The 56,064-nt window shown below is 70.1% G+C and carries 56 protein-coding genes and 1 pseudogene (1 of these 57 only partly in view); 30 read left to right on the top strand and 27 right to left on the bottom strand.

Translation table 11 applies throughout. The annotated features are described in order from the left end of the window. From AB0A90_RS24570 to AB0A90_RS24560, 3 genes and pseudogenes are all read left to right on the top strand, one after another. Positions 1–496: pseudogene (locus AB0A90_RS24570) on the top strand (sigma-70 family RNA polymerase sigma factor); its annotated part reaches 56 nt to the left of the window's first position; the annotation flags it as partial. A gap of 122 nt (positions 497–618) precedes the next feature. Next, positions 619–834: a hypothetical protein gene (locus AB0A90_RS24565; RefSeq protein ID WP_357252206.1), complete on the top strand. Its 216-nt coding sequence runs from the start codon at positions 619–621 to the stop codon at positions 832–834. Between the two features lie 15 nt (positions 835–849). Beyond that, entirely contained in the window at positions 850–993 is a 144-nt protein-coding gene (locus AB0A90_RS24560; protein WP_357252204.1) for a hypothetical protein, read from the top strand. Positions 994–1,001: 8 nt separating this feature from the next. Here the strand turns inward: AB0A90_RS24560 and AB0A90_RS24555 are convergent, their stop codons facing one another. The 5 genes from AB0A90_RS24555 to AB0A90_RS24535 form a co-directional block, all read right to left on the bottom strand. Further along, the gene (locus tag AB0A90_RS24555; protein WP_357252537.1) at positions 1,002–1,256 is read right to left on the bottom strand and encodes a hypothetical protein; all 255 of its coding nucleotides are present in this window, start codon (positions 1,254–1,256) and stop codon (positions 1,002–1,004) included. Between the two features lie 62 nt (positions 1,257–1,318). Next, a complete protein-coding gene (locus tag AB0A90_RS24550) occupies positions 1,319–1,999 on the bottom strand; it encodes an AraC family ligand binding domain-containing protein (RefSeq protein WP_357252201.1) in 681 nt (226 codons plus the stop codon). Between the two features lie 227 nt (positions 2,000–2,226). Further along, complete coding sequence (locus tag AB0A90_RS24545; RefSeq protein ID WP_357252534.1) at positions 2,227–3,564, bottom strand: M1 family metallopeptidase; 1,338 nt, start codon at positions 3,562–3,564, stop codon at positions 2,227–2,229. Next, positions 3,561–7,469 carry a Pls/PosA family non-ribosomal peptide synthetase gene (locus AB0A90_RS24540; protein WP_357252198.1) on the bottom strand — a complete coding sequence of 1,303 codons (3,909 nt, stop codon included), beginning with the start codon at positions 7,467–7,469 and terminating at the stop codon, positions 3,561–3,563. The genes AB0A90_RS24545 and AB0A90_RS24540 overlap by 4 nt, the downstream gene beginning before the upstream one ends. A 215-nt stretch (positions 7,470–7,684) precedes the next feature. Next, entirely contained in the window at positions 7,685–7,939 is a 255-nt protein-coding gene (locus AB0A90_RS24535; RefSeq protein WP_357252531.1) for a three-helix bundle dimerization domain-containing protein, read from the bottom strand. A gap of 161 nt (positions 7,940–8,100) precedes the next feature. On the opposite strand from AB0A90_RS24535, the gene AB0A90_RS24530 reads away from it, so the two are divergent. Further along, on the top strand, positions 8,101–8,277 hold the full coding sequence (locus tag AB0A90_RS24530; RefSeq protein WP_357252195.1) for a hypothetical protein: 177 nt from the start codon (positions 8,101–8,103) through the stop codon (positions 8,275–8,277). A gap of 65 nt (positions 8,278–8,342) precedes the next feature. Here the strand turns inward: AB0A90_RS24530 and AB0A90_RS24525 are convergent, their stop codons facing one another. Next, on the bottom strand, positions 8,343–9,557 hold the full coding sequence (locus tag AB0A90_RS24525) for an NAD(P)/FAD-dependent oxidoreductase (protein WP_357252193.1): 1,215 nt from the start codon (positions 9,555–9,557) through the stop codon (positions 8,343–8,345). 102 nt (positions 9,558–9,659) lie between these two features. Between AB0A90_RS24525 and AB0A90_RS24520 the strand changes: the two genes are divergently transcribed. Next, positions 9,660–10,172 (top strand): MarR family transcriptional regulator, encoded by a 513-nt coding sequence (locus AB0A90_RS24520; RefSeq protein WP_357252190.1) that lies wholly within the window; start codon positions 9,660–9,662, stop codon positions 10,170–10,172. A gap of 173 nt (positions 10,173–10,345) precedes the next feature. After that, complete coding sequence (locus tag AB0A90_RS24515; RefSeq protein ID WP_357252186.1) at positions 10,346–11,944, top strand: GAF domain-containing protein; 1,599 nt, start codon at positions 10,346–10,348, stop codon at positions 11,942–11,944. A gap of 77 nt (positions 11,945–12,021) precedes the next feature. Here the strand turns inward: AB0A90_RS24515 and AB0A90_RS24510 are convergent, their stop codons facing one another. Then, positions 12,022–12,663, bottom strand: a complete 642-nt coding sequence (locus AB0A90_RS24510) for a response regulator transcription factor (RefSeq protein ID WP_357252183.1) — start codon at positions 12,661–12,663, stop codon at positions 12,022–12,024. A 631-nt stretch (positions 12,664–13,294) separates the two neighbouring features. Here AB0A90_RS24510 and AB0A90_RS24505 point away from each other — a divergent pair. From AB0A90_RS24505 to AB0A90_RS24480, 6 genes are all read left to right on the top strand, one after another. After that, a complete protein-coding gene (locus tag AB0A90_RS24505) occupies positions 13,295–13,987 on the top strand; it encodes a DoxX family protein (protein WP_357252180.1) in 693 nt (230 codons plus the stop codon). A gap of 135 nt (positions 13,988–14,122) precedes the next feature. Further along, positions 14,123–14,629: a flavodoxin domain-containing protein gene (locus AB0A90_RS24500; RefSeq protein ID WP_357252177.1), complete on the top strand. Its 507-nt coding sequence runs from the start codon at positions 14,123–14,125 to the stop codon at positions 14,627–14,629. A gap of 31 nt (positions 14,630–14,660) precedes the next feature. Then, positions 14,661–17,066 carry a phosphoketolase family protein gene (locus AB0A90_RS24495; RefSeq protein ID WP_357252174.1) on the top strand — a complete coding sequence of 802 codons (2,406 nt, stop codon included), beginning with the start codon at positions 14,661–14,663 and terminating at the stop codon, positions 17,064–17,066. A gap of 35 nt (positions 17,067–17,101) precedes the next feature. Beyond that, positions 17,102–18,103, top strand: coding sequence for a nitroreductase (locus AB0A90_RS24490; RefSeq protein WP_357252172.1), 1,002 nt, complete (start codon positions 17,102–17,104; stop codon positions 18,101–18,103). A gap of 31 nt (positions 18,104–18,134) precedes the next feature. Next, on the top strand, positions 18,135–18,728 hold the full coding sequence (locus AB0A90_RS24485; protein WP_357252528.1) for a cation-translocating P-type ATPase C-terminal domain-containing protein: 594 nt from the start codon (positions 18,135–18,137) through the stop codon (positions 18,726–18,728). A gap of 49 nt (positions 18,729–18,777) precedes the next feature. After that, the gene (locus tag AB0A90_RS24480; protein ID WP_357252169.1) at positions 18,778–18,903 is read left to right on the top strand and encodes a hypothetical protein; all 126 of its coding nucleotides are present in this window, start codon (positions 18,778–18,780) and stop codon (positions 18,901–18,903) included. 43 nt (positions 18,904–18,946) lie between these two features. Here AB0A90_RS24480 and AB0A90_RS24475 read toward each other — a convergent pair whose 3' ends face one another. After that, a complete protein-coding gene (locus AB0A90_RS24475; RefSeq protein ID WP_357252167.1) occupies positions 18,947–21,169 on the bottom strand; it encodes a hypothetical protein in 2,223 nt (740 codons plus the stop codon). A gap of 138 nt (positions 21,170–21,307) precedes the next feature. Between AB0A90_RS24475 and AB0A90_RS24470 the strand changes: the two genes are divergently transcribed. Further along, positions 21,308–22,597: a low temperature requirement protein A gene (locus AB0A90_RS24470; RefSeq protein ID WP_357252164.1), complete on the top strand. Its 1,290-nt coding sequence runs from the start codon at positions 21,308–21,310 to the stop codon at positions 22,595–22,597. A gap of 111 nt (positions 22,598–22,708) precedes the next feature. Here the strand turns inward: AB0A90_RS24470 and AB0A90_RS24465 are convergent, their stop codons facing one another. Genes AB0A90_RS24465 through AB0A90_RS24455 form a run of 3 tightly spaced genes read right to left on the bottom strand, consistent with a single transcriptional unit; the run spans position 22,709 to position 25,013 of the window. Then, a complete protein-coding gene (locus AB0A90_RS24465) occupies positions 22,709–23,389 on the bottom strand; it encodes a GPP34 family phosphoprotein (protein WP_357252162.1) in 681 nt (226 codons plus the stop codon). Then, positions 23,386–24,105: an ABC transporter permease gene (locus AB0A90_RS24460; protein ID WP_357252159.1), complete on the bottom strand. Its 720-nt coding sequence runs from the start codon at positions 24,103–24,105 to the stop codon at positions 23,386–23,388. The genes AB0A90_RS24465 and AB0A90_RS24460 overlap by 4 nt, the downstream gene beginning before the upstream one ends. Positions 24,106–24,131: 26 nt before the next feature. Next, positions 24,132–25,013 (bottom strand): ABC transporter ATP-binding protein, encoded by an 882-nt coding sequence (locus AB0A90_RS24455; RefSeq protein WP_357252157.1) that lies wholly within the window; start codon positions 25,011–25,013, stop codon positions 24,132–24,134. A gap of 107 nt (positions 25,014–25,120) precedes the next feature. Here AB0A90_RS24455 and AB0A90_RS24450 point away from each other — a divergent pair, with 107 nt between their 5' ends. Together AB0A90_RS24450 and AB0A90_RS24445 are read left to right on the top strand one after the other, a co-directional pair. Beyond that, a complete protein-coding gene (locus AB0A90_RS24450; RefSeq protein ID WP_357252154.1) occupies positions 25,121–26,275 on the top strand; it encodes a histidine kinase in 1,155 nt (384 codons plus the stop codon). Then, positions 26,272–26,874, top strand: coding sequence for a response regulator transcription factor (locus tag AB0A90_RS24445; protein WP_357252152.1), 603 nt, complete (start codon positions 26,272–26,274; stop codon positions 26,872–26,874). Before AB0A90_RS24450 ends, AB0A90_RS24445 begins: the two co-directional genes overlap by 4 nt. Before the next feature lie 131 nt (positions 26,875–27,005). Here AB0A90_RS24445 and AB0A90_RS24440 read toward each other — a convergent pair whose 3' ends face one another. Continuing rightward, complete coding sequence (locus tag AB0A90_RS24440; RefSeq protein ID WP_357252150.1) at positions 27,006–28,052, bottom strand: iron-siderophore ABC transporter substrate-binding protein; 1,047 nt, start codon at positions 28,050–28,052, stop codon at positions 27,006–27,008. 106 nt (positions 28,053–28,158) lie between these two features. Here AB0A90_RS24440 and AB0A90_RS24435 point away from each other — a divergent pair, with 106 nt between their 5' ends. The 3 genes from AB0A90_RS24435 to AB0A90_RS24425 are packed head-to-tail and all read left to right on the top strand — an operon-like array spanning position 28,159 to position 31,150. Next, positions 28,159–29,226 carry an iron ABC transporter permease gene (locus AB0A90_RS24435; protein ID WP_357252147.1) on the top strand — a complete coding sequence of 356 codons (1,068 nt, stop codon included), beginning with the start codon at positions 28,159–28,161 and terminating at the stop codon, positions 29,224–29,226. Further along, positions 29,223–30,311 carry an iron chelate uptake ABC transporter family permease subunit gene (locus AB0A90_RS24430; RefSeq protein WP_357252145.1) on the top strand — a complete coding sequence of 363 codons (1,089 nt, stop codon included), beginning with the start codon at positions 29,223–29,225 and terminating at the stop codon, positions 30,309–30,311. Before AB0A90_RS24435 ends, AB0A90_RS24430 begins: the two co-directional genes overlap by 4 nt. Next, complete coding sequence (locus tag AB0A90_RS24425; RefSeq protein ID WP_357252142.1) at positions 30,308–31,150, top strand: ABC transporter ATP-binding protein; 843 nt, start codon at positions 30,308–30,310, stop codon at positions 31,148–31,150. Before AB0A90_RS24430 ends, AB0A90_RS24425 begins: the two co-directional genes overlap by 4 nt. A gap of 34 nt (positions 31,151–31,184) precedes the next feature. Here AB0A90_RS24425 and AB0A90_RS24420 read toward each other — a convergent pair whose 3' ends face one another. Beyond that, positions 31,185–31,484 (bottom strand): hypothetical protein, encoded by a 300-nt coding sequence (locus AB0A90_RS24420; protein ID WP_357252139.1) that lies wholly within the window; start codon positions 31,482–31,484, stop codon positions 31,185–31,187. 269 nt (positions 31,485–31,753) lie between these two features. After that, positions 31,754–32,398 (bottom strand): NAD(P)H-binding protein, encoded by a 645-nt coding sequence (locus tag AB0A90_RS24415; protein WP_357252136.1) that lies wholly within the window; start codon positions 32,396–32,398, stop codon positions 31,754–31,756. A gap of 66 nt (positions 32,399–32,464) precedes the next feature. Between AB0A90_RS24415 and AB0A90_RS24410 the strand changes: the two genes are divergently transcribed. Further along, entirely contained in the window at positions 32,465–32,992 is a 528-nt protein-coding gene (locus AB0A90_RS24410) for a MarR family transcriptional regulator (protein WP_357252133.1), read from the top strand. Positions 32,993–33,028: 36 nt separating this feature from the next. Here the strand turns inward: AB0A90_RS24410 and AB0A90_RS24405 are convergent, their stop codons facing one another. Both AB0A90_RS24405 and AB0A90_RS24400 read right to left on the bottom strand, forming a co-directional pair. Beyond that, positions 33,029–33,589 (bottom strand): hypothetical protein, encoded by a 561-nt coding sequence (locus tag AB0A90_RS24405; RefSeq protein WP_357252131.1) that lies wholly within the window; start codon positions 33,587–33,589, stop codon positions 33,029–33,031. Positions 33,590–33,664: 75 nt separating this feature from the next. Then, a complete protein-coding gene (locus AB0A90_RS24400) occupies positions 33,665–34,231 on the bottom strand; it encodes a TetR/AcrR family transcriptional regulator (protein ID WP_357252128.1) in 567 nt (188 codons plus the stop codon). Positions 34,232–34,311: 80 nt separating this feature from the next. Here AB0A90_RS24400 and AB0A90_RS24395 point away from each other — a divergent pair, with 80 nt between their 5' ends. After that, complete coding sequence (locus AB0A90_RS24395; protein WP_357252125.1) at positions 34,312–35,238, top strand: alpha/beta hydrolase; 927 nt, start codon at positions 34,312–34,314, stop codon at positions 35,236–35,238. Between the two features lie 72 nt (positions 35,239–35,310). On the opposite strand, the gene AB0A90_RS24390 is transcribed toward AB0A90_RS24395, so the two are convergent. From AB0A90_RS24390 to AB0A90_RS24355, 8 genes are all read right to left on the bottom strand, one after another. After that, the gene (locus AB0A90_RS24390; RefSeq protein WP_357252122.1) at positions 35,311–36,528 is read right to left on the bottom strand and encodes an iron-containing alcohol dehydrogenase; all 1,218 of its coding nucleotides are present in this window, start codon (positions 36,526–36,528) and stop codon (positions 35,311–35,313) included. Then, on the bottom strand, positions 36,521–36,661 hold the full coding sequence (locus AB0A90_RS24385) for a hypothetical protein (RefSeq protein WP_357252119.1): 141 nt from the start codon (positions 36,659–36,661) through the stop codon (positions 36,521–36,523). Before AB0A90_RS24385 ends, AB0A90_RS24390 begins: the two co-directional genes overlap by 8 nt. Continuing rightward, complete coding sequence (locus tag AB0A90_RS24380) at positions 36,658–38,118, bottom strand: NAD-dependent succinate-semialdehyde dehydrogenase (RefSeq protein ID WP_357252116.1); 1,461 nt, start codon at positions 38,116–38,118, stop codon at positions 36,658–36,660. The genes AB0A90_RS24385 and AB0A90_RS24380 overlap by 4 nt, the downstream gene beginning before the upstream one ends. A 148-nt stretch (positions 38,119–38,266) precedes the next feature. Further along, complete coding sequence (locus AB0A90_RS24375) at positions 38,267–39,343, bottom strand: ABC transporter ATP-binding protein (RefSeq protein WP_357252114.1); 1,077 nt, start codon at positions 39,341–39,343, stop codon at positions 38,267–38,269. Further along, complete coding sequence (locus tag AB0A90_RS24370; protein WP_357252111.1) at positions 39,343–40,410, bottom strand: ATP-binding cassette domain-containing protein; 1,068 nt, start codon at positions 40,408–40,410, stop codon at positions 39,343–39,345. Before AB0A90_RS24370 ends, AB0A90_RS24375 begins: the two co-directional genes overlap by 1 nt. Then, entirely contained in the window at positions 40,410–41,321 is a 912-nt protein-coding gene (locus AB0A90_RS24365) for a carbohydrate ABC transporter permease (protein WP_357252109.1), read from the bottom strand. Before AB0A90_RS24365 ends, AB0A90_RS24370 begins: the two co-directional genes overlap by 1 nt. Beyond that, entirely contained in the window at positions 41,321–42,271 is a 951-nt protein-coding gene (locus tag AB0A90_RS24360; RefSeq protein WP_357252106.1) for a sugar ABC transporter permease, read from the bottom strand. Before AB0A90_RS24360 ends, AB0A90_RS24365 begins: the two co-directional genes overlap by 1 nt. Next, complete coding sequence (locus AB0A90_RS24355; RefSeq protein WP_357252525.1) at positions 42,268–43,632, bottom strand: extracellular solute-binding protein; 1,365 nt, start codon at positions 43,630–43,632, stop codon at positions 42,268–42,270. Before AB0A90_RS24355 ends, AB0A90_RS24360 begins: the two co-directional genes overlap by 4 nt. 454 nt (positions 43,633–44,086) lie before the next feature. Here AB0A90_RS24355 and AB0A90_RS24350 point away from each other — a divergent pair, with 454 nt between their 5' ends. The 3 genes from AB0A90_RS24350 (at position 44,087) to AB0A90_RS24340 (ending at position 46,333) form a co-directional block, all read left to right on the top strand. After that, positions 44,087–44,830 carry a GntR family transcriptional regulator gene (locus AB0A90_RS24350; RefSeq protein WP_357252104.1) on the top strand — a complete coding sequence of 248 codons (744 nt, stop codon included), beginning with the start codon at positions 44,087–44,089 and terminating at the stop codon, positions 44,828–44,830. Positions 44,831–44,922: 92 nt separating this feature from the next. Beyond that, complete coding sequence (locus tag AB0A90_RS24345; RefSeq protein ID WP_357252101.1) at positions 44,923–45,492, top strand: DJ-1/PfpI family protein; 570 nt, start codon at positions 44,923–44,925, stop codon at positions 45,490–45,492. A 19-nt stretch (positions 45,493–45,511) separates the two neighbouring features. Continuing rightward, positions 45,512–46,333 (top strand): alpha/beta hydrolase, encoded by an 822-nt coding sequence (locus tag AB0A90_RS24340; protein WP_357252098.1) that lies wholly within the window; start codon positions 45,512–45,514, stop codon positions 46,331–46,333. A gap of 52 nt (positions 46,334–46,385) precedes the next feature. Here the strand turns inward: AB0A90_RS24340 and AB0A90_RS24335 are convergent, their stop codons facing one another. Beyond that, positions 46,386–47,378 carry an NAD-dependent epimerase/dehydratase family protein gene (locus AB0A90_RS24335; protein ID WP_357252096.1) on the bottom strand — a complete coding sequence of 331 codons (993 nt, stop codon included), beginning with the start codon at positions 47,376–47,378 and terminating at the stop codon, positions 46,386–46,388. Between the two features lie 244 nt (positions 47,379–47,622). Between AB0A90_RS24335 and AB0A90_RS24330 the strand changes: the two genes are divergently transcribed. After that, entirely contained in the window at positions 47,623–48,438 is an 816-nt protein-coding gene (locus tag AB0A90_RS24330; RefSeq protein ID WP_357252093.1) for a class I SAM-dependent methyltransferase, read from the top strand. Positions 48,439–48,543: 105 nt separating this feature from the next. Here AB0A90_RS24330 and AB0A90_RS24325 read toward each other — a convergent pair whose 3' ends face one another. After that, a complete protein-coding gene (locus AB0A90_RS24325) occupies positions 48,544–48,930 on the bottom strand; it encodes a DUF302 domain-containing protein (RefSeq protein ID WP_357252090.1) in 387 nt (128 codons plus the stop codon). Positions 48,931–49,155: 225 nt separating this feature from the next. On the opposite strand from AB0A90_RS24325, the gene AB0A90_RS24320 reads away from it, so the two are divergent. The 4 genes from AB0A90_RS24320 to AB0A90_RS24305 are packed head-to-tail and all read left to right on the top strand — an operon-like array spanning position 49,156 to position 52,606. Then, positions 49,156–50,124: a metal ABC transporter substrate-binding protein gene (locus tag AB0A90_RS24320; RefSeq protein WP_357252088.1), complete on the top strand. Its 969-nt coding sequence runs from the start codon at positions 49,156–49,158 to the stop codon at positions 50,122–50,124. A 1-nt stretch (position 50,125) separates the two neighbouring features. Beyond that, positions 50,126–50,896 (top strand): metal ABC transporter ATP-binding protein, encoded by a 771-nt coding sequence (locus AB0A90_RS24315; protein ID WP_357252084.1) that lies wholly within the window; start codon positions 50,126–50,128, stop codon positions 50,894–50,896. Next, entirely contained in the window at positions 50,893–51,783 is an 891-nt protein-coding gene (locus AB0A90_RS24310) for a metal ABC transporter permease (RefSeq protein ID WP_357252081.1), read from the top strand. The genes AB0A90_RS24315 and AB0A90_RS24310 overlap by 4 nt, the downstream gene beginning before the upstream one ends. Beyond that, a complete protein-coding gene (locus tag AB0A90_RS24305; protein WP_357252078.1) occupies positions 51,767–52,606 on the top strand; it encodes a metal ABC transporter permease in 840 nt (279 codons plus the stop codon). The genes AB0A90_RS24310 and AB0A90_RS24305 overlap by 17 nt, the downstream gene beginning before the upstream one ends. A 14-nt stretch (positions 52,607–52,620) precedes the next feature. Here AB0A90_RS24305 and AB0A90_RS24300 read toward each other — a convergent pair whose 3' ends face one another. Next, positions 52,621–53,883, bottom strand: coding sequence for an NAD(P)/FAD-dependent oxidoreductase (locus AB0A90_RS24300; RefSeq protein WP_357252075.1), 1,263 nt, complete (start codon positions 53,881–53,883; stop codon positions 52,621–52,623). 87 nt (positions 53,884–53,970) lie between these two features. Here AB0A90_RS24300 and AB0A90_RS24295 point away from each other — a divergent pair, with 87 nt between their 5' ends. Next, complete coding sequence (locus AB0A90_RS24295; RefSeq protein WP_357252072.1) at positions 53,971–54,582, top strand: TetR family transcriptional regulator; 612 nt, start codon at positions 53,971–53,973, stop codon at positions 54,580–54,582. A gap of 483 nt (positions 54,583–55,065) precedes the next feature. Beyond that, on the top strand, positions 55,066–55,932 hold the full coding sequence (locus AB0A90_RS24290; RefSeq protein ID WP_357252069.1) for an alpha/beta hydrolase: 867 nt from the start codon (positions 55,066–55,068) through the stop codon (positions 55,930–55,932). Positions 55,933–56,064 lie beyond the last annotated feature (132 nt).

Here is a 56,064-nt window from a genome sequence, read left to right as displayed (position 1 = left end):
GGGAGAGATCAAGCGCCACTTCCGTGACCGCACCTGGGACGTCCGGGTTCCCCGACGGCTGCAGGAGCGGCGCATGGCCATCGCCGAGGCCAACAACAGCCTCACCCAGCTGCTGGGCCGCTCGCCGACCGTCGCCGACATCGCCCGACATCTCGACCTCACGGAGGAGGAAGTCCTCGAAGGACTGGAAGGCGCCCGCGCCTACAACGCGGTCTCACTGTCCACCCCGATCGGCGATGGCACCTCGTCCAGGGAGTTGGGCGACACCCTCGGCGGCGACGACAACGAACTCGCCCTCGCCGAGCTGAAGGTGGCTCTCACCTCGGCCCTCGCGCGCCTTGACGACCGGGAGCGGAAGGTCGTCGCACTGCGCTTTCACGGCAACCTGACCCAGCAGGGCATCGCCGAGGAGATCGGGGTGTCACAGATGCACGTCTCCCGCCTGCTGACCCGCGCGCTGGCCAAGCTGAGGGTGCAGTTCACTGCCACCCCCTGAGGAAGCAGGTTGCCTGCGGCGGTCGGTGGATCCGGCCGCCGCAGGGACCAATGGCGCCCTCGCCGTACCGGCGCCGCACGGGTGGTGCCGGTGCATCACGGGCGTCGCCGCGGAACCGGGGAGTGCCCATCAGTCGGACGCTGACGGCGGGCGGCTTCGATTTCGGGGCGAGTCAACTGCCGGTCGCGGATTTCGCGACGGGGCAGCAGCAGGTCGGGCAGGCGCGCCGGGACGGCGGGTTGGGGGAGGAGGAGTCAGCGGCGGGCGAGTTCCGGTGCGGCGGTGTCCAGGGGCACGGCGGCGTCGGGCACCAGGGCGAGTTGCACGCTCGGCCGTGACCCGATGGGTTCGCGGTGGCCCGCCACCCACTAACCAACGGCACCGTCGACCCGGCACAGCTGCTGAACAGACACGAACCGATGACCGACGTGCTGCAGGCGTACCGCCAGTTCCAGGACCGCGACCCGGGCTGGCTGAAGGTCGCCCTCACGACCTGAACCATCGATCACCTCGAGGCGGGCGTCAGGTGCGCAGGGTGTGGCTGGGGCTGCACCCGTAGGCGGCGCGGTAGTCGGTGCTGAAGCGTCCGAGGTGGGTGAAGCCCCAGCGTCTGGCGATCAATGGCGACGGTGGCACCGGTGGTCGGGTCGGCGGCCCGCAGGGCGCGGTGCGCGCGTTCGAGGCGGACCTCGCGGACGTACCGCATCGGTGTCGTGTCGTGGTGGCGGCGGAACGCGAGTTGCAGAGCCCGGGGACGCACACCGGCCGCGGCGGCGACCTGGTCGACCGTGATCGGCCGGTCCGCATGGTCGTCGATGTAGCTCACGGCTCGGCGTAACGCCTGCGGGGTGACCCCGCCGGCGGGGCGCAGGGTCGCGGCGTGGGCGGTGTTGGGAACACGGTAAGGGCCGTCGCCGCGAGCAGGTGGCGGGTGGTCCCGGCGACCAGCGGGTTGGCCATCAGGGCAGGGTCGGACAGCACGCTGCGGGTCAGGTGGGAGACGGTCTGGGTCCAGTGCCGACCGAGCGCCGCCGAGATCGGCCGGGAGCTGTCGAAGCGCAGGTCGGCGCTGCTGATGCCGGTCTGCGCGTGGGCGACCTCTTCGAGCAGGGCGCGGGGGAGGCGGGCGACCAACGTGTCGACGTCGTCGTAGGCGAGGTCCGCGGATTGGTCCGGCAGGATCAGCATCACGTCCCCGGGCCGTAACCGGTATTCGTCCTTGTCCCTGGCGATGGTGAAGCGCCCGCCCACCAGGTGGGTGATGTTCAGATCGCCGTCCGGGGCCGTCCGGGCCTGGGTGTGCGCCGAGTAGTGCAGCCGGGTCACGCCGAGGTCGGCGAGCGCGGTGGTGACGGTGCGCAGGCCGGCTCCGTCGCGGCCCACACCGGACGACCGCACCTTGATGTCGAGGAATGCCCGCCGGATGTAGGCGTGCGCCTCATCGGTGTCGTTGGTGGCGTAGCGCTGCCAGTGTGAGCCGGAGTAGACCGTGCCATCTGTCATGTCCAGCCCTCTCCCGTCCATACTCTCGGCGACGGTCCCCAGCCACGATACGCATCACCTTCGCGCCAGGCGTAGATCGCCGCCCGCTGTCTGGTGGTACCACCCGTGCTGCGGATATGCAGCAGGTAGATCGCCTCGTCCGGCTGTTGCCAAGGCGATTCGGCGGGTGTCCTTGGTCAAGCAGTCGGGCAAGGGCACCCGTCTCCAACTTTTCGCGTCCGGCCTGGTCAGCGAGGCGGTGGAGGCAGCGCCGGGCTGTCGAGCCAGGCGGCGAACAGATCGTCCAGGGGCTCGCGGGCGAAGCGCTGGGCGTGCAGACGGAACTGCTCGGTCGTCACCGTCGCGTGTCGGTGCTCGGCGACCCAGCCTCGCAGGAGCGCGAAGAACGACTCGTCGCCGACCCTCTTGCGCAGGGCGTGCACCGTGAGCGCGCCCCGCTTGTAGACAAGCGGGTCGAACATCCGGTCGACGCCGGGATCCGCGACGACGACGGTGCGCGGGCGATCCGCGACCCACGCGTACCACCGCGCGGCCAGGGCGTCGGTGGGCAGGTCGCCGCAGACGCCGGACCACAGCCACTCGGCGTACGTGGCGAAGCCCTCGTTGAGCCAGATGTGCCGCCAGTCCGCCACCGTGAGGCTGTTGCCGAACCACTGGTGGGCCAGCTCGTGCACCACGAGCCGCTCGTGCGTGCGCCGCCCGTCGACGTGGTTGCGCCCGAAGACCGCCATGCCCTGCGCTTCGACCGGATCGTCGAGGTCGTCGTCGGCGACCACGACGACATACTCCCGGAAGGGGTACGGCCCGAAGAGTCGCTGCAGCGCCGACATGATCTGGCCGTGCCGGCCGAAGTCGTGGGCGACGTCCCGGCGCAGCGCGGGCGGGATCGCGGCGCGCTGCACCACCGCACCGACCGCGAGGTCCACCATCTCGTAGCGCCCGATCTGGACGCTCATCAGGTACGGCGAGGTGGGCTCGCGCCGCTCGTACACCCACGTCGTGCCGCCCGCGCCCCGGCGATGGTGCACGGGATCACCGGTCACCAACACCGTGTACGGGGAGGGAGCCGTGACCGCCACCCGGAAGGTCGCCTTGGCGCCGGGCTGGTCATCGCACGGGAACCACGACGGCGACCCGTTCGGCTGGCTGGCCACGAGCACCCCGTCGGTGAGCTCCTCCCACCCGAGGGTGCCCCAGCGGCCGGAGATGGGCACCGGCTTCCCCGCGTACCGGATGTCCACCCGGAAGGTGTCCCCGGCGTTGATCGGCCGCTCGGGTTTGATCTGTAGTTTGTCCGGGCGGTGCAGGTACTTCGCCGGGCGCCCGTCCACTCGGACGTCCTGGACGCGGAGCCGACCGAGGTCGAGGGTGAACCGGGAGAGCGACTGTGTGGCCACCGCGGTGATGTCGGCCCGGCCGCCGAGCCGGTTCGACATGACCCGGTAGTCGAGGTCGAGGTCGTAGTGCCGCACCCGGTAGCCGCCGTTGCCGTGCTCGGGCAGGTAGGAGTCGCCGGAACGACCGGCGCCGGGCGTTGCGCCGCTCGACGCCGTCTTCGGATTCATGCCGACCGTGCCGCTGGCGCCGGCCAGGTGGTGATCGGGTTGCCCAGCCACCGGCTGTCGCTCGGCACGGCGTCGCCGCGGGTCACCAGTGAACCGGGTCCGACGGTGGTCCGCGCGCCGATGCTCGCGCCGGGCAGGACGATGCCGTGCGGACCCAGCGCGGCTCCCGCGCCCAGTGTCACCTCGTCCATGCTCATCACACGATCATGGAACAGGTGGGTCTGCACCACACAACCGCGGTTCACCGTGGCGCCGTCGCCGAGGCGCACCAGGTCGTACTCGGGCAGCCAGTAGGTCTCCAGCCAGACGCCCCGGCCGATCTTCGCACCGAGCGTGCGCAGCCAGGCCGTGAGCAGTGGCGTGCCGGTCGCGAAGCGGGCCAGCCACGGCGCGGCGAGGGCCTCGACGAACGTGTCGGCGAGTTCGTTGCGCCAGACGAAGGACGTCCACAGCGCGCGCTCGGCGACCCGGAAGCGTCCGACCAGCAGCCACTTCGCGGCCGTCGCGATGGCGGCGGCGGTGATCGCCGCGCCGAGCAGCACCGGCCCGGCGGCGAGCGCGGCCGCCCACCCCCCGCCGGCCCGCCAGACGATCGCGAGTACGGCCAGGACGCCGACCGCCAGGGCGCCGGCGCACATCACCGGGACGATCCGGCACAGCTCGATCGCGGCCCGGGCCAGCTTCAGCCGGAGTGGCGGGTCGAAGGTGCGGCTGGTGTCGGCGGCTTCCACGGTCCGGCGCAGCGGCATCGGCGGCGCGCCGAGCCACGACGAGCCCTTCTTCGCCTTGAACGGCGCCGACGACAACACGCCGACGAGCCCGCGCTTGGGCACCGAACGCCCGGGGGCCGCCATTCCTGAGTTGCCGAGGAACGCCTGCTTACCGATGCGGGCCGGGGCGACGCGCAGCCACCCGTGGCTCAGCTCGTAGGTCGCGACCATGGTGTCGTCGGCCAGGAAGGCCCCGTCGGCGACAGTGGTCATCGCCGGCAGTGCGAGCACTGTGGAAGCCTCCACCCCGCGTCCCACCTTGGCGCCCAGCAGCCGAAGCCACACCGGCGTGAAGAGGCTGGCGTAGAGCGGGAACAGCCCGACCCGCGCCATCCCCATCAGCCGCTCGGTCGTCCAGACCTGCCACGCCACCCGCCCCTGCACCCGGTGGTATCCGGCACGCAGGCCGATGCTGAGCGCCCGGACGGCCCCGAGCACCAGCAGCGCGTAGCCCAACAGGTAGGCGACGGTCGCCACCGCGACGGCGGTCAACACCGCGCCGACAGTCGGCCGGACGGCGAGCGTCCAGCCGAGCAGGGCGATCGCCGGCAGGGCGGCCACGACCGGCACCAGCCCCAGCAGTTGGGCGGTCAGCGCGTACGCGATCGGCCAGCCGCGGGACCGAAGTCGCGTTCGCGGGGGCCGCTGACCGGGCCATTCGGCGGGATCCTTGGCAGCGGGTGTGGCGGGTGAGCCGGCCCAGCGCTGATTCGCCGGTACGGCGCCGGTCACGGTCGACCCGGCGGCGATGCGCGCGCCCTTGCCGATGCGGGCGCCGGGCATCAGGGTGCTGCGGGAACCGACCCGGGCGCCCGCGCCGACGCGGACCCGACCGACATGGACGACATCGCCGTCGACCCAGTGGCCGGAGAGGTCGACCTCAGGCTCGATCGCCGCGCCGCGGCCCAGTTTCAGCAGGCCGGTGACCGGCGGTGCGGAGTGCAGGTCGACGTCGGGAGCGATGGACGCGCCGAGCGCCCGGGCATAAGTGATCGTCCAGGATGCCCCGGCGACGCTTGTGGCGCCGGTCAGCTCGGCGAGACGTTCGGCGGCCCACAACCGAAGGTGCACGCCGCCACCGCGCGGGTAGCTGCCGGGGCGAACCCCACGCAGTAGCAGTCGCGCTCCCGCGGCGGCCACGGCGATCCGGCCCACCGGGCTGAACAGCAGGAGCCAACCCAACGCCACCCACCACCAGGACACGACAGGTGCCCAGGGTGCCGGCGCGAACAGGGCGAGGACGTTGCCGAGGGCGGCCAGGACGGTCAGCCAGCGCAGCCCGACCAGCGCGAGCATCGGCACCAACATCGCCGCCTGGATCAGCCCGGCGCGCCTCGGCGTCGGCCGGACCTCCCGGCGCGTCGCCGCCGTGGTGTCGAGCGCGTCGAGCACACCCGCGAGCCGCGACAGTTTCGGGTGGAGGTAGATGTCGGCCACCGAGACCCGCGGGTGCCGGCGTCGGATCCAGGCCACCAGTTGCGCCGCGTTCAGGCTGCCGCCGCCGTGGGTGAAGAAGTCGGCGTCCGCCTCGGTGGGGCGTACACCCAGGATCTCCGCCCAACCGCCGGCGAGCCACTCCTCCGTCGCGGTCAGCTCGCCCGCGGTGTCCTGCCCGGTGGCCAGCGGCCAGGGCAGCGCGGCCCGATCCACCTTGCCGGACGTCCGGGTCGGCAACGCGTCCACCACGGCCAGCAGCGGCACGAGAGCGGCCGGCAACTGCTCCCGGATCCGCAGCGCCGCCGACGCGGCATCGAAGGTGACGCCGTCGTGCGGAACGACGTACCCCACCAGTAGTTGGTTGCCCGCGGCGGTGCGCCGCACCGCCGCGGCGGCCCCGGCGACGTCGGGCAGCGCCTGCAGTGCGGCGTCGATCTCACCCAGCTCGATCCGGCGTCCGCCGAGCTTCACCTGTTCGTCACCGCGGCCGACGAACAGGAGCCCCTCGGGCTCCGCCCGGACGATGTCACCGCTGCGGTACGCCCGCTGCCAGCCGAGCGCGGGCAGCGCCGCGAACTTCTCGGCGTCCTTGCCCGGGTCCAGGTAGCGGGCGAGCCCCACCCCGCCGATGACCAGCTCGCCGGTCTCACCCATCGCGACCGGAGCGCCGGAGGCGTCCACCACGGCGAGCTGCCAGCCGGCCAGCGGCAACCCGATGCGGACCGGTCCCTCGCCGGTCATCCGGGCGGCGCAGGCGACCACTGTCGCCTCGGTCGGTCCGTAGGTGTTCCAGACCTCGCGGCCCTCGACGGCCAGGCGCTGCGCCAGCTCCGGTGGGCAGGCCTCGCCACCGAAGATCAGCAGCCGGACCTCCTCCAGCGCCTCGACCGGCCACAGCGCGGCGAGCGTCGGGACCGTCGACACCACCGAGATGCGCTGCTCGGCCAGCCACGGACCGAGGTCGACGCCGCTGCGGACCAGCGACCGCGCGGCCGGCACCAGGCAGGCGCCGTGCCGCCACGCCAGCCACATCTCCTCGCAGGACGCGTCGAACGCCACCGACAGCCCGGCCAGGACCCGGTCCTGCGGGCCGATCGCCTCGCTGGCCTCGTCGGCGAGGAACAACAGCGCCTCGGCGTCGACGAAAGCCGCAGCCGCGCCGTGGTGGACCGCCACACCCTTCGGGGTGCCCGTCGAGCCGGAGGTAAAGATGATCCAGGCGTCGTCGTCCGGGCCGGGTCGGCCGATCCGACCCACGGGAGTACGACGCACCGACACCGCCAGCCCGTCACCGAGCACCGCCGCGACTCCCGCCTCGGCGAAGACGAGCTCGGCGCGTTCCTCGGGATCGTCCGCGTCCACCGGCACGTAGGCCGCGCCCGCCGCGAGAACGCCGAGGATCGCCAGGTACAGCTCGGCCGTACCGGAGGTGAGCCGGACGCCCACGCGGTCGCCGACACCGATGCCGTGTCCGGCCAGCGACCTCCGGACGGCCTCGACCTCGTCGGCCAGGTCGCGGTACGTCAGTGCCGTGGCGCCGTCGTCGAGTGCGAGAGCCTCGGCGTGCGCGCGCACGGAGTCGTCGAGAATGTCGACAAGCGTGCGGCCCGCCGCCGCCGGGGCCGATCGGAACACCGCGGGGACCGCCGGTGCGGCGACTGTCGGTGGTAGCGCGACCACCTGGGGATCACTCGTCACGGGCACCTGGCGTTCACCATCTTCGTCTCAGGGATCGGCGTCAACCAGGCATGCGGCATGCGGACCCGCCCTGGGCAGCCCTCAACGCTACGTCGCACGGGGCCGGAAGAGAGGGCCACGTAACGGCTTCGTGTCCACCACCACAGCGATCCCCCTCCGCGAACACCGAGCGGCCGCGACCTGCCGTCGACGACCGATCACACTCCTGTCTCTACTCAGGCCGGGTCGTCGCTGCGGATGTGCACGGTTTCGCCGCCGCTGCGCAGATCCTCTGTCACCTGCTTCTCGGTCAGGGCGACAAGGTGCGAGTCGACAGTCGCCTCGTCCTTGAGGCGTGCGTGCGTCTCGTGAACGCGGGCGGAAAGGTCCGCGTCGTCAGCCTCCGGAAATCGTTGTTTCAGCGTCTCGACCTGGCGTTGCAAGGCGATCTCCGGGTCGACGAGACCGCCACTGGCTGCGGGTTCGGTCATCACACACCTCGCACGTCGTCGTCAGTGTCTCCACAGGTGGTGCCCCGAGCATCGACTCGACATTCATTCGTTCGCGCAAAGTTCACCTTCGGGAGCCGGTCCTACCGCTCCGTCGGTGGGACGTTCGCAGGAGGCTCGTTCCCCTGACGTTTGGTCATCCCATGATCATTAGTGTGGTCCTCACGTTGACGCTGTTCGGCGCGACGACATGGTCGGCGCTGCAGCAACCGCTCGCCCGTCGCCCGGCCTTCCACCACCGCCTTACCGGAGCGCTACTGGCCCTGAGTCTGACGGTGGCCGCCGCGCTGATCACTACCGCGCTCCTGGCCCATCGGTGACGTGGCGAACATCCGCAGCGCCGCCCTCATGTCCCTCCTCGAGTACGAGTGGGCGACGCACCGCGTCACCGGTCGTGGGCGGCCGGGTGGTCGTCGATCGGCCGGTCGAAGTCGATGCGGTGGTCGTACAGCCAGGCAAACGCCTCCGGGGTACTGAATTTCCTCATGAACAGGGGAAACGTCGCGTCGCGCAGGACTCGACCCACGCCGGTGGCCGCCTTGCTGCGGTTGACCTGTCTGGCTCCCGCCAGCACCTTGCTGACGCGCTCGGCGCGCAACCGTTGGTACGCGTGGAACGCCGCCGTCGGATCGTCTCGGTCTCGCAGACAGCGGGCCAGTTGCACGGCGTCCTCGAAGGCCATCGACGCGCCCTGGCCGGAGCTGGGTGAGCTGACATGTGCGGCGTCACCGATCAGGACGACGCGGCCGCGGTGCCACCGCTTCGGGGCACGCATGTCGTGCAGGGGGTACCACGTGTAGTCCGGCGGTGTCGCGCGGATGAGCGGCGTGGCCGGCGATGTGTCCCCGGCAAAGACGTGCAGCAGTCGCTGTTGCCATTGCGCTGCGGTGGTCGCGGCCAGGTCGGCTGCGGTGGGTTCGTCGGCCCAGGGCAGATTGGCGAACCACCAGACGCTGCCGTCCGGACTGGCCATGGAGGCGAAGAACGCGCGCCTGCCGAAGACCATGTCCATCACACCTGGTTCGGATCGCGGGCTCGCCTCGCGGGTGATCCCGCCCGTGCCGATGAGCCCCACGTATCTGGGTCGTGGTGCGTGCGGGTCTACGAAGCGCCGGGTCGTCGAGGCGATGCCGTCGGCCCCGATGAGCAGGTCGCCGACAGCTTCCGTGCCGTCGGTGAACACCGCGGCGACCTGATCACCGCGGGGTTCGGTGTGAGCGAGGCGCTTGTCGTGGTGGATGGGCACGCCGCGACGGAGGGCCTCGTGCCGCAGCGCGGCGTAGAGGTCGTAGCGTCCGATGACGATCGGGAGCGTCCCGTCGGGCAGCGGAGTGCCGGTGTGTCCTTCGCCGAGGCGTCTGCCGTTGCCCAGCCACATGACGCCGCGAGGGACGGGGAAGCCGGCATCGCGGACGACGGTGTGCGCGTCGAGGGTGCGTAGCGCGTCGAGACCGTTGAGGGAGATGCCCATGCTGGCACCCACGTCGTGAGCCGTGGTGGGGTACGCCTCGTAGACGGTGGCGTCGATTCCGACTTTCTGTAGTGCGATGGCAGCGGTCGGCCCTGCGACACCACCGCCGATGATCAGTGCGTGGGTCACGCCCTCTCACTCCTGTTCTAGGCTTTCCACGGATCGGTGCAGTCAAGAACTAGCTTCCCAAAGAAGTTACTTCTTAAGGAAGCTATCGGGGGTGAGGTGGGTGTGTCAACGGGTCACGAGGCACTCGTGGCGGCTGCCTGGGTGGAGATTCCGCAGTTCGTCAGTGCCACCGCGCTGTTCCAGTCGGCCGTCGCCGACCAGCTCGGCGTGCCGGTCAACGACCTGCACTGCCTCAACCTCGTGAGCACGGGTGTTGCCGTCACGCCCACTCAGCTCGCCGACCGGATGGGCATGACCACCGGGGCGGTGAGCAAGATGCTGGACCGGATGGAGGCGCAGCTCCTCGTCCGCCGCGAGCATGATCCGCACGACCGTCGCCGGATCACCGTGCACGCCAGGCCGGACCGGACCGACGAACTGGCCGCGCTCTATCAGCCGATGGCCGCATACCTGACCGAGCGCATCGCCGGGTTCACCGACGACCAGCTGCGCCTGCTGACCGACTTTGCCCGCAGCGGCCGCGAAGTGGCGCTACGCGAAGCCACCCGGCTCCGCGAGGGCGGGAGGCCGCACTCCACGCGGAAACGCCGACCGCCGGATGATCCGGCAAGCTGACCGCGCGGCGTTGCGGAAGACGCGTCACGCCGAACCCGTTCCGGGCTGCCGACAGGGCTAGTGTGCCGGGGGTGAGTGCTTCGGCATTGAAGACGTCCGTCGAAGGTGCGGTAGCCCGGTCGCGACGGTTGGCCGCTGAACCATGCCGGACTCCCACCGGCCCGGTGACCTGAATGGCGAACCGGGAACGGTTGTCGCCGCTGTTGCAAGCCGTCGTCGGCATCGGCAGCGATCTCGACCTGCGGAGCACACTGTCGCGGATCGTCGTGGCAGCCTGTCGGGTGGCGGGTGCCCGTTACGGTGCCCTGGGCGTCATCGGACCTGACCGCAGCCTCATCGAGTTCATCACTGACGGAATGACCGTCACCGAGCAAGACCGTATCGGTGACCTTCCCGCCGGGCACGGCGTGCTGGGTCTGCTCATCGATGAGCCACTGCCGATCCGGTTGCCGGACATCAGCCGCCATCCCCGTTCGCTGGGCTTCCCTCCCGGCCATCCGGTGATGCGCTCTTTTCTCGGAGTTCCGGTGCGCATCCGCGACCAGCTCTACGGCAACCTCTACCTGACCGAGAAACGGGACGCTGCCGTGTTCAGCGAAGCCGACGAGGAGATCGTCATCGCCCTCGCCGCGGCCGCCGGGATCGCTCTCGACAACGCTCGCCTCTACGCAGCGGCGGGCCGGCGGCAACGCTGGCTCCAGGCGACTGCGGAGATCACCGACACTCTCGTCGGCCAGGTCGATCGCACCGATGTGCTGCGGCTGGTGGTGGACCACGCCCGCGAGGTCGCCGACGCCGCGCTCGTGGCCATCCTGCTCCACAACGAGACGACCGGTGAGCTGCGTGTCGAGGTCACCGCGCCTCCTAACGCGGCGCTGGACCGAGCGTCGATCCCGCTCGACGGCACGCCGTTCGAGCAGATCATTGCCGCCGGTGGTCATCTGCTGATCGAGAATCTGGACGCCGCCGCGGTCTGGCCCGCGCCGTTGCCGGCAGGCCCAGCGCTGCTGGCGCCACTGGCCATGACCGGAGCGGTGCAGGGGGTGCTCGTGGTGATCCTGCCGACGAACAGCGTGGGCTTCGACGGCGAGTCTGACATCAACATGATCACCACGTTTGCCTCCCAGGCCGCCCTCGCCGTCGAACGGGCACGGGTACAGGAGGAACGCGAGATGATGGTGGTGCTCGCCGATCGGGAGCGTATAGCGCGGGACCTGCACGACGTGGTGATCCAGCGGTTGTTCGCCACCGGTCTCGGATTGCAGGGGCTGACGCGCCGAGCCGAACCCGCAGACGTCCGGGAACGCCTGGACCAGTCCATCGACGAGCTCGACGCGACCATCCGCGACATCCGCAACGCCATCTTTGGGCTGCACAAGCCAGCCCCCGGATCGGTGCGCGCCGCGCTGACGGCGGCCGCTGACGATGCGACGAGGACCTTGGGTTTCCGGCCGCACCTGACCATCACCGGGGCCGTTGACCTCGCCGTCCCAGATACGCTGCGCGCCAACCTGATCGCGGTCCTGCAGGAAGCGCTGTCGAACATCGTCCAACACGCGCGCGCGACATCTGCCACGATCGCTGTCGCGGTTGACGCAGGTCGCCTGATCCTGCGGGTGGCCGACGACGGCGTCGGCATCGGCGCGGCAACGGGCGGCAACGGGCTCGGCAACCTCCGCAGCCGTGCCGAGGAAAGCGGCGGCTCCTTCGTCGTCACCGACATCCAGCCCCACGGCGCCGTGCTGGTGTGGGACGTGCCCCTCAAGGGCTGACCGCTCCGCCCTGCCGGCACCGTGTCCGAGAGTCGGCGGGTCTGTTGGCACTGAGGCTGTAGCGCTGCGGATCGGGATCAGCGGGCGCTACCCCGCATCAGATTCGTGGCGAGGACTGCCGCCTGGGTGCGCCGCTCGAGGCCGAGTTTCGTCAGGACGCTCGAGACGTAGTTCTTCACCGTCTTGTCGGCCAAGCACATCGCTTGCGCGATCTCCTTGTTCGTCATGCCCTGCGCGATGTGCCGAAGTATCTTCAACTCCTGGTCGGTCAGCGATCTGAGCTCATCGGGCGCCTCCACACCGTCGCGGATACGCGACAGCACCCTGGCGGTGACCGCCGGATCGAGCAGCGACTGCCCAGCGGCAACCCGGCGCACCGCGTCAAGTAGGTCGACACCACGAATCTGTTTCAAGACATATCCGGCGGCCCCGGCCATGATCGCCGCGAAGAGAGCCTCGTCATCGTCGTACGACGTCAGGATCAGCCCGTGAATGCCGGGGTCGATGGCGCGCACGTCCCGGCAGACGTCGATCCCGTTGCCGTCAGCCAGGCGGGCGTCGAGAATCGCCACGTCCGGCCGCAGCGCCGGTATGCGGTGCAGGGCCTCCACCGCTGACCCGGATTCGCCGACGACCTCGATGTCACCGTCCTGAGTCAGCAACTCGCGGATGCCGCGGCGGACAACCTCATGGTCGTCGAGGAGAAAGACACGAATCACCCTTCCGTTGTACTCCGTGGCGGTCGGGTTGAGCAGGGTCCAACGGCCCTTCCTGATGCAGGCATGATGAGACATCTGACAGTTTCAGGTCCTAGGGGCCTGCCGTCCGCTCCGTCTTGGGCGGGGCCGACCTGGGGATCCGGCGTTCGGCACGTGCCAACGCGGGTACAACGGCCCCCACCGGCAGGCCCACCGCCTCTGCCCCGCACAGCAGTGCGGGCGCAGGCTGAGGGTATGCAGATCGACAGCGCCACGGTGAACACGGCAGCCACCCCGGAGCAGGCGTTACCCGCCGCTGACGTTGCCCCTACGCGATCATGTCTGCACCCGTACGACGACCGCGAAGCGTCCCCAGATCGGGCACGCACCCGCCGAGCAGCCGGCCGTCGCCCCCGGCGCACCGGCAGCGCCCTGATACTCGGCCGAACGTGACAGCCACGCCAGTTCCTGGCCAGCCACTGCCTTCTCAGCCGGTGCCCAACGGTATGGCCCCGCCCACCGGTGCCAGCACATGGAAGACCGGCCGACTGGTCGCCGCCTCTCGTGTTGGGCGGACGGCCGCCGGGCCCAGTCAGCAGACCCATCGGGCGCACGCCCGGCGGGACACCGCACGATCAGCCCAAGAAGGAACGTGAGCGCGATGGTCGACATCGCCCGGAACCACGACGGCATAACCCCCACTGCCGCCGGCCCCACGATGCCACCGACGACGCCTCTGGCCGTCGCTGTGCCCGGCAGCGCAGCCCGCCGGACCGTCGACGGGCGTAGCTACGGAGACGTCGGCGCCCCGCACAACGGCCGCGAGTCGTCAGCGGCATTACCCGCCGCCGAGAGCCGCTCCGCTGTCGCGGCCCGTTACCTGCTGGCGGGCATCCGGATCGCGCTGGGCTGGGTCTTCCTCTGGGCCTTCCTGGACAAACTGTTCGGGTGGGGATTCGCCACCCCGTCGGCGCGGTCCTGGCTCAACGGCGGCAGCCCCACCGCGGGCTTCCTTGGCGGCTCCGAGGGTCCGTTCAGTGGCTTCTTCACCGCCATCGCTGGTAACACCGTCACCAACGTGCTGTTCATGGGTGCGCTGCTGGCCATCGGCGCGGCGCTGATCCTCGGCATCGGGATGCGGCTCGCCGCTATCGGCGGCGCGATCCTGGTCGTCATGATGTGGGCAGCCGTGCTGCCGCCGTCGAGCAACCCTTTCATGGACGACCACCTCGTCTACGCGGCAATCCTGATCGTCCTAACCCTGCTCGGCGCCGGGAACACCCTGGGCTTCGGCAAGGCGTGGTCGGCCACCCCGCTGGTCCGTAACGCCACCTGGCTCAGGTAGCCAGGCCCGCTGCGGGTCACCCGATGTCGCGGTGGCCCGCAGCGCCCGACCTCTGGCGCCTGGCAGCAGCGCTTTGGCGCCGAACGGGGTTTCACCAACCGCCGGCCTACTGGATCCAGAAAAGGGTTGCCAGCCATGAGAATCCTCGTCGCCGCCGCAAGCAGGCACGGATCCACAGCAGAGATCGCCGCCCACATCGCAACCGCCCTGCGGCGCGCATCACCGTCTGGCTCCGTCGTCGATGTCGCCACTGCCGCCGATCTCAGAGACGTCACCTCGTACGACGCGCTGGTGCTGGGAAGCGCGGTCTACATGGGACGTTGGTTGGACGAAGCCCGCAGCGCGGCAGCGCGGATCACGTCGAGTCCACCGCGACCGGTGTGGCTGTTCTCCAGCGGCCCGATCGGTAGTCCGCCCAAGCCCACCGAGGCGCCGGCCGAGGTCAGTGACATCGCCACGTCCGTGAACGCACGCGAACACCGCGTCTTCGCCGGTCGCCTCGACCGCCACCGTCTCGGTATCGCGGAGAAGGCCATGGTCATCGCCCTGCGCGTCCCGGACGGCGACTTCCGGGACTGGTCCGAGATCGACACCTGGGCTGGCCAGATCGCCTCTGAACTGCGACAGCCCGTCGCCGGTTAAGCCCTCCTCGACAAGAAAGGCGGCGGTCCTGATGACCGCGACCCGCACCTCACCGCTGGGCACCGCATCCACTCTCCGGGTGGTGGCGGGAAAGCCGTTGGGTTCCGACGAGCTGCGACGCATCGACGCGTACTGGCGGGCGGCGAACTACCTGTCGGTCGGGCAGATCTACCTGATGGGCGACCCGCTGCTGCGTGAGCCGCTGCAACCCGCGCAGGTCAAGCCGCGGCTGCTCGGGCACTGGGGCACGACTCCCGGTCTGAACCTGCTCTACGCCCATCTGTCCCGGATCATCGCCGCCCGCGGCCGGGAGGTCATCTACGTGACCGGCCCGGGCCACGGCGGCCCCGGGCTGGTCGCGAACACCTGGCTGGAGGGCACCTACTCCGAGATCTACCCGCGGATATCGCAGGACGCGATCGGTATGCAGCGCCTGTTCACCCAGTTCTCCTTCCCCGGCGGCGTTCCGTCCCATGTCGCGCCGGAGACGCCTGGGTCGATCCACGAGGGCGGTGAGTTGGGCTACTCGCTGTCGCACGCCTATGGCGCGGCCCTGGACAACCCTGACCTGGTCGTGGCGTGCGTCGTCGGCGACGGTGAGGCCGAGACCGGCCCGCTGGCCGCGTCGTGGCACTCGAACAAGTTCCTCGACCCGGTCGGTGACGGTGCGGTGCTGCCGATCCTGCACCTCAACGGTTACAAGATCGCCAACCCGACCGTCCTGGCCCGCATCGGTGACGACGAACTCAGCAACCTTCTCGAGGGATACGGCCACAAGCCCTACCTCGTCGCCGGCGACGACCCCACCACCGTTCACCAGCTCCTCGCCGCCACCCTCGACGTCGCCTTCGACGAGATCACCGAGATTCAGCGGGCCGCCCGCGAGGACGGGGTCACCGACCGGCCGCGCTGGCCGATGATCGTGTTGCGTACCCCCAAGGGGTGGACCGGCCCGAAGGTCGTCGACGGGCTGCAGGTGGAGGGGACGTGGCGCGCCCACCAGGTCCCGCTGACGGCGGCCCGCGACGACGCCGCCCACCTCGACGCCCTCCAAATGTGGATGCGGTCCTACCGGCCCGAGGAACTGTTCGACGTCGACGGCGCGCCGCAGTCGTGGGTGGTCGACTGGCTGCCCCGGGGCGAGTTGCGCATGTCGGCGAACCCGCACACCAACGGCGGCCGGTTCCCCCGGGACCTGGAGTTACCCGACTTCCGTGACTACGCGGTCAAGGCCGGTGAGATCGCCGAGGCGACGCGGGTGCTGGGCGGCTGGCTGCGCGACGTCATGGCGGCGAACGTCGAATACCGCAACTTCCGCCTGGTCGGCCCGGACGAGACCGAGTCGAACCGGCTCGGCGCCGTCCTCGACACCACCGGCAAGGCGTGGCAGGCCCGAGTCGACGACGTCGACCAGCACCTGGACCGGCACGGCCGGGTCATGGAGATCCTCTCCGAGACCACCTGCCAGGGCTGGCTGGAGGGCTACCTGCTCACTGGCCGGCACGGGCTGTTCTCCTGCTACGAGGCCTTCATCCACATCGTCGACTCGATGTTCAACCAGCACGCCAAATGGCTCAAGACCACCCGGCACCTCGGCTGGCGTAAACCCGTTCCGTCGCTGAACTACCTGCTCACCTCGCACGTCTGGCGCCAGGACCACAACGGCACCTCCCACCAGGACCCCGGCTTCATCGACCACGTCGTCAACAAGAAGGCCGAAGTCGTCCGGGTCTACCTCCCACCGGACGCCAACACCCTGCTCTCGGTGGCCGATCACTGCCTGCGCAGCCGCGACTACGTCAACGTCATCGTCGCCGGAAAGCAACCCGCCCCCACCTGGCTCGACATGGACGACGCCGCTCTGCACTGCGCCCGCGGCCTCGGCATCTGGGACTGGGCGAGCAACGACGACGGCGACCCCGACGTGGTACTCGCCGCCGCCGGAGACGTACCGACCGGCGAGATCCTCGCCGCGACCGACCTGCTTCGCCACCACCTGCCCGACCTCAGGGTGCGGGTGGTCAACGTCGTCGACCTGATGCGCCTACAGCCCACCTCTGAGCACCCGCACGGCTTGCCGGACCCGGAGTTCGACGCCATCTTCACCACCGACCGGCCGGTCATCTTTGCCTACCACGGCTACCCGTGGCTGATCCACCGGCTGACCTACCGGCGCACCAACCACCACAACCTGCACGTGCGTGGCTACAAGGAGGAGGGCACCACGACGACACCGTTCGACATGCTCGTCGTCAACGACATGGATCGTTTCCACCTCGTCATGGACGTCATCGACCGGGTCCCCGGCCTCGGCCGCAAGGCAGCCGTCCTGCGCCAGCAGATGGTCGACAAGCGCGCCGAGCACCGCGCCTACGTGCGGCGTACCGGTGAGGACCTGCCCGAGATCCGCGACTGGGTCTGGCCGCGCACCCCATGACCGGTCGGACGTCCAATCATTCAGGAGATTCGACCATGAGCACTGACGCTGCCATCCGAGCCGCCGACACGCGCGCCGAGGGCCGAGCGCTGTCCGCCGCCGCCGCAACGGCGGGGCACGCCCCGTCGATTCACAACACACAGCCCTGGCGGTGGCGTGTGGCCGGCAACGAGCTGGACCTCTACCTCGATCACAGCCGGAGCCTCGAGATCACCGACCCCGACTCCCGCTTCGGCGTCCTGAGCTGCGGCGCCGCGCTGCACCACGCGCTGGTCAGCCTCGCCGCAGCCGGCTGGCACACGCTCGTTGTCCGTACGCCGAACCCTGCGCACCCCGACCACCTGGCGCAGGTGCGCCTCGACCACCGAATCCCGGTCACCCCGGCTGCGGTACGCCGCCTGCACACCATCGCGCTACGGCACACCGACCGCAGGCCCGTCGTGAGTGCCCCGGTCGCTGCCGACAAGCTGCACGCCATCGTCACGGCCGTCGAATCCGCCGGCGCTCACCTCCACCTGCTCCACCCCAACCAGGTGTACGACCTGGCCACCGCCGTCGATCACGCTCAGCGCACCGAGGCCGCCGAGGTCGCCTGGCAGGCTGAGCTCGCCTACTGGACCGGCGGTACCCGACCGCTGGGCACCGGCATTCCGGATTCGGCCATCGGTGATCGTGCCCCGCAGACAACAGTGCCCGGTCGCGACTTCGGCCACTACGGTGACCTGCCCATCTCTGAGGCGCACGAGAACGCCGCCACCTTCGCGATTCTCTACGGGCTTGAGGACGGCAGGCTCGACTGGCTTCGCGCCGGCGAGACGCTCTCCGCGGCCTGGCTCAACGCCACCGAACTCGGGATTTCCGTCCTGCCGTTGAGCGCGACCATCGAAGTGGCGGTCACCCGTGAACACCTGCGGCGCCTGCTGGCCGACCTCGGTCACCCGCAGCTCGTGCTGCGCTTCAGTACTGCGGACCCGACCGGCGCCGCCGCTCCGCACACCCCGCGAATTCCTGCCGAACAGGTAATCGAGCGGGCCTGACCAGCCGTCGCGCACCACCGGCCCCGCGAGGCTGTCACCACGATCGAAGAAGGCGGCGAACCACAATGACCGTAGCCAAGACGCCTGTCGTACCGGATGTGGGCTGGGAGCCCCGGTCAACCGGCGACCTGCGCCCCGCCTCGGCCGTTGCCGGTGGCCTGTCGTCCTGCGCGTCGCGGCGGTCATCGCCGTCGTCACGATTGGCGTCGGTGTGTGGGCGCACACCACCGACCGTCCGTGGCAGACCCTGACGTTCCTCGCCCTGGGTCTCACCCAACTCGCCGTGGCCCTGGGGGCACGCGCCCGCCCCGGCACGGCGGCCAACCCCATGCTGTTCGCCGCCGTCGGCGCCGCTGTGCTGCTGCAACTCGCCGCCATCTACGCACCGCCGCTGCGTCAGCTGCTCGGCACCGAACCGGTCGCCGCGACCGACCTGCTGATCGTGATGACCGTGTCCGCCCTGGGCTACGTCGCCATCCGCCTCGACCGCCGCATCCACTCGACCCCGCCACCACCAGCGGTGGTTGGTAGGCCTATTTCGAAATGCCCGGAGTCGACAGCTGGCCGGGCGGCTCCGGAGAACCGGTGCGACCAGACTGACCCGTCATGCCGAAATTCTCCCTGACCGCACTGGCCCGCCAGCAGCTCAAGCTCGCGAACAGCACCACGCCGCGATGAGCGGACCCATCAACCAGCTCCCCGCCCGGCATGAGGAGACGAGGCGGTTCGCCACCCACGTCGAGCGGACCTACGCTGACTTCTACCGCACGCTGTGGCAGGCGCTGCGCGCCCCGAAGTAGCCCGCGGGGCAGCCGCGAGAAAAGGAAGTGGGCCAGCGCCTGCTCAGGGGATGCGGTCGGTGAGGCTCTGCGCCGCCTCGTCGAACGCCACGTCGGACTCGCAGGGGCTGTGTCCCTTGATCGGCGGTGGAAAGATGTCGCCGGCCGGGGCGGTCACCCCTGCCGGATCGCGGAGCCGTCGGTCCACCGGCGTACCCCGGTCGGCTGCGGCGGGTGCCGCGTCGGGTCGGGGCGGCGGAAAGACCCGCCCTCCGATGGGGTCGGTGTCCCGCCACAGATTGATCCACCGCCAGTCGACCCGGTCGGCGATCTCGTGGATCACCTCGTCGCTGACGTACGCGGGAAAGAGCCGGGCGTACAGCCGGCGAAGGGGCGAGCCGTGGGTCAGCAGGGCGATCCGATCGGTGACCCGTGGCGGCAGTTGGAGCACGGTCGCGGCGAGCAGGACGGAGCCGTGGCTGTGTCCGCTGAGCAGCACCGTGTTGCCGGAGTCGACGAGGTGGGTGATCCGGCAGGTCAGTTCGGGTACGGCCCGTTCGGCGTAGCAGGGTGGCGCGAACGGGTGTGCGGCTCGGGGCCAGAAGGTGCCCAGGTCCCACAGCACGCCCACGTACCGGCGAAATCCAGGGGTGCGGTAGGCGAAGATTCCACCGATGACCAGGCCGAGGATGATCGCGGCGATCAGGTAGCTGCCGACTCCGATGCCGAAGTCGACGAGGCTGGCCGGCAGCCCCACGTACCGCTGGATCAGTTCGCCCGGTGGCGTCGGCAGCAGGCCGAGCGCGACCATCGTCATGCCGATTCCGGCCAGGCAGGCGTAGAGCACCGCGAGCGGCACCAGCCGCTCGGTGAACTGGGCGCGGGCGATGGCCTTGCGCACCTGCCGCAACCGTGGCCCGGCATCGTTCGGCGCGTCCGGGAAGTCACGAGCAACTATCGACGCCGCGGCGCGTGTCCGTCCCGGTCGGGACGCCAGCGATGCCACGCCGGCGACGGCCAGCGTCACCAGCACCGCCAGTGAGAAGCCGAGGATCGCCCAGATGCAGGCACGCGGGGGGCTGGTGATCAGCCCCTCCGCGGTCGGTGCTCCCCGGTTCAGGACGTCGGACACCCGGTAGACCAGTTCGGCGGAGTACGTCAGCGCCAGACTGATCGCGGCGACGGCGGCCGCCAGGGCGCCGAACCCGAGCGAGGGCGCCGCATCCGGCTGTCGATACCGGTGCCAGAGCAGCACCGCCCCCAGGGCAGCCAGCAGTACCGCCTGACCGATGGACAGCCCGACGACCGTCAGGTTGTAGCCGGGTAGCCCGTTGCGCTCCGGCCAGGAGGCGGAACTGGTCAGAACGTGGATCCAGACCAGCACGGTCAGGCCGAGGGTGATCGTGGGCAGCGCGCTGACCAGGCGGTCGAGCCGCCCTTCCGTGGGTGCGGTCAGGGGCGGGGTGCAGAGCAGGACCGCGCACGTGATCAGCAGAAGCCCGGCACCCGCCGTGAGCGCGACGGTGCCGATCGACAAGCCCTGTGCGGCCCGGGCGCCGAGGAGGCTGAGGTTCAGCGTGGCGAAGCCCGCCGCGACGTGAATCGAGCGCAGCCGGCCGACCAGCGGCTCGTTGTCCCACCGACCGACGGCGGTGAGCCGGTGCGCCGGAAGGGGGTGGACAGTCGCGCGGAAGACGTGCGACGGGAGTGCCGGGCGGGCGCTGAGCCCCCACAGCAGGCCGATGGCCGCAGCCGGTGCCAGCGCGAGCACCGCCAGGCGCAGTCCGGCGGGACGGCCTCCGAGCCAGGAGAGCCAGCTGCGTCCGGCCAGGCACTCGGGGGAGGACATGCACTTCCACGCGATCACGTCGAGTGCGATCCCCACCATGCTCTGCACGTACATCCCGGTCAGGCTGAGTGCCAACAGCCGGCACAGCGCCTTGATCACCGGGTCGGAGCGCGCTCCGGCCGGACGCATCCAGATGGCGAGGTTGATCAGCATGAAGGGCAACAGGATCACCATCGACAGCGTTCGCACCGCGTTGCCAGCGGGCAGGTTGTTCCAGCGGTAGGCCTCCAGCGTCACTCCGTCTGCCGCGCCCGTCACTCCGTCTGCCGCGCCGCTCTCGTGGTCGGGCCGGTAGAAGCCGCCCCGCTGGTCACCTGCCACCTGTTGCACGTGCGGTCGATTCAGCAGGTCCTCCGCGCCGATGGCGGACACCCCGTGCACCCGCAGTTCCACGACGCCGTCAGCTCTGGCGCGTCCGCCCGCGTCTCGCTGATCCATCCGGTACCGGCCCCCCGGCGTGTACGCGGCTCACGCCGACCCGCTCGGCTGATCCGACGGCGCCCGCATGGCGCAGCGGGCGTACCCCGTGACCGGAGAAACAACCGCGCGCTGTGGGTGGTGGCGTCCGCCCGGTCCGTGGGCATTCTTCGGGTATCGACTCGACGACCTGCCCGGCGTGATACCAATACCCGAACAGGCGAAGTCGGCAGAAATGGGCGGCCCATGTCGACAAGGGCAGCAGCGCTGCTTCGAAAGCCGGGGCAACCGCAGCGACCCAGCCTTCTCGAACTCTTCTTCGACCTGGTGTTCGTCTTCGCTCTCAACCGGCTCTCGAACCGTCTGGTCGAGGAACTCACCGAACCGCGGATCGTCCTCGTCGAGGCCGGCGAGACGCTGCTGCTGCTACTGGCCTTCATGGTGCTGTGGTTCGTCACGGCGTGGGTCACCGACCTCTACGATCCGCAGCGGCCGCAGCTTCAGGTGTTGGTCTACACCGCCATGCTCGGCGCGCTGGTGATGGCGGTCGCGGTGCCGCACGCGTTCGGGGACAGAAGTCTGGCCTTCGCTGGCGCGTACGTCGCCGTCCACATCATCCGTGGGCTGATCATCGTGCCGATGCTGCGTGGCCACGAAGCTCAGCGCCGGGCGGCTGCGGTGTTCTTCTGGTTCACGTTGTCGGCCGTGCCGTGGATCGCTGGAGCGATCGTGGCGGATCTGGCCCGCGGGCTGTTGTGGACGCTCGCGATCGCCATCGACTGCACGGCGCTGCTGCTGCTCTATCCCGCGCCGTGGTCCCGCCCCACCCAACGACAGTGGCCCGTCCTGGCCGAATATCTGTCCGAGCGTTACCGACAATTCTTCATCATCGCCCTCGGTGAACTGATCTTGACGACCGGCTCGGCCTACAGCGACACCTCCTTCCGACACGTCGGCCCCGCGACCGCCTTCGCGGTCGCATTCGTCACCACGGTGCTGCTGTTTCGCGTCTACCTCTTCCGGGCGGGTCAACTGTTACCCGAAGCCATCAGAGCTGCCGCTGAGCCCGCGCACCTCATGCGGCAGGCATTCGTCGCGCACGTCCTCATGGTGGCCGGGATCGTCGCCGTCGCCGTCGGATACGAAATCGTGATCGAACATCCGTTCGGGCACACCGACGCGGCGTGGATTCTCGTTGTCCTCGGCGGACCGATGCTGTTCCTGATCGGTCGAGCCCTGGTGGAACACGCGGTGTTCGACCGGGTGTCCCATTCTCGGATCATCGGCGCACTCGTGCTCGCCGCCGCCTCGCCAATCATGATCTTCTTGCCGCCGTTGGCCGTGGCCGTCACCGCCGTCGCCGTCCTCGCCGGCATCGCCGCCACCGACGCCGCCCACGCCCGGGGAAGACCGCCCGAACGGCCGCACCCGCCCAATGCGCAACAGTGAACGCAGACACGATGCGGCCCCCGCAAGGGGTCCACGGAGAGACCTCCCGCGAGGTGGAACCGGCCGTGACGACTCGCGGCGGGTGCGAGGCCGTCACGGTCGGAGCGCGTCCTAGCCTCGAGGGAGCACGGTGATGGCCGCGACGGCGCTGTTGACGACGGTTGCCGTCACGGTGCGGGTCACGGCTTCCGCTGCGGCGTCGGCACCCCAGTCGCCCCGCTCGAGTTCCTTGGCCCGGCTGATCACCGATGACGTCCACGGGATCTCGCGGTGGAACTGCGGGAGCGTCCCGCTCGCCGAGAGCAGCGCCGCGAGCGCGGCGACACGGGCTTGCGGCTCCGCACCGTCCACGAGGACCTGCCGGACGTCGGCGAGCAGGCGGGACCGTCGTTCGGTCCTGCCCTCCCGCAGTGCCGTCGTCCGAAACAAACCGAGCACCTTACGGGACTCCTCGTCGATGTCGCCTCGTGCGATGAGCCGCTCCAACACCGGCTGGCGCAGGGCGGGACCGATCGCGGCCAGGGCCGTCTGCACCCCCCTCGGTTTCTCGGCGAGGTAGTCCCACGCCGGGCGCAGGAGACCATCCGATGGTGGGTGGTCGGGCACGCCCCGGAGCCGCCCCCGGTCCGCCGTGCTCAGGTTCTCGCCGAGGGCGAGGTCCGCGAGGACGGCTCCGCCGAGGACGTAGAAGAGGGTGTTCTCTCCCGCGATCGTCCCGGAGCTGGGTTGGAACAGAAGCAGCAGGAGATCTTCCACAATTGTCGGGGCGTTCGACCGCGGCTCGGTGGTCATCGGCGGGGCTCCCAGCGGAAGAGTCGGGTGGCCAGAGCGACGGCGACGACGACCCAGCCGAGCGTGGGCGCGAGCAGAAGCAGTGAGTCGGTCACGGCGACGCCGCCGTTCCAGGCGTTCATGGTCAGTTCGGTGGCGGCGCCGCCGGGCAGCAGCCGCTTGAGCCAGGCGAGGTTCTCGGTGCCGGAAATGCCCACCCAGCTGGCGACGGCGATCACCCCGAGGGTAACGGGCAGGGTGGTGACCTGGGCGTGTTCGGGGGAGTTCGTCAGCCCGGCCGTGGCCAGGGCCAGGCCGATCATCATAGCCAGGGCCGCGATGGTCGCCACGACCAGCAGGGCGATGTTCGCCGGTCCGCCGGCGACCACGGCCAGGGCGGTCAGGATCGCGGTCACCTGGATCAGGGCGAGGATAACCACGGGCAGTAGCAGGCCGGCGAGGATGCCGGCGTCGCCCTCGGCGGTGGAGCGCAGCCGCTTGAGGAAGAGGTTCTGCCGTCGGGACGCCAAGGTGGTGACGGCGGTGGCGTAGAGCCCGAACGCGGCGATCGTGAACATGACGATCGCGGCGATGTAGCCGAGGCTGCCGAGGGCGGCGTAGGTCTCGTGTTGGCGGACGAAGAACGCGCTGACCACTACCGGGATGATGAGGCTGGTGATCAGTACCAGACGGTTGCGGAAGAGTTGGATCAGTTCGCTGGACGCGATGGACAACACGGTGACACTCCTGTCGGAAGATCGAATCAACTGTTGATGGCGCGGAAGACGTCGTCGAGCCGGGTCGGCCCCGCCGTCAGGTCCCGCAGCTCCACGGCGTGGTCCTGCGCCCAGCCGAGCAGGAGGTGCAGGTCCTTCTGGAGCTCGAAGGTCTCGACCGTGACCTTCCCGCCCAGGTCGACGGCGGCCCGCACCGGCAGCGTCGGCGTCGGTGCGGCAAGGGAGAAGCGGATGACCGCGGGCAGGGTGCGGGTCAGCTCGGAGACGGTGCCCTCCCGGTGGAGGGCGCCCTCGTGCATCAGCCCGATCCGGTCCGCGCGTTGTTGTGCTTCCTCCAGGTAGTGCGTGGTGAGCACGATGGTCGTACCGTCCTCCCGCAGCCGGTCCACCGTCGCCCAGACGGCGTCGCGGGACTGGATGTCGAGGCCGGTGGTCGGCTCGTCCAGGAAGATCAGCTCCGGGCTGCCGTAGACCGCGGTGGCGAAGTCCAGCCGCCGTTTCTCCCCGCCGGACAGCTGCGAGACCTTGCGGCGGGCTCGGCCGGTGAGGTCGACCAGGTCGAGCACCCGGTCGACGTTGTCGGTACGTCGGGTGAGCCGGCCGACCAGGCCGACGGACTCACGGACGGTGAGGTCCGGGGAGAATCCACTCTCCTGGAGCATGACACCCATTCGGGGACGTACCGCCCGACGGTCTTCGGGGCGGTGCCCGAAGACGCGTACGGTGCCCGAGGTTGGCCGCCGGTGTCCCTCGACAACCTCCAGGGTCGAGGTCTTCCCGGCCCCGTTGGTGCCCAGCAGCGCGTAGAGCTCTCCGGGTCGTACCTCGAAGGTGAGGTTCTGCACGGCGTGGAAGTCGCCGTAGGTGAGGTTCAGCTGTTCGACTTCGATGACGGGTGTGGTGGACATGCACCCATGACAGCGCGGGCGCGGCTGACCCGTCAGTGGCACCACGTCATCGCCGCATGTGACGTGGTGTCACTGGTCGTGGTCCCTGGCTGCCGGATACTGGCCTGGTGACCGCGAGATCGCCGCGCTTCACCGAGTCGACGCAGGGAAGGCTGCGCCGGCTCAACCTCGTGACGTCACTGCCGCCGGTGGCGTTCGCCGCGGTGGTCCTGCTCTACACCGACGCGCGTACCTGGTGGCACATCGTCGTCCTGGCACCGGGGGCCGTGGCGGCCGTGGTGGCCTTCGAACGCTGGACGGCCAACGACCTCGCCCGGGTCGCGCTGCCCTGCCTGGTCGTGGCGGCGGCGGTCTGGCCGCTCGGGGTACTGGTGACCGGCAGCCCCAACGCCTACTGGGGGTTCTGCGCCGTAGGCTCCCTCGGAATGCGCGAGGTGCGACGGCGTCGGAAGCTGCTGATGACCGGGCTGTTCACCTACGTCGCCGCCGTCGGTACGGCGCGGTTGCTGGTGCAGCGGGACGACATCGGTCACGTCCTGCTCACCTACGTCCTCATCCCGACCGTCCTCACCGTCATCGTGACGATCTTCACCGTGGTGGGGGAGCGGTTCTTCGACCTCATCCGGGAGCTCGAACAGACCCGGGAACGGGAGGCGGAGTTGGCCGTGGTCCGGGAGCGCGTGCGGTTCGCCAGCGACCTGCACGACATCCAGGGCCACACCCTGCACGTGGTCAAGCTGAAGATCGCCCTGGCCCAACGACTGCTGCTCAACGACACCAAGCGGGCGGAGAAGGAGCTGCGGGAGACGTACGCGCTGGTCAGCGACACCATCGCGCAGACCAAGGAACTCGCCTACGCGCAACGGCGGCTCAACCTCACCGCGGAGATCGAGAACGCGAAGAACCTGTTCGAGGCCGCCGGCATCCGGGTCCGGGTCACCAGGGAGGCCGAGGTCGATACCCGCGCCAGCGAACTGCTCGGGCAGGTGCTGCGCGAGACGACCACCAACATCCTGCGACACACCCAGGCCACCCACGTGCAGATCACCCTCGCCGCGTCGGGCATCACCATCGTCAACGACGGCGTGACCGCCAACACGGCCCCCGAACTCAGGGGACTGGCGGCACTGCGGCAACGGGTGGCCGGCGACGGAGGTGAGCTGACCGTGGAACAGAAGGACCAGCGGTTCCTGACCGCAGCGGTCTTCCCACCCGTGCGGGCCGACGCGGCCCCGACAGTCGGGGGGAAGGACCGCCGATGACCACCATCGTGCTCGCCGACGACGAGGCGCTGCTGCGCACGGCCCTGGCCGCGCTGCTGCCGATGGAGGGCGACATCACGGTGCTCGCCGAGGCGCAGGACGGGCAGACGGCGATCGCCGCCACGCTGCGGCACCGGCCCGACGTGCTGGTCATCGACCTGGAGATGCCGGGCGTGGACGGCCTGGGCGCGGTCGCCGAGATCCGCCGCGAGCGGCCGGAGCAGGTGATCCTCATGCTGACCCGACACGCCCGCCCCGGCGTGCTGCGCAAGGCGTTGAAGCTCGGCGTCCAGGGCTTCGTCAGCAAGTCCGCCGAGCCAGCGCACATCACCTCGGTCATCGCCACCCTGCATGCGGGGAAACGCTGGATCGACCCGGACGTGTCCGCTCTCGCCGTCACCGAGGACAACCCCCTGACCGACCGCGAAGCCGACGTCCTGCGGGTCACCGGGGAGGGCTACTCGGTCGCCGACATCGCCGCGCGGCTCCACCTCGCCCCCGGCACCGTCCGCAACTACCTCTCCAACGCCATGCGCAAGACCCAGACCCGGACGCGCCACGAAGCGGCCCGCTACGCCCGCGAACACGACTGGCTGTAGCGGCGCGCCGGTGTGCCCCGACGGCTGGGTCGTGGGGGAGCAGACCGGCGCCGGCGGCTACGGTGCCCGAACTGTGCCGCTGCGGCCCGCCCGGCGGGGGAACTGCCCTGTGCAGTTCCCCCGCCGGATCGTCAGGCAGCGGTCCGCTGCACCGCCGTGGCCGGGTTGCCGTCCACCGCCGCGGTCAACTGCGGAACGATCTTCTCCAGCAGGAACGGCAGGCTCAACGGGGTGATGAACGAGGTCGCGGCGCCGACGAGTTCCTCGTTCTCCAGGTAGATGTCGCGACCCTCGGTCTTGACCTTGAGCTTGCTGTAGAGCGGGTCGGCCTGCACCTTCGCCCTGTCGGTGTCGTAGCTGTCGACCAGCCAGATCAGTACGCCGGTATCGAGCATGTCGCTGCGCTCCCGGCTCAGGTTCGCGCCGAACTCCTTGCCGGTCACCTCGGCCAGCCCGGACGGCAGCGTGAAGCCCAGGTCGGTGAGAAAGCGGCCGCGCGAGTCCTGCGGGCCGTACACGTAGTAGCCCTCATAGGTGGTGGCCATCAGGCCGGTCGCGCCGGCGAAGGCCGGGTTCGCCGTGCGTACCGCCGCGAACTTGGCCTCGACACCGGTGACGACCGTGTCCGCCTGAGCCTTGCGCCCGACGGCGGTGCCGACCGTACGGGTGACGTCCTGCCAGGACACGCCATAGTCGACGGAGCCTTTCGGCTGCGCCACGGTCGGCGCGATCTTGGCAAGCTTCGCGTAGTCCTCGCTCGTCAATCCCGAATAGACGCCGAGGATGAGGTCGGGCCGTAGCGCCGCCACCTTCTCGAACTGGACGCCATCGGTGTTGGTGAGCACCTGCGGCTTGGCGCCCGTGCCCAGCGCGGCCTCGGCCCAGGGCCAGATGGCACCCGGCTTCTCGCCGAACCACTCGGTGGTCGCCACCGGCACGACGCCCAGCGACAGCAGGGCGTCCTGCTCGACCAGGCCGACCACGGCGATCCGCTTGGGCTCGGCCGAGATGGTGGTGGTGCCGAACTTGTGCTCGATCGAGACCGGGAAGGCGGTGGAGGTGGCGGCACCGGACGAGGGGGCCGACGGCTCCGACCCACCGCCGCAGGCCGCGGGGAGAAGCAGGAGCGCGGTCGCCGCGACGACCGTGGCGCTCCGGCGGATTGAGGTAAGCCGCACGGCTGTTCCTTTCTGCAGCGAGGCCCCAGGGTGATGACCTCGAACGGGAGTGTAGGTTAGCCTCACCTAACTTAGTAACGCGAACGGGTGGACGGTGGAGCACGTGTTGACCTCAGGCACCGGCATCCGCCCGGAGCCCCGGACCGTCTCACCCACCAAGGCGCCGCGCGAGCGGTTGTCGCGCACCGCTCGCCGCTGGACGGGGCTCGCCGTCGGCGTCGTCGCCCTCGCCGCCGCCCTGGCGCTGAGCATCGCCGTCGGCAGCCGTTCGCTCGGCCTCGGCACGGTCTGGCAGGTGCTCTGGCACGACGACGGCTCCGCCGCCGCGGAGATCGTGCATCGGCTACGGGTGCCCCGGACGATCCTCGGCTTCGCCGTGGGCGCGGCGCTGGGCCTGGCCGGCACGGTGATGCAGGCGCTCACCCGCAATCCGCTTGCCGAACCGGGGTTGCTCGGGGTGAGCCTGGGCGCGTCCACCGGCGTGGTGCTGGCCATCGCGCTGCTCGGAGTGACAAGCGCGAACGGGTACGTCTGGTTCGCCATCGCCGGTGCCGGGCTCACCTCGGCGGCCGTCTTCGCGCTCGGCGGCGCCGGCCGGGCACCCACACCGGAACGGCAGGTGCTTGCCGGGATCTCCCTCACCTCGGTGCTTGGGGCCGGAATCTGGGCGATCCTGGTGACCCATCGGGAGGCGTTCGACAGGTACCGGCACTGGGACGTCGGATCGCTCGCCGACCGGGAGACCAGCACGATCACCCAGTTGGCGCCGTTCCTGACCGTCGGCATCCTGCTCGCGCTGCTGCTGGGCCGCCAACTCAACGCGCTGAGCATGGGCGACGACGCGGCGACCTCGGTCGGCGCCCACCCGGGGCGGGTCCGGGCGCTCGGCATGATCACGATCACGCTGTTGTGCGGCGCCGCGACAGCCGCCTGCGGGCCGATCTGGTTTGTCGGCCTGGCCGTCCCGTACGCGGCCCGGATGTTCACCGGCTCGGACCACCGCTGGATCCTGGCCTACTCGCTGGTCCTCGGACCCACCCTGCTGCTCGTCTCGGACGTGCTCGGCCGGGTCCTGGTGGCCCCGGCCGAACTGCCGGTCGGGGTGGTCACCGCGTTCCTCGGCGCGCCCCTGTTCATCGCGCTGTGCCGCCGACGCCGGCTGAGCACCCTGTGAGCGGGCCGCTGCTGCAGCTACGCCCGTCCGGACGGACGACCCGGCTGGTGGTCCGTAGCCGGGGCGGCCGGCTCTCGCTGCGGGTGCACCTGCGAGCGCTGGTCGCCGGCACCGCGCTGCTGCTCACGGCCCTGGGTGTCGCGCTCGTCAACCTCTCCAGCGGCGACTTCCCGATCCCCGTGCCCGACGTGCTGCGCAGCCTCGTCGGCCAGGGCGACCCGGGCACCGACTTCATCGTGCACGAGCTGCGGTTACCTCGCGTGCTGATCACCCTGCTGGTCGGTACGGCCCTGGGCGCGAGCGGCACGATCTTCCAGGGGTTGACCCGCAACCCCCTGGGAAGCCCCGACTTCGTCGGCCTGACGGTGGGCGCGGCGACCGGCGCGCTGATCGTCCTGCTGCTGTTCAACGGCACGGGCTTCCAGGTCGCGGCCGGTGCGATAGTCGGCTGCCTGGCCACCTCGGTCGCCATCTACCTGCTCGCGTTCCGCCGTGGGGTGCAGCCGTTCCGGCTGGTGCTGATGGGTGTCGGAGTGGCCGCGCTGCTCGACTCGTTCAACTCGTTCCTGATCTACCGCAGTCGACTGGACGAGGCGATCGCCGCCCAGGTCTGGTTGATCGGCAGCGTCAACGGTCCCGGGTGGACCGAGGTGACGCTCGTCGCCGTGGCCGTCGCGGTGCTGCTGCCGGTCGCGCTCTACCACGGCCGGCACCTCGACATGCTGGCCCTGGGCGACGAGACCGCGATGCTGCACGGGGTTCCTGTCGAACGCAGCCGGGTGGTGCTCGCGCTGGCCGGCGTCGGGCTCGCGGCCGGTGCCACCGCCGCGGCCGGGCCGATCGCGTTCGTCGCTCTCGCCGCGCCACCGTTGGCCGCTCGGCTGACCGGGTCGCCGAATGCCGGGATCCTGCCGGCCGCGTTGATGGGCGCCGCCCTGTTGGCGGCAAGTGACTGGGTCGCCCAGCGCCTGCTGCCCGACGACGACGTCCCGGTCGGGCTCGTCACCGCCGCCCTGGGCGGCATCTACCTGACCTGGTTGCTCTTCCACGAGCGACGTAACCGCGGACAAGGAGCACAGCGATGACCGAGTCGCGGCTGCGGGCCGACGCGCTGACCCTGGCGTACGACAAGAGGGTGGTCGTCCGGGACCTCGACGTCCAGATCACCGACGGGTCGTTCACCGTCATCGTCGGCCCCAACGCCTGCGGCAAGTCGACGTTGCTGCGCTCACTGGCCCGGGTGCTGAAGCCCCAGGCCGGTGCCGTCTACCTGGATGGTCAGACCATCGCGTCACAGCCGTCGAAGCAGGTGGCGCGGCAGCTCGGCATGCTGCCGCAGTCGTCGGTGGCGCCCGGCGGGATCGTGGTGGAGGAGTTGGTCGCCCGGGGTCGCTTCGCCCACCAGCGCCTGCTGCGACAGTGGTCGCCGAAGGATGAGGCGGCGGTCGCCGACGCGATGCGCCAGACCGAGGTGACCGACCTGGCCGACCGGTTCGTCGACGAACTCTCCGGCGGTCAGCGGCAGCGGGTCTGGCTGGCGATGGCACTGGCCCAACAGACGCCGATCCTGCTGCTCGACGAACCGACCACGTTCCTCGACCTGTCGCATCAGTTCGAGGTGTTGGACCTCTGCGCCGACCTGCACGAGCAGGGCCGCACGGTCGTTGCCGTCCTGCACGACCTCAACCACGCCTGCCGGTACGCCACCGAGCTGATCGTGATGCGGGAGGGTCAGGTCCTCGCTCAGGGTCCACCGGCCGAGGTGATGACGGCGGAGCTGGTGGAGACGGTCTTCGCGATGCCCTGCCGGGTGATGACCGATCCGGAGACGGACACCCCGATGGTGGTCCCGGCCGGGCGGCAACGGCGTCGACTGGCCCGCGCCGGCATCGTCGCAGCGCCGGTCGACCGCGTTTCCGCGTGACCGGCGCGCTCTGCTCCTCCCCGGGTACGCGACGTCAGTTCTTGGGCAGGCCCAGCCGTGCGATACGGCGCTCGCCGTCCAGGGCGCGCATCGCCCGGGCCAGCGTCGCGGCGTGCAGCTCGTCCTCGCCGCGTTCGAGCATGGTCTCCGCCGCCACGCCGATCGCCCTGGCCTCCGCCGCCAGCGCCTGCGCGGCAAGGACGCAACCCCGTGCGTCGAAGTGGCCGCTGTCCCGAGCCGGGTTGAGCCGGGCCACCAGGTCGATGATGCGCAGGTAGCGGTCCACGAGTTCCTGCTCGGCGCGGGTCAGTGCGGGGAGTTCTCGGTCCGTCATCTAAGTCCCTCCGTGGTCGATCCGGGAAGGGTCGCGCATCCCCCGTGCGCGGCAGGACAGGACGAGCCTATCCGCCACTGGCCGGGCCACCCGGGTGTCCGTCCGCCAGCTCGGGTGCGCGTCGGATCAGGAGGACGCCGTACGCCGCGATCCAGACCAGCCAGAGGAGCCAACCGGCGAGGCCGAGCAGGGCGAGTGGAAGCGCACGACGGTCTCCGTTGATCGAGCGTTACGCGCGTCCATCGGGACAGACGGTGGGCGGCGGTCGGTCAGTACGCGATGCCGATCGCCCGACGGATCGTCGCGGGGTCGCCTGCGGCGGCGAGCATGGCGTGGGCCACGTCGGCCCGCGAGATCGTGTAGCCGCGGGCGACGTTGCCGTCGATGGCGGTTCGGTACCGGCCGGTCATCGTCTTGTTCACGAGCTTCGGCGGCCGCACCACCGTCCACTGCGCCGAGCTGTCCGCCATCGCGTGCTCCATGGCCCGCAGGTCCGCGTACAGATCTCTGAGCAGGGCACTGATGACCGGCAGAACGATGCGGCGGTTGAGGAAACTGTCCCCGTCGGGTGTCGGGCCGACAGGGGCGGCGCTGACCGTGACGAGTCGGTGGACACCTTCGGTGTGCATCGCTCTCAGGATCGCTCGCGTGGCGGTGGAGGCGACTGGCCCGTCGCGGCGTCCGCGCGGACCCACGCCGGACAGGACCGCGTCACTGCCGCGCACCACGGGCCCCAACGCATCGGCGTCGTCGAGCGTCGCCACCGTCGTGACCTCCAGCGCCGGATGACGTACGTCGAGGCGGACCGGGTCGCGCACGACCGCGGTCACGGTCAACCCGCGGTCGAGTGCCTGGCGTACGACCTGGTTGCCGATGCCGCCGGTCGCACCGAAGACGGTCACCTTCATCAGCATCTCCTAACTGTGGGTTGAGGGTGACTGTTACCGTAGCGGACAATAACGTGGGCGTACAATGTTGACGTGTTCGACGACTCCACACCAGGCACGGACCGGCCGCTGGCCAGTCGGGCCAACTTTCTGTTGTCACAGCTCGGGTTCCACGTCGCGCAGACGTTCACCGCGCGGCTGGCGCCGCTGGGCATCGCGCCGAACCACTTCGGACTGCTCATGCACCTGGAGCGAAGCGAAGGCAACACCCAGCAACAGCTCGCCGACGCGCTGGGCATCCACCGCAAGGTCATGGTCGGCCTGCTCGACGACCTCGAACAGCGCGACCTGGTCGAACGTCGGCGGCATCCCAGCGACCGTCGCGCCCACGCCATCCACCTGACCGAAGCCGCGCGCGAGCTGCTGCCTCGCGCTCGCCGGGTCGCCGACCAGCACGAGGGCGAGATCCTCACCCCGCTCGACGCCAGCGAACGCGCCCGGCTCATCACCGTCCTGCAACGGCTCGCCGAGCACACGGGGAGCCCGGCCGGCGTCCACCCGGGCCTGCACCAGTCAGCCGCCCGCTCTCGCCATCCGGGCGACTCGTCGGGTGCCCGGTAGGGCCTCGATCGGGTGGCAAAGAGGCGCCGTCCGTGTTCATCGGGCCAGCGCGCCGCCGCGATGCTCCTGCGGGCTGATGCCGTACACCCGCTTGAAAGCCGAACTGAGGTCCCAAGGTCCCGGTGTCGGACGCGGGTCGACGGCGCCCGCCGCGAGCGCCACGACCCGCGGCACCGACGCCAGCGCCGCGAACCGCAGCGGGGCGAAGAATCCGAGTGCCGCGAAGACCATCAGGTCGCCGGCGACCTGGCCCGCCAGCGTCACCGGCCCCCGGTCGGCGAGGATCGTGAGCAGATCGCGCAGTGGTACCAGACTCGTCCCGGCCCGCGCGCCCGGCAACATGATCATCCACACCCACGGGACCGTCCCGTAGACGATGCCGACCTCGGCCAGCGACATCCGCCACGCCCACGCCGGCGTGGCGCCGTTGGCGATGCGACGGCGGGCCACAACCGACACCACCAGCGCGGCCAAGGGCAGTGCGGCCACCGTGGTGTGGACCACCCCGGTGAACGTACCGATCCAGTAGTGCCAGTCCTTGCGCATGCACGACGGAGAGATCTCCAGCGCCGCACGGCCGACCGGCGGTCTGGACATCGCCGTATGCCTGCCGTCGGCCCTGGAGGCCCTCCTTCCGGATGAGGCCTCGGCGCGGCATGTCCGCGACGGACCCTAGGGGTTACGGGCGGCGGCTGCGGCGACGGTTGCCAGCTCTTCGCCCGAGAAGCCGGTGCGGCTCAGCACCGCCAGGGATTTGTTCGTTGCCAGGGTGCACAACGCCAACTCGGTCGCCTCCTGCTCACCGGCCCCGGCCGCCAGCAACGCCTGCTGCAGCATCGCCCGCACACCGTCGATCATGGCGCGGACCGCCACCTGGCTCTCCGCGTCGAGGGCCGGGAACTGCGTTGCCGACACCGTGAGCAGGCAGCCGTCCGGGACCGTTGGGTCGGCGATGCGGTTCAGGGTGACCTGCAGGTAGGCGGCCACAACGGCGCTCGGGCTCGGGTGGGGGCCGGACAGCGCCTGTTCGTACAGCGGGTGGTAGGTCTGCGCGTACCGTTGCAGGCTCTTGCGGAAGAGGGTGCTCTTGTCGCCGAAGGTGCCGTAGAGCGAGCCCCGGCCCAGACCCGTGCCCTCGGTCAGGCGATCGATCGACGCTTCCGAGTATCCCCAGCGCCAGAAGACGTGCATCGCGCGTCGTAGCGCCTCGTCCACGTCGAACTGCTTGCGGCCCGCCATGGTTCGTGAGTCTACACATCTTGTACCGATCGTTCCAAAGGTCTTGTACTGATCGTTCCAAGATGCGTATGGTCACCGGCATGACAAACCTGAGTTCGCTACGGCTGCCCGACGGCTTCACCGACGTCTTCACCAGCCGCCTCGTGGAGGCAAACGGGCTGCGGCTGCACGCCGTCACCGGCGGGGACGGCCCGCCGCTGCTGCTGGTCGGAGGGTGGCCGCAGACCTGGTACGCCTGGCGGGAAGTGATGCCCGCCCTCGCCCGCGAGCACACCGTCGTCGCCGTCGACTCGCGCGGGGCCGGGCTCTCCGACAAGCCCGACAACGGTTACGACGCCGGCACCCTCGCCGCCGATCTGGTCGCGCTGATGGCTGCGCTCGGGCACGACCGGTTCGACGTGGTCGGCCACGACATCGGCATGTGGACCGGATACGCCCTCGCTGCCGATCACCCCGAGCGGGTGGGCCGGCTCGCCGTCGTCGACGCCATCATCCCCGGTCTCACACCTATCCCGTCGGTCTTCAGCCCGGCCGCGGTCAACCAGCGGCTCTGGCACTTCGGCTTCAACCGCCTCACCGACCTCAACGAGGATCTGGTCCGCGGGAGAGAGCGGCTCTTCTTCGGCTACCAGTTCGCCAATAAGGCCGCCAGCCCGGACGCGATCCCCACGTACGCCGTCGACGTCTACGTCGATGCGATCGTCGCGGATCCTCGCGGGTTGCGGGCGAGCTTCGCGTACTACCGGGCGCTGGACGAGACGATCGCGCAGAACGAGCAGCGCAAGAAGAGCCGGCTGACGCTGCCGGTGCTCGCTGTCGGCGGTGCGCGGTACACCGGCGCGGCGGTCGCCGAGACGATGCGGCTGGCGGCCGACGACGTCACCGGGATGGTCATCGACGGCTGCGGCCACTACGCGGCGGAGGAGCAGCCGGCGCGGTTCACCGAGATCCTAAGGGACTTCCTCGGTGGCAACCCGGTAGCAGCCGACACCACGGCCTTCAAATAGTCGATCGAGCCCTGGGCCGGGCCGCGGTGAGCGGGCACCCACTGCGGCCGGGCCGGGCAGTCCTGCTCGAAGTCAGGACTTTCGGGTCCGGTCCCCGGTCCAGGCCGCTTCGAGGATCGCGGTCAGGCTGGCGGTGTCGGTCGGGCCTGGATGGTTCTGGATCAACCGGGTGACGCCACTGGCCATCTCCGCGAAGCGGGGAAGGTCGGCGCGTGCCACGCCGATGTCCGCCAGGGTGGGAGGGATCCCGATGTCGGCAAGGAGCCCGTCGAGCCAGGTGAGGAACGTGTCTGCGGCCTCGGCATCCGAGGCGCCGGTCACGTCGAGCCCGCACACCCCGGCGAGGATGGCCAACCGGTCGGCGATGGCATCCCCGGCCGCGTCCAGCGCGTAGGGCAGGAGCAGCCCGACGCCCAGGCCGTGTGGCGTGTGCGTGGCCGCGCCGATGGGGTACTGGAGAGCGTGCGGGGCCGCGTTGCCCGCGTGGGAGAACGCGAGCCCGGCGAGCATGGACCCATAGGACATGTCCGCGCGCGCGTCCGTGTCGCCGCCGTCCCGGACAGCACGACGCAGGCTACGGGCGATCCGTTCCGCGGCCTGGAGCGCGTAGTGGTCGGTGATCTGGTTACGGCCGAGGAACACCTGTTCCACCGGGTCACGCGGTCCGTGGGCGCGGGGTCGGGCGGTGTAGCTCTCCACCGCGTGACAGAACGCGTCGATGCCGGAGTGGGCGGTGACGGTCGCGGGGCAGGTGTAGGTGAGTTCGGGGTCGACGATGGCGAAGTCGGGCACGATGTGGACGCTGGAGACACCCACTTTCAGCTCGCGGTCCGGGTCGGTCAACACCGAGACGGGGGTGAGCTCGGAGCCGGTACCTGACGTCGTCGGTACCGCGACGAGAGGAACCGTCGGCCCCGGCACCTTCGACTCGCCGTAGAAGTCGCGCGGTGACCCACCGTGGCGCCGGATGACGCCGACGATTTTGGCGAGGTCGATAACCGTGCCACCCCCGATGGCGAGGATCACGTCGGCGTCCACCTCGGCGGCGGCCGCGACGGCCAGGGCGACATCGGTGAGGGGCACGTCTGAAGTCGCGTCGGAGAACACCTCGACGGCCTGGACCTTCTCCCGCACCGCGGCCACGATCTCGGCCACGCCCGGCTGCCGCAGCAGAACCCGGTCGGTCACGATGAGGACGCGCGAGCCACTCTCGGCCACCACTCGTGGGATGTTCTGCGCGACCCCTTCGCCCACGATCAGTTGGCGTGGTCCGCGGACGGTCTCAAGCATGTCGGTGCCTCTCCGGAACGTCGGCGGCGATGTGCTGGGTGGACGTCCGGGTCACCTGTGAGACCGGGACGACGACGGCGAGGTTGGCGGCCCGGGTCGCGCAGGCGAGCGCCCGGCGCAGCGGGCCGGTCACGGTAGGTCGATCGCCGCGTAGGTGAGGTCGAGGTACTCGAGGATGCCCTCGTGCGACCCCTCCTTGCCGATCCCGGACTGCTTCACGCCCCCGAACGGAGCTGACGGGTCCGAGATCAGCCCACGGTTGATGCCGACCATCCCCGTCTCCAGCCCCTCGGCGAACCGGAGCGCTCGCTGGAGGTCACGGGTGAAGACGTACCCGACCAGGCCGTGCTCGGTGTCGTTGGCCTTCGCCAGCACCTCGTCGTCGGTCGTGAACGAGATGATCGGCGCCACCGGGCCGAAGATCTCCGCCCGGAGCATCCGCGCATCCTCCGGTACGTCGACGAGGACCGTGGGCGGGTAGAAGTAGCCTGGCCCGTCCGGACGCTCGCCGCCCACCAGGACCCGGGCGCCACGATCGACCGCGTCGGCGACGAGCTCGTCGATCGTGCTGACCGAGGCCTCGTCGATCAACGCCCCGACGTCCACGCCGTCGTCGAGGCCATGTCCCACCGACAGCGCGCCCATCCGCTCGGCGAAGCGTGCCGTGAACTCCTCGCGCACCGGCTCCTCGACGTAGATCCGGTTGGCCGCGATGCAGGACTCCCCGATGTTGCGCATCTTGGCCACCATGGCGCCGTTGACCGCGACGTCCAGGTCGGCGTCGGCACACACGATCAGGGCCGCGTTGCCGCCCAGTTCCATGGAGGTACGCAGCACGTTGTCCGCGGCCTGTCGCAGCAGCACGCGCCCGACCTCGGTCGACCCGGTGAACGAGAGCTTGCGGGTCCGACTGTCGGCCAGCAGAGCGGAGACCACCGCGCCGGAACGCTTGGTGGTCACCACGTTGACGACACCCGGGGGTACGCCGACCTCCTCCATGATGCGGGCCAGCAACAGCATGGTGAGTGGCGTCTGGCCTGCCGGCTTGGTGATCGTCGTACAGCCCGCGGCCAACGCGGGAGCGATCTTGCGGGCGCCCATGGCCAACGGGAAGTTCCAGGGCGTCACGAAGACGCACGGTCCGACCGGCTTCGGCACGGTGAGGATGCGGTATCCACCCGCGGGGGCGATGCTGTAGCGCCCCTCGACGCGTACCGCCTCCTCGGCGAACCAACGGAAGAACTCGGCGCCGTACGCCACCTCCCCCCGAGCCTCGGCGAGCGGCTTGCCCATCTCGAGCGTGATCAGCCGGGCGACCTCCTCGGACCGCTCGGTCAGTGCCCGGTACGTCGCGGTCAACAACTCCGACCGTTTCCGTGGCGGGGTCGCCGCCCACGCCGCCATCGCCGAGCTCGCCGCGTCCAGAGCGGCGAGCCCGTCCACGACGTCGGCGTCGGCCACCTCGGCGATGGTCTTGCCGGTGGCGGGGTCCTCGACGGCAAAGGTGGCTCCGCTCGCGGCGTCGCGCCAGGCGTCGCCGATCCGGAGCCGCCGGTGCTCGGGGGCCAGGACGTTCATCGGGTCACTCATTGCGTCGCCTCCTGTGATCTTCTTGGTGCTGTCCGGCGTGCCGCAGCGATCGGGCGGTACGCGTAGTCGGACGGGTCACACACCCTCGTCGGGGGCGAGGTTGTCGAGCGGGTGGAAGGTGGCGCACGGTGCCGGCGCCGCTCGTCGGTCAGCGCCCGGCCTCGGACAGCGACAGCCCGGTGCCCGCATCGAACAGGTGCGCTCGGTCCAGGTCGACCGTGACGTGCAGCCGCTCGCCCGGCGTACCGGTGACGGTGGGTCGTGCCTTGACCTTGAGGATCTCCGCCCCCACCAGGACGTCGACCACCGTTCGGTCACCGAGCGGCTCGAGCCCGTAGAGCTCACCCGACAACGACGCGTCGCCGCGCTGCTCGACGGACAGGTCCTCCGCGCGCAGACCCAGCAGCAGGGCACGACCGTCCTCAGCCGTGGTCCAGCGAGGCCGCGGCAGCGTCCATCCCTCCGCGCCGACCAGACGATCTCCCTCGGCGTGGCAGGCGAGCAGACTGATCGGCGGGCTCCCGACGAATCCGGCCACCCACGTGTTGGCGGGACGCTCGTACACCTCGGTCGGCGTTCCGACCTGCTGCACCTTGCCCTCCTTGAGGACCGCGACCTGGTCGGCCATGGACAGGGCCTCGACCTGGTCGTTGGTCACGTAGACGAAGGTCGCGCCGAGGCTCCGGTGGATGCGGGTGAGCTCGGTGCGCATCTCGACGCGGAGCTTGAGGTCGAGGTTCGTCAGCGGCTCGTCCATGAGGAACGCGCGCGGGCTACGCACCAGCGCCCGGGCCAGGGCGACCCGCTGCATCTCACCGCCCGACAACTGCGCGGGACGGCGTTGCAGCAGACGTTCGATGTGCAGCAGGTTCGACATCTGCTCGACGGCGGCGGCGATCTCACTCGACGAGCGGCGGCGTGCCCGCAGCGGCGAGGCGATGTTCTCGTACACCGTGTGTCGCGGGTAGAGGGCGTAGCTCTGGAAGACCATGGCCAGGTCGCGTGCGGCCGGGGCGTCGCCGGTCGCGTCCCTGCCGTCCAGATGCACCGACCCGGCGTCGAGCTTGTCCAGGCCGGCGATCGCCCGCAGGGTCGTCGTCTTGCCCGCCCCCGACGGCCCGAGTACGACGAAGAACGAGCCGTCCGGCACGTCCAGCGTCACGCCGTCCAGGGCCTGGACCTTACCGAAGGACTTGCACAGCCCCTGTACTGCCACGGTTCCCATCAGGCCACCAGCTCTTCCGTGCTCACGTCGTAGACCGCCGGGGTCCCGCCGGTGTGCCGCAGCCCGACCGTTGCGTCAGCGGCGAACCGGACAGTCGGTGGCATCCGAACCCGTACGTCGCGCTCGCCGCTGTGGTCGACCACGTAGATGATCTCGTCGCCCAGCCACTCCGCCGAGACCACGCGGGCCGGCACCGACCGTTCCGCCCCCGGTGCGGTGACTTCCAGCGCCTCCGGCCGTACGCCCGCGACCAGGCGACGGTCGCGCGGCAGGCCCTGCGGTGGCGTGAGGACCAGTCCGCCCTGACCGCGCAGCTTCCCGTCGGCCACCTCCACCTCGACGAGGTTCATCGGCGGCGAGCCGATGAACGCGGCGCAGAAGAGACTCGCCGGACGGTCGTAGACCTCCAGCGGCGTACCGATCTGCTCGACGCGGCCCTTGTTGAGGATGGCGATCCGGTGACCGAGTGACATCGCCTCGACCTGGTCGTGGGTGACGTAGACCATCGTCGCCCCCAGTTCCCCCTGCAGGTGCTTGATCTCGGTGCGCATGTCCGCCCTCAGCTCCGCGTCCAGATTGGTGAGGGGTTCGTCCATGAGGAAGGCGCGCGGTCGTCGCACCAGGGCGCGGGCGAGCGCGACGCGCTGCTGCTCCCCGCCGGACAGCTGACGCGGTCGCCGGTCCAGGAGTGGACCAAGCCGCATCAGCCGGGCGGCCTCCTCGACCCGCTCGTGCACCTCCGGCTTGGGCAGTCCCTCGGCCCGCAGTGGGAACGCCAGGTTGTCGCGGGTCTTCAGATGCGGGTAGAGAGCGTAGAACTGGAACACCATGGCGATGTCGCGCTCGGCGGGCGGCAGGTCGTTGACCAGCGTGTCGCCGATGCGGATGTCGCCCGTCGTCTGCCTCTCCAGGCCGGCGATGGCCCGCAGCGTGGTCGTCTTGCCGCAACCCGACGGGCCGAGCATCACGAACAGCTCGCCGTCGCCGATGGACAGGTCCACGTGCTCGACCGCGACCGTTCCGTCCGGGTAGCGCTTGTGCAGCGCGGTTACCTCGATGCCCGCCATCAGCGTCGCACCGCCCCGAGGGTCACACCGGCGATGAGGTGCTTGCGCACCAGGTAGGCGAAGACGAGCACCGGTAGGGCGAACACCACGGAGGCGGCGGCCACGAGACCCCAGTCCGTGGTGGTGCCGCCGATGAGTCCGGCGATGGCGGGTGGGGCCGTCCGGACGCTGTCGCTGGAGGTGAGGAAGGTGGCGAACACGAACTCGTTCCAGGAGAAGATGAGGGCGAAGACCGCCGTCGCGGCGATGCCGGGCACGAGCAGGGGAAGGGTGAATCGCCGGAACGCCTGCAGTCGGGTGTAGCCGTCGAGCATGGCGGCGTCCTCGTACTCGGCGGGTACCTCGTCGACGAACCCCTTCATCATCCAGATCGTGAACGGGACGTTGAACGCGGCGTAGATGAGGATCAGGCCGAGCTTGTTGTCGATGAGTCCGACCTGGCGGTACATGAGGAAGATCGGGATCACGACCACCACGGGCGGCATGAAGCGGGTGGACAGGATGAAGAACAGTTGGTCCTTCTTGGCCTTCACGGCGAAGCGTGAGTAGGCCCAGGCCGCCGGGACCCCCAGCACGGTGGCCAGCACCGTGGAGACTCCGGCGACCACGACGGAGTTGAGGAACGAGACGGACAGGGCCGAGCGACCGCCGTCGGGGTCGACGAACACGTCCTTGTAGTGGGCCAGAGTGACTTTGAAGTCGAAGAACTTGGCCGGGATCGCGTAGACGTCCCGGTTCTCCTTGATGGACGTCTCGATCATCCACAGCACCGGAAAGAGCATGACGACGGCCAGCACGGTCAGCAGCGTCACCTCCAGCACGGAGCGGCCTCGGCTGCCGAGGCGACGCGCGGGGGGCGTGTGATCCCGGGCAGGACCTGTGGACACGGCCTCGTCGACGGAGACGGCCATCAGCCCTCCTTGAGCTTGTTCAGATAGCGCAGGTAGAGCTGCGTGAGGACGATGACGACGAGGACCATGAGGATTCCGTACGCCGAGGCGGTCCCGGTGTTGAAGCCCAGGAACGCGACCTTGTAGATGTGGAACGACAACGTCTCGGTGGAGACACCCGGGCCACCGTTGGTGAGGATGTAGACGAGGTCGAACAGCCGGAACGCCTCGATGGCCCGGAACATCACGGCAATGAGGAGCAGCGGCCACACCAGCGGAAGGGTGATGGTGCGGAACTTGAACCACTCGGACGCTCGGTCGATCGAGGCGGCCTCGTACAGGTACTTGGGCACCGCGGTAAGGCCCGCGAGTGCGATGAGCATGATGAACGGCGTCCACTGCCAGGTGTCGACCACGACCAGGGAGATCAACGCCGTTCGCTGTCGGGTGAGCCACTCCACCTGCCCCAGGCCGAGCGAGCCGAGCATGCTGTTGACCACGCCGAACTGCGCGTCGAGCATGAACCGCCAGAACAGCCCGACCACGACCGGCGACAGCATCATCGGGACCAGGAACAGGGTGGTCAGCACTCCTCGCCCGTGCGTGCGCCGGGAGATCAGGTAGGCGATGCCGAACCCGAGGACGGTCTGCAGGCCGACCGCGCCGACCACGTAGATCAACGTCGTCAGGGCCCTCGTGTGGACCTGCGCCGACGTCAGGATGGCGGTGTAGTTCCCGAACCCGATGAAGTTGGCGGGTCCCCCGCGGGTGGCCGAGTAGTCGGTGAAGGACAGGTACAACGCCCACAGCAACGGGAACACCGACATGGCGAGCAACAGCAGCAGCGCGGGGGAGATGAAGGCCACGGCGAGCCCGCGGTCGCTCAGCCGGCGGGACCGCCCCGGTGCAGGCGGCGTCGCCGACGCCACCTGCCCGGGACGGTCGGTCGTCAGAGGGACGGAGTCACTCACAGTCCGCCGCCACCCTTGCGGTTGCCGGAGTCGAGCACGCCCTGCTGCTCCTTGGCGATGTCGTCGAGCGCGTCCTTCGGCTTCTTCGCACCGTTCAGAGCCGCGTTCACGTTGGTGTTCTCGATGTTGACGAGGCGCGCGTACTCGGGCACGTTCCACATGTCCCGCATGCGCGGAACCGAGTCGGTGTACACCTGGTTGAACGGCCCGGCATTGAGGAACTCGGGCGACTGCAGGGCGTCCGTACGCGAGGGCACGCCACCGGCCGCGGCCCACTTCTTCTGGACGTCGGCCCGCTCGAACCACTCCATGAAGTTCAGCGCCTCGGCCTGGTTTGCCGCGGCGGAGTAGGCCGACACGTGCATCCCCATGCCGCCGAGCGGGACCAGGTTCGTCTTCTGGGTCGGCAGGGTGGCGAAGCCCAGCTTGTCGAGAATCTGCTCCCGCGTGGTGCCGAGCGTCGACTCCTTCGGATCGAGCAGGCCACCGCTCGCGGCGATCCAGTTGAACGCGATGCAGGCCTTGCCCTGGGCGACGGCGGCGTTCACCTCGTCGATGAACCAGTTGCCGGAGCCCTTGGCCGTCAGCGGCTTCATCTTGTTGACCAGGACGTCCATCGCCTCCTGGCCCGCGGTGTCGTTGAGGACGCCGTCGATCTTGCGCGCCTTGGGGTCCCAGAGGTTGCCGCCGTAGACGCCGTTCACCGTGTTGTAGGTGACGGCCGCGGCGTCGGAGCCGTTGGCCTGGTGGAAGGCCAGCCCGCTGACGCCGGGGTTCTCCGACTGGCACTTCTCGGCGGCTGAGATCATCTGGTCCCAGGTCTGCGGCGGCTTGTCGCCGATCAGGTCCTTGCGGTAGATCATCGTCCAGGTGTCGCCGAGCAGCGGCAGTCCGTACAGGCTGGCGTTCTCGTCGCGCTTGCCGGTCTCCGCCTGGGGGTACTGGCCGTAGGCGGCCAGGAGGTACGGGTTGTAGGCCGTGACGTCGATGTTCTTCTTGACGAAGTCGGTGAGGTCGAGGATGTTGCCGTTCGTCACGGCCTCGCCGATGTGTTGCGAGTCCAGGATCGCGACGTCGAAGTCGGTCTTGCGTGCCGCGAACTGGGTGAACATCGCATCGTGCCAGTTCGCGTTCGGCACGGTGTTGACCTTGATGGTCGCGTTCGGCCGCTCCTTCTTGTACTCCGCGTTCGCGAAGTCCTCCAGTGCCTTGGCGGGCGGCCAGTCGAACCAGATGAAGCTGAGGGTCAGCGGGTCCTTGGTGAGTTCCGGGATGGTCGCCGGCGCCTTGGGGGCGCTCGCCTTCGTGTCGTCACCCTTGTCATCGCCGCAAGCCGTCATGGTCGTGGCCACCAGCAGCATGGCCGCCGTCGCCAGCTGTACCTTTCGCCGGGGACCGGACATTCGTGTTCGCTTCGGATTCCGCATCTTCTCGCCTGCCTTCTGGGTGGGGACTTCTAAGGCCTCGCTATGCGCTTCGCCGTGCAGTTGCTGGTTGTTCAGGCGTGTCGCCGGGCTGTCGCGGGAGCCGACCCGCGGACCGGCGGCACGGGTACGCCGCGATGTACTGGATCTTCATGCCGTCGAGACGTCCGTCGGCCACCTGCGGCCCAGTGACGCACCGAGCGGGACGTCGAGCATGCCCGCGGGCGCTCCAGGGATCGAAGTGGAGCGATGGACGGGCGGTTCCGCGATGGTGCAGGATGGCAAGCATCCGGCGCGTTTCCTATACGATTTGGTGGGGCGTCAGCATCCCGCAGCGTTGTGACTGATGTCAACAGGTTCCCGAAGACGCAAGAAAGGACCTCACGTCACGATGGACGAGGAAGCGATGATCGCGCCGGGCCGCAGGGCCGTGGCAGGCGGAACGCCGCCGGGAAGATCTGGCGGCCGGCTTGCCGACGAGGTGTACGACACCCTGCTCGGACAGCTGATGTCGCTACGGATCGAGCCCGGCTCCCGCGTCACGATCGACGTCCTGGCGCGGGAGCTGGGGGTCTCGCAGACGCCGATCCGAGACGCTCTGAACCGCATGGAGGCCGAGGGTCTGGTCGTGCGTGTGCCCCATGCCGGCTACCGCATTCCGCCCCAGATCACCCGTCACCGTTTCGAGGACATGCTCGAGGTCCGCCTGCTCCTCGAGCCGGCGGCGGCCCGTAGATCCGCCGAACGCGCATCCTTGCAGCAGGTGGCCGGTCTGCGACGAATGCTGGAGGAGATGGCGGAGCTGGAGGGGGGCAGCGGACCCGTGGCCTACGGCGCCTTCGGGCTACGCGATGCCGCTTTTCACGATCTCGTCGCCCTGAGCGCGGAGAACCAGGTCATCCGTGAGGCGCTCGCTCGCCTGCACAGCCACGTGCACCTCTTCCGACTCCACTTCGACACCCAGGTCACCCACCTGGCCATGGCCGAGCACGAGGACGTCGTGGCCGCGGTCGCCGCGCGCGACCCCGACGCCGCCGCCTATGCGATGCGCCGGCACATCCTCCGATCCGGCGAGCGTTTCCGCCGATTGTTCGACGAGGTCAAGGACGCGGACGGAGTCGCGGTAGAGGCTTGACGGGCGGGCTGGGCCGGGGAATGCTAACAATCGATCGAATCGGATCGGATTGGATCCACCTCACCCGTCCCCCCAGTTGTGAGGAGAAGCAGGTGCCCCGAGCGCTGCTCCTGACCGGCGACGCCGCCGAGGAACTCGACACGATGTATCCCTACTATCGCGTCCAGGAGGGTGGCTGGGACGTCGACGTCTCGTCCCGGACGACGCGTGACGTGCAACTGGTCATCCACGAGTTCGACCCCAACTCCGACGCGTACGTGGAGAAGAACGGCCGCAAGCTGGCGGTCGACGTGCCCTGGGCCGACGTCGACGTCGAGCGCTATGACGCCCTCATCATCCCCGGGGGACGTGCCCCCGAGTGGATCCGGGTCGACGCCGACGTCCGGCGCATCACCGAGCACTTCTTCGCGCGCAACCTCCCCATCGCGCTGGTGTGCCACGGCGCGCAGGTGCCAGCGGTGTACGGGCTGCTGAAGGGTCGGAAGACGGCGTGCTTCCCCCCGATCACCGGTGACATGGAGAACGCGGGCGCGACGGTCATCGACGCTCCCGACGTCGTGGACGGCAACCTCGTCTCCTGCCGGGGGTGGCCCGACATGCCGCAGTTCGGCAGGGCGATGATGGAGCTCTTCTCGAAGTCGGTCAACTCCGCGTCGGCATGAGCGCACCTGGCCTGCCCCGGTGACGGCACTTCGGACTGTCGCAGTCGACGGCTCCCCGGTCCACCTCCTGGAGAGCGGCACCGGGCCCGCGGTGCTGATGCTGCACGGCTCCGGACCCGGCACGACCGGGTCCGGCGCCTGGGCAGCGACGGCACAGGCGCTGGGCACGTCCCGGCACGTGGTGGCTCCTGACCAGGCGGGGTTCGGCGGTACGCCTGTCCCGGCGGGCTCCCGGGGTGGGCTCCGGCTGTGGACGGAGCAGGCCGCGGGCCTGATGGATGCGCTCGGTATCGAGCACTACGCCGTGGTGGGTCACTCCATGGGTGGTGCCGTGGCGCTGGCGTTGGCGGCCGCGCGCCCCCAGCAGGTCACCCATGTCGTGGCGGTCTCGACGATGGGCGCTCCCGGGGCGCCGCTGTCCGCCGAGCTCGACGCGATCTGGGCCGCCCCCGCCGGCCCGGACGGGGCACGAGACATGCTGAGCCGTCTCGTCCTCGACCAGGCGCTCGTGACCGACTCGGCCGTCGATGCCCGTGCGGCTGCGATGCGAGCGGGGGCGGCGGCATTCGCGTCGTTGTTCCCTCCACCCAGGGCGCGATGGGTCGAGGACCTCACCCTCTCGGCGCAGACGCTGGCAGCCGTGCGCGTGCCCGTGCTGCTCGTGCACGGGGCGGAGGACCGGGTCACCCCGCTCGAAACGGCAGCCCAGCCCCTGCTCGAACACCTGGCCGACGTCCGCCTGCACGTGTTCGGCCGATGCGGGCACGTGCCGGCGATCGAGCACCCGCACGAGTTCAGGCAACTGCTGTCCTGCTTCCTCCACCCGAACCGAGGTCAGTGACCGCTGCGGCAGCTCCGCGGCCCGCGTTCAGCAGATCTGTGGGTGCGGCGCGTCAGGCGGCGGCGAGCAGCGCGGCCTCCGCCTCCGCGGTGAGTCCGGCTTGCGGCCGGTCGGGGCGTTGGTAGGGAGGGCCATCGAGGGTCTGCAGCCAGGCCCAGGTGTCGATGACGGTGTCGCGGACGGGTCGGCATCGCAGACCGGCCGCGAGGGCCTTGCTGACGTCGCCGCGATGCATGCCGGCGTGCTCGGGTCCGGGCGGTAGCCAGCATGGCAACTGCGTCCAGGGAGTGACGCCGGCAGCGGCGATGGTGGGGGGGTCGATCCAGCGCAGCGTGGCGTCCGAGCCGGTGGCCCGCACGCAGGTGTCGAGCAGATCACCCGTGGTGGTGTGGCCGGGAGGGCTGACCACGTTGTAGGGGCCGGCGAGCCCAGCGGCGCCGCCGTCGAGGACGAAAGCGGCGAGATCGCGCGCGTCGACGTATTGCAGGTCGAGGTCGCGTGGGCCGGGCGCGGCCACGGTGCCGCCGCGGGCGATGCGGAGCAGCCAGTACGGCAGACGGCCGATGTCCTCGTACGGTCCGAGGATGAGGCCGGCGCGGGCGAGCAGGGCTTCTCCGTCGAATGCCTGTTCGGCGGCGATTTCCGCACCACGCTTGAGGGCTGCGTAGTCGACGTCGACCCCGTCACTGTCGGGTGAGCCAGCGACCACAGGTCCGTCTTCGGCGAGGTGCGCGGCGGGCGGGTAGGTGTAGACCGAGCGGCTGGAGATGTAGGTGTAGTGCCCGATGCGTCCGGCGAGCACGGTGCCGACGTCACGCACGGCGGCGGGTGCACCGGACCAGGTGTCGACGACGAGGTCCCAGGTGCCGGTGCGCAGGGCTGCGAGGCCGTCCGGTGTGGTGCGGTCACCGATGAGGGCGGTGATCCCGTCCGGGGTGCGACGGCGGCCGCGGTTGAAGACAGTGACGTGGTCCCGACGAGCTCGGGCGTCGTCGACGATGGCGCGTCCGACGAAGCCCGTGCCGCCGAGTACGAGCAGTTTCATGCCGGAACTGTGCCAGGTGATTCCCGCCGGGGGATAGGACTGCTCGCTGATGGCAGAATCGCGGTGGACGTGTCAGCCGGCTGTGGACCGATGATGCCGAGTGTGCCGACAGTTTTTCGGCGTAGGCGGCGGCGACCTGGTTGAGGCGTCCTCCCGGCGGCAAGTGTGGAAAACGCGGGACCGTCGGCGGCAGCTACGCGGGGAGATGGGCTCCCGGACGGCGGGTTCGCCGTATGGTGCGGGAATGTCATCTCCGGTCTGGCAGGACGGTGCGGCCTACGAGGCGTACGTGGGTCGGTGGAGCCGACTCGTCGCGGTGACGTTCCTGCGCTGGCTTGATCTGCCGGCCGAACTGCGGTGGCTCGACGTGGGCAGCGGCACCGGCGTGTTGACCTCGACGGTGCTGCGCACAGCTCAGCCGCGTCGGATCACCGGTGTGGATCCCTCTGACGGCTTCGTGCGGCAGGCCCGCTCCGGGGTCACCGACGCGCGCGCGGGCTTCGCGGTCGGTGACGCCCAGGTGCTGGCCCTGGAGGATGGTGCCGTCGACGTGGTCGTCAGCGGGTTGGTACTGAACTTCGTCCCCGAGCCGGCACGGGCGGTGGCGGAGTTCGCTCGGGTGGTCGCCCCGGGCGGGGTGGTGGCCGCGTACGTCTGGGATTACGCCGAGGGGATGGCGATGATGCGCCATTTCTGGGACGCCGCCAGCGCGCTCGATCCCGCAGCGGCTGTCCGCGACGACCGGCACCGCTTCGCGCTGTGCCGCCCGGAGCCGTTGCGGACGCTGTGGCGTGACGCCGGACTGACGGATGTTTCGGTGCAGGCGCTCGACGTGCCCACGGTCTTCACCGGCTTCAGCGACTACTGGACGCCGTTCCTCGGTGGGCAGGGCTCCGCCCCGGCCTACCTGGCCTCGCTGGGCGAAGCGCAGCGGGCCGCCCTGCGGGATCTGCTCGCCGCCCGACTGCCGACCGAACCCGACGGGTCGATCCGGCTGACGGCTCGGGCCTGGGCGATCCGCGGTACCGCACCGACGACGGCTCCGCCGAACCAGCGTTGACGGGCGCGCCGCCGTGGGTGCCAGCAACGTCCAGATCGGCGTGCCGCTCCTCGCGACCTGGAGGATCCGGACCGAGCCGCGTCGCCGGGACGCCGAGGGCCGCGCTCAGCCGCCGTCGATCGCGGAGGCGATCGTGGCCGGGGCGCGTAGGGGTGCCAGCTGGTCCTCGCCCAGTCCGTAGCGCTGGGCGAGGTACGCCGGATCCTGCCAGGTGATCAGCGAGCCAGGCTGGCCGTCGTCTCGCACCATGACTCGCATCGGCAGGTCGATCGCGATCTCGGGCCGGGCCTGCATGAGCGGAGTGCCCGCCTGCGGGTTCCCGAAAATGATCACCTGGGTGTCGGGCATGCTCAGCCCGGCCTTGCCGGCGGCCGCCGCGTGGTCGACGACCGCCACCACCGCGGCGCCTACGCGTTCCGCCTCAGCCCTCAGCGCGGAGATCGTCTCTCCGACACCCCGGGCGCTGCGCCTGGTCACCAATCCGTCGTGCACGACCGACCTCCGCTCACCGCGTCCCTGGGCGAATACCTCTCATCCTCCCCACAAGCGAGGCTGGTCCGGGGAGGTTCGCCGCGAAACGACACCCGGGTTGGGTGCCAACCGTCGCCGCCTCCCTGAGCGCCGGGGGCGGGGACACATGCACGTGTGGTCATCTCGCCATTAGACGATACATAATGAAAACGATTACCGTTCCGTGCCTCAGGAATGGAGCGTTTCGTGAAGCATGGACAACGCACGATCATCGCCGCGGCGGCAGCCGCCGCGCTCGTTCTCCTCGGCGGTTGTGGCTCGGGGGAGGACGCGGCCGAGGGCAGCGGCAACACCTCGTCCGGCACGAGGCTCGCGGTGGTTGCCACCACCCCCGAGGTGGCCGACTTCGTCCGCACCATCGGCGGCAGCGACGTCACCGTGACCCAGATCATCAAGCCCAACGTCGACCCGCACGACTACGAGCCCACGCCGGCTGACATCCAGGCGATCGGCAAGGCCGCCATCGTCGTCAAGAACGGTGTCGGCCTCGAGGGGTGGCTCGACCAGACCATCGAGTCGGCCGGCTTCAAGGGCGCCCTCGTCGACTCCAGTCAGGGCGTCACCCTGCGCGAGGGCGGCCACGAGGAGGGCGAGGGCGCGCACGAGGCCGAGGCGCACGACCCACACATCTGGCACAACCCGTTGAACGCCAAGACGATGGTCGCCAACATCGAGAAGAGCCTCGCCGCGGCCGACCCCGCGCACGCGGCCGCCTTCGCCGGCAATCTGAAGAGCTACAGGGCCGAACTCGACAAGCTCGACGCGGACAACGAGGCGGCCTTCGCCCGGATCCCTGCCGAGCAACGCAAGCTTGTGACCAACCACGATGCCTTCGGCTACTACGTCGACCGGTACAAATTGCAGTTCGTCGGCTCGGTCATCCCCAGCCTCGACACCTCCGCCGAGCTGAGTGCGAAGCAGCTCAACGACCTCGTCGCGAAGATCAAGGCCACGGGTACGAAGGCCATCTTCGCGGAGACGTCGCTGCCGCCCAAGAGCGCGGAGGCGATCGCCACCCAGGCCGGCGTCAAGGTCATCGGCGGTGCGGACGCCCTCTACGGCGACAGCATCGGCGCCGAGGGCACGCCCCAGGGCACGTACCTCGGCGCGGAGCGGCACAACACCCAGGTCATCGTCACGGCTCTGGGCGGCTGAGATGGGCGATGTCGCGGTGGCCGGCGCCGCCGTTCGCTACACCGAGGTGAGCGTCGGCTACCACGGCACGCCGGTGCTCACCGACGTCAACCTCGACCTGGTCCCCGGGCAGCGCCTGGCGCTGGTCGGGCCGAACGGCGCCGGCAAGTCCACGCTGATCAAGTCGATCCTCGGCCTGGTGCCGGTCCTCGCCGGCACGTCCACCGTCCTCGGGGGCGCGCCGGCCCAGGCTCGGACCCGCACCGGATACGTCCCGCAGACCGACTCCCTCGACGCCGATTTCCCGGTGACCGCGGGCCAGGTCGTCATGATGGGCCGCTACCGACGCATCGGCTGGTGGCGCCCCACCCGCGCCGCCGACCGTCGAGCGGTCCACGAGGCGCTCGACCGGCTCGGCCTCGTCGAGCACGCGAAGACCCACTTCGGCGTGCTCTCCGGCGGTCAACGCCAGCGGGTGCTGCTGGCCCGCGCCATCGCCGCCGAGCCACGACTGCTGCTCCTGGACGAGCCGTTCAACGGCGTCGACGCGGTGAGCCAGGACGCCATCCTGTCCGTCCTGCGCGACCTCAGCGCGGCCGGGACGACCCTGGTGCTGAGCACCCACGACCTGACGGTCGCGCACGAACTCGCCGACACGGTCTGCGTGCTCAACGGCCGGCAGTGGGCGGTCGGCCCGCCCGACGAGACGTTGACCGCCGAGACGCTGCGCCGCGCGTACGGCGGACACGCCATCGAGTGGAGAGACGGCCGGACAGTGCTGGTGGAGCCGTGATCGAGCCGTTCACCGTACCGTTCCTGGGGCGTGCCCTGGCCGAGCTCACGCTGCTCGCCCTCGTCTGCGGACCGGTGAGTGTCTTCGTCTTCGCCCGCCGCCTGTCGTTCGTCTCCGACGCGCTGACGCACACCGTGTTTCCCGGCGTCGTCATCGGGTTCCTGGCCGGTGGCATCGAGGGCATCGTGGTCGGGGCGCTGGTCGCCGGCGTCGTGACGGCGGTGGCGCTGACCCTGTTCAGCCGTGGCGGGGCGCTGTCCGACGATGCCGCCACCGCCGTGGTGCTCACCGCCATGTTCTCGATCGGCGTGGTGCTCGTGTCGCGGCGCTCCTCGTACACCTCGGATCTGACGTCGTTCCTCTTCGGGCGCATCCTGACGGTGACGCCGCGCCAGATCGCGGAGACCGCCGTGCTGGCGGTCGTCATCCTCGGGCTGCTGCTGGTCAGCGCCCGCGCTCTGGTCTTCCGGACCTTCGACCCGGCCGGAGCGGCCGCCGCCGGCTTCCGGATCGCCGGGCTCGATCTGCTGCTCAACATCATCGTCGCGCTCGTCGTCGTCGCCGCGGTACGCGCCGTCGGCACCATCCTCGTGGTGGCGTTGCTCATCGTGCCGGCCGCGACCGCCCGCATGCTCACCACACGCCTGCCGCTGATGGCGGTGATCGGCACCGGGCTCATCCTCGTCGCCGCATACGGTGGCCTGCTGACGAGCTGGACCGCATCGGTCGACTACGGCATCTCCCTGACCTCGGCCTCCGCGGTCGTCCTGCTGCTCGTGCTCGCCTACCTGCTGCTGCTCCCACTGGGCGCGCTGCGGTCGAGACGCAACCACGGGCAGAGCATCTCCACCGAGGCACGGAGGTCCCCCCATGAACTGGTGGGATGACGCGCTGCACCGGGCCACGGCCGAGGTGCTGCTCGCCGGCGCGCTCGCCGGACTCGTCGGCGTCCACGTCGTACTCCGTCGGCTGTCCTTCTTCACCATGGCACTGACCCACGCCACGTTCCCCGGGGTGGTGGCGGCGTCCATCATCGGCGTCAACATCGTCGTCGGCGGTGTGGTCGCCGGCGCGATCGTCGCGCTGGGTGTCGGCGTGCTCAGCCGCCACAGGAGCCAGAACACGGCCGCGGCGACAGGCGTCCTGCTCTCCGGCGGCTTCGCCCTCGGCGCCGGGCTCGTCGCCACCCAGAACGGCTTCAGCCGAGACCTGACCTCGTTTCTGGTCGGGTCGATCCTCACCGTCAGCCCGCAGGACCTCGGGACCACCGCCGTCGTGCTCGTCGTCGTCGTGGCCGTCCTGCTGGCCTGCGCCCGTCCGCTGCGCTACAGCGGCTTCGACCGGACCGGCGCGCAGGCGGCCGGCTTCGCCACCGGTGTCTGGGACGTCGTGCTGCTGCTCGCCATCCAGGCGGCGGTCGTGACGATCGTCCCGGCCATCGGCACGATCCTCGCCCTCGCCCTCATCGTCGCGCCGGCGGCCGCGGCGCGTCAGTGGTCGCACCGGCTGAGCACCATCACCGCCCTGGCCGTCACGCTCGGCGCCCTCAGCGGGCTCGGCGGCCTGTACGCGTCGAGCCACTGGGACGTCGCCGCCGGCGCGAGCATCACCCTGACCGCCACCGCGATCCTGGCCCTGTCGACAGTGCTGTCCCGGCTGGTCAGATCCCGGCCCACGGCGACCGCCCGCCTGCGGACGTTCCCGGCATGAGCACCGCACACCGGTCACTGGCCGAGTTGGGTGGCCATCCGGCGACGCAGCGGCGGTACGGCACTGGCGGTACGCAGTGCCGCGCGGAATGCGGTCCTGGCCAGGCGGTTGGTGCTCCTCGCCTGGCGGGCGTTGCGCAGCGACTGTCGCACCGCAGCGAAGCCGTAGTCGAGCATCTGACGTTCGTAGTCGTGCAGAGCGGGCACCATCGCGGTCGTGCCGGCGTGGACCTCGGTGAGCTTGACGCACAGCAGGGCGGCGTCGCGCAGCGCGGTATTGGCGCCGATCCCCGCCATCGGGGTCATGTTGTGGATCGCGTCGCCCAGGAGGGTGACCCGTCCGGTCTCCCACGCCTTGACGGGAGTGGCAGTGCGCACCCGGATGGCGTTGATCGTCTGTGGGTCGGAGCCGGCGATCACTTCCCGTAGTGCCGGTGCCCATCCGTCGGTGCGGTTCAGCACCAGGCGTTGGAGGTCCGTTCCGGGGAGGGACTCGACGCCCTCGGCCGGGAAAGCCGTCGCCGCGTCCGTGTAGCCCCAGAGGAGGTAGGCAGTGGTGTTGTCGAGCAGGAACTGGTCCGGCGGGGCGATCACCTGCGGGCCGGGGTGCCACACCGCGGTGAAGAAGGATCCACGGCTTTTCGGGATCACGAGGTTGACGTCCTGGGTCAGCACCCTGGGTAGGGTCGCGTCGGCGAGGCGATGTTTGCCGGCGACCGCCACGACGCCGGTGTCGACGCGCCGCGCGTGGGGGAGTAGTTGGCGGCGTACTCGTGAGTTGGCGCCGTCGGCACCGATGAGCACGTCGGCGGTGGCCGTGCCGCCGTCGGTGAAGTAGGCGGTCACCCGCCCGTCGGTCGTCGCCTCATAGTGCGTGAATTCGTGGTCCAGCCGCACCACGTCATCCATGCCGGACAGCAGCACCTCGCGCAGGCTGATCCTGCTGACACCGTAGTGCCGTCCTTCGGGAGCGCCGGCCGGCGTGATCTCCTCGGGGGTGAAGCGGACCAGGTCGTCGAGCCGCTCGGTGGTGAAACCGAAGCCGCCGGTGTCGATCGAGACGGTGTCGAGGAAAGTCTGCCAGGTGGCGGGCGGTAGGCACGCGTGCAGCGCTCTGCTGCCGTTCGGGTTGATGTGGATGCGGTAGCCCTGAAGCCAGTCGGTGCGGGCCTTGGTGCGTTCGTGGACGGTCACCGACACTCCGGCGCGGCGTAGGCCCTGGGCCAGGCACAGGCCGCCGATACCGGCACCGATGATCATGACGCTGGGTGTGACCATGCAACGACTATCACCCAACTGCATGTCACTGTCAATCAAACAGTTGATTGAGATAGTTGCCCGGATGACCGTGTTACGGTGATCTTCATGGGCAAGCCTCGCCGGTCCCCGAGTGGTGAACAGCGCAAACGCGATCCCGAGCGCACCCGTGAGCGCATCCTCGACGCGGCGTTCATCGAGTTCAGCGAACATGGTTTCGCCGGTGCCCGGACTGGCGCGATCGCCGCCCGCGCCGGGGTCAACCAGCAGTTGATCTCGTACTACTTCGACGGCAAGGACGGTCTCTACCGGGCCCTTCAGCGCACCTGGGAGACGACCAACGGCGCCGCCCGACCGGACCTGCCGTTGGCTGAGATCGTGAGCGGGTTCCTCACCCCCGGTGACCCGCAGCGGTCGTGGGCGCGGCTGCTCGCCTGGGAGGGGCTCACCCGGGCCGAGTCGGATGCCGACCCGGTGACCGACGACTACTTCGCCGCGATGGTCGACGACATGCGTCGCCGGCAGCAGGCCGGTGAGCTCGCCGACGATCTGGACCCCGCGTACGTCCAGGTGCTGCTCTTCGCGGCGACACTGGCGCCGACGGTGCTGCCCCAGGTCGCCCGTCGAATGACCGGCCTCGCCGCCGACTCACCGGAATTCCTCCACGCCTACGCCGAGCAGCTACGTCGCGTCATCGCCCGCCTCGCCGAACCGGTCTAGGGCGAGAGCGTTGCCGGGCGCCCCGTGTCAGTGTCCGAGCGGGCAGACCGCCGCGGTCGGCGACACGACAGCCGACGCTTCGCCGACGGTGTACGCCGTGGACGACGCACGGCCAACGTCATCCTCGGCGGCGCCGCCCTCCCGGTGATCGGCCCGCTCCTGGGTGCCGCCGAGAATCGGTTCGGCACCGCGACGATCATGAAGGGCGGTTCGCCGGCAGCACGGGCGTTCCCGACCCGGCCACTTCATCATGCTGGAGCAGCCCGGACGGATGGCCGAGATCATCGCCTGAGCCACTGCCCAGGGGTATGGCGGTGGCGGCTCCGTGTGTCCCTCACCATACTGAAATTTGAGCATCTTTCGTCTTCTGTCCGAGATATCCGCTGAAGGTTAGTACGGTGAGGATCGGGCGGTGAAGCACGTCTTGGCGGTATCGCAGCCTGCCCACGTTCGTAAGTCACTTACCAACGAGGGAGACGAGACATGCTCGGTATCTCGCTACGTCGGCCGAAGACCATCGCCGCAACGCTCGTCGCCGCAACGCTGGTGACGGTGCTCGGCTCATCCGCCCCACACGTGTTCGCGGACGGCGGTGTGCAACCAACCCCCGACCGGGGGAGTGACGGCAGACCGACGATCGTCCTGGTTCACGGCGCCTGGGCCGACGGCTCGAGCTGGAGCGGGGAGGTCCGCAGACTCCAGGCACGCGGCTTCGAGGTGCAGGTCGCGCCGCAACCCAACCGGGGGCCGACGATCGACAGCGGCTACCTGAAGGACTTCCTGTCCACCATCGAGGGTCCCGTCGTCATCGCGGCCCACTCCTACGGCGGTTTCGTCACAAGCGATGCTGCGACCGGCAACAAGAACGTCAAGGCGCTCGTGTTCGTCGACGCTTTCGCTCCGGAGAAGGGCGAGACCGTCGAGGAGCTCACGGCCGGCTCCGGCTCGGTGCTGGAGCCGGCCCTGACCGACCCCACGAGCGTCTTCAAGCTCGTGCCGTTCCCGGGTGCCCCGGAAGGTGCGGCCGACGCGTACGTCCTGCCGAAGGTGTTCATCCCCGGCTTCGCCAACGGTCTGCCCCGCCGCCAGGCGGAGGTGCTCGCCGTGACCCAGGCCGCGTTGGCCACGAACGCCCTGGCGGTGCCGGCCACCGAGCCGGCGTGGAAGACGATCCCGGTATGGGCAGTGATCGGCACCGAGGACCGGGTCATCCCGCCGGCCAGCCAGGAGGCGATGATGAAGCGGGCGGGGGCCGACATCACCCGGATCGACGCCGGTCACCTGGGCCTGATCTCGCATCCCGGTGAGGTTACCGAGGTCATCCTGGAGGCGGCCCGGACGACCGCCTGACCGAACCTCCTGCCATCGGCAGCAACAGTGGTGGCGGGGGGGGGGCCCGGCCCCCCCCCCCGCGGGGGGGTTGGGCCCCCCCCCCCCCCGGGGGGGCCCCCCGGTGCCCGGGTGAAACAACACCGGGGGCCC

It is taken from the genome of Micromonospora sp. NPDC049204 (assembly GCF_040647935.1).
Taxonomy (GTDB): domain Bacteria; phylum Actinomycetota; class Actinomycetes; order Mycobacteriales; family Micromonosporaceae; genus Micromonospora.
This window is presented reverse-complemented; position numbering and strand designations above follow the sequence as displayed.

Bases quoted from the DNA above. Each gene is read 5' to 3' on its own strand.
- AB0A90_RS24375 (WP_357252114.1), bottom strand. From the start codon at position 39,343: ATGGGAACCGTGGCAGTACAGGGGCTGTGCAAGTCCTTCGGTAAGGTC.
- AB0A90_RS24515 (WP_357252186.1), top strand. From the start codon at position 10,346: ATGGCGAACCGGGAACGGTTGTCGCCGCTGTTGCAAGCCGTCGTCGGC.
- AB0A90_RS24355 (WP_357252525.1), bottom strand. From the start codon at position 43,632: ATGCTGCTGGTGGCCACGACCATGACGGCTTGCGGCGATGACAAGGGT.
- AB0A90_RS24390 (WP_357252122.1), bottom strand. From the start codon at position 36,528: ATGCTTGAGACCGTCCGCGGACCACGCCAACTGATCGTGGGCGAAGGG.
- AB0A90_RS24380 (WP_357252116.1), bottom strand. From the start codon at position 38,118: ATGAGTGACCCGATGAACGTCCTGGCCCCCGAGCACCGGCGGCTCCGG.
- AB0A90_RS24445 (WP_357252152.1), top strand. From the start codon at position 26,272: ATGACCACCATCGTGCTCGCCGACGACGAGGCGCTGCTGCGCACGGCC.
- AB0A90_RS24295 (WP_357252072.1), top strand. From the start codon at position 53,971: ATGGGCAAGCCTCGCCGGTCCCCGAGTGGTGAACAGCGCAAACGCGAT.
- AB0A90_RS24480 (WP_357252169.1), top strand. From the start codon at position 18,778: ATGAGCGGACCCATCAACCAGCTCCCCGCCCGGCATGAGGAGACGAGG.
- AB0A90_RS24545 (WP_357252534.1), bottom strand. From the start codon at position 3,564: ATGAATCCGAAGACGGCGTCGAGCGGCGCAACGCCCGGCGCCGGTCGT.
- AB0A90_RS24500 (WP_357252177.1), top strand. From the start codon at position 14,123: ATGAGAATCCTCGTCGCCGCCGCAAGCAGGCACGGATCCACAGCAGAG.
- AB0A90_RS24535 (WP_357252531.1), bottom strand. From the start codon at position 7,939: ATGACCGAACCCGCAGCCAGTGGCGGTCTCGTCGACCCGGAGATCGCC.
- AB0A90_RS24490 (WP_357252172.1), top strand. From the start codon at position 17,102: ATGAGCACTGACGCTGCCATCCGAGCCGCCGACACGCGCGCCGAGGGC.
- AB0A90_RS24495 (WP_357252174.1), top strand. From the start codon at position 14,661: ATGACCGCGACCCGCACCTCACCGCTGGGCACCGCATCCACTCTCCGG.
- AB0A90_RS24305 (WP_357252078.1), top strand. From the start codon at position 51,767: ATGAACTGGTGGGATGACGCGCTGCACCGGGCCACGGCCGAGGTGCTG.
- AB0A90_RS24350 (WP_357252104.1), top strand. From the start codon at position 44,087: ATGGACGAGGAAGCGATGATCGCGCCGGGCCGCAGGGCCGTGGCAGGC.
- AB0A90_RS24370 (WP_357252111.1), bottom strand. From the start codon at position 40,410: ATGGCGGGCATCGAGGTAACCGCGCTGCACAAGCGCTACCCGGACGGA.
- AB0A90_RS24395 (WP_357252125.1), top strand. From the start codon at position 34,312: ATGACAAACCTGAGTTCGCTACGGCTGCCCGACGGCTTCACCGACGTC.
- AB0A90_RS24330 (WP_357252093.1), top strand. From the start codon at position 47,623: ATGTCATCTCCGGTCTGGCAGGACGGTGCGGCCTACGAGGCGTACGTG.
- AB0A90_RS24300 (WP_357252075.1), bottom strand. From the start codon at position 53,883: ATGGTCACACCCAGCGTCATGATCATCGGTGCCGGTATCGGCGGCCTG.
- AB0A90_RS24415 (WP_357252136.1), bottom strand. From the start codon at position 32,398: ATGCTGATGAAGGTGACCGTCTTCGGTGCGACCGGCGGCATCGGCAAC.
- AB0A90_RS24550 (WP_357252201.1), bottom strand. From the start codon at position 1,999: ATGACAGATGGCACGGTCTACTCCGGCTCACACTGGCAGCGCTACGCC.
- AB0A90_RS24530 (WP_357252195.1), top strand. From the start codon at position 8,101: ATGATCATTAGTGTGGTCCTCACGTTGACGCTGTTCGGCGCGACGACA.
- AB0A90_RS24475 (WP_357252167.1), bottom strand. From the start codon at position 21,169: ATGGATCAGCGAGACGCGGGCGGACGCGCCAGAGCTGACGGCGTCGTG.
- AB0A90_RS24335 (WP_357252096.1), bottom strand. From the start codon at position 47,378: ATGAAACTGCTCGTACTCGGCGGCACGGGCTTCGTCGGACGCGCCATC.
- AB0A90_RS24315 (WP_357252084.1), top strand. From the start codon at position 50,126: ATGGGCGATGTCGCGGTGGCCGGCGCCGCCGTTCGCTACACCGAGGTG.
- AB0A90_RS24365 (WP_357252109.1), bottom strand. From the start codon at position 41,321: ATGGCCGTCTCCGTCGACGAGGCCGTGTCCACAGGTCCTGCCCGGGAT.
- AB0A90_RS24465 (WP_357252162.1), bottom strand. From the start codon at position 23,389: ATGACCACCGAGCCGCGGTCGAACGCCCCGACAATTGTGGAAGATCTC.
- AB0A90_RS24420 (WP_357252139.1), bottom strand. From the start codon at position 31,484: ATGACGGACCGAGAACTCCCCGCACTGACCCGCGCCGAGCAGGAACTC.
- AB0A90_RS24405 (WP_357252131.1), bottom strand. From the start codon at position 33,589: ATGTCCAGACCGCCGGTCGGCCGTGCGGCGCTGGAGATCTCTCCGTCG.
- AB0A90_RS24400 (WP_357252128.1), bottom strand. From the start codon at position 34,231: ATGGCGGGCCGCAAGCAGTTCGACGTGGACGAGGCGCTACGACGCGCG.
- AB0A90_RS24290 (WP_357252069.1), top strand. From the start codon at position 55,066: ATGCTCGGTATCTCGCTACGTCGGCCGAAGACCATCGCCGCAACGCTC.
- AB0A90_RS24455 (WP_357252157.1), bottom strand. From the start codon at position 25,013: ATGTCCACCACACCCGTCATCGAAGTCGAACAGCTGAACCTCACCTAC.
- AB0A90_RS24425 (WP_357252142.1), top strand. From the start codon at position 30,308: ATGACCGAGTCGCGGCTGCGGGCCGACGCGCTGACCCTGGCGTACGAC.